Genomic DNA, 57671 nt, shown 5'->3' with positions numbered 1-57671 from the left:
CTTTGCCCAAAGTGTTTTACAAGCGCACGCCATTCATTGTTTACAAAAAGCAAACGAAAATGGGAAAAGCGCAACTGTTACTGACCTGGTAGAAAGCCTCTCTAGTGGTCTCGTACATCCTAACAAACCGTCTAATCCTGATCGGCGAGTAATGGATTTAGCCGTCCAGCTTTCCCCATTTGCCCGAGATGGTGCTTATGGACGACACTTTGATGGTCATTCCACAGTAAATTTTGACAACGATTTTATTGTCCTTGAACTTGAAGGTCTCAAGGGGCGTAAGACTCTTCAAAGCGTGGTGCTTCTTTGTCTTATCTTCCTAATTACGCAAGATTTGACTTCAGGGGATAAACATATTCGCAAAATGGTCGTCATTGATGAAGCCTGGGACCTATTAAGTCACAAACATGCGGGTAGCTTTATTCAAAACGGTTACCGTCGGGCGCGTAAACAAAACGCCTCCTTCATTACGATTACACAATCTTTTGCTGACTACTACCAAAACGATACGGCTCGCGCAGCGTTGGAAAACGCAGATATTCGGTTTGTACTTCGACAAAAAGAAGAGTCTCTTCGTTTCATGGAAAGTCAGAAAAAGGTTTCATTTAGCCCTTGGGAAATGAACGCTATTAAGCAAATCAAGATGCGTGAAGGCGAATATTCAGAATGTTTATTCGCAACTCCAGACACGGTGCCAGCCATTTTGCAAATCCGTTTTGATCCTTTCTCCCGCCTTTTGTACTCAAGCCGGGCAAGCGATGTTGCGAGAATCGAAAGTCTTACTCAGAGAGGGTTGTCCGTGACAGAAGCGATTACGCATATTTTGACCACCAATCAAACAGAAAACTAACGAAAGACTCTTATGAAATTAATAATGAACCTGTTAAGAGATCCGAGAACATTGGCTATCACCATGTCAGCGTCTGCCTTTTTATTGGCTGGCATATCGGTTTATCAGACCTCTACAACCAAAACACAGACGATAGCTGTCGCAGATATGCAAAGCATTATGGACGCGCAAAAGCTTGCTTGGCTTCAAAGAATGAGGCTGGGAGAAAAAAGTCAAGTTATTGCTAGTTCGAGAGAGTTCCAGGACAAATTAGAAGGGGTTTTGAACGACATTACTGTGAAATCCAATACAGTCATTTTTGACAAAAATGCCTTGATTGCCGGATCAGATGTTACAGACATGACGCCAATCATTATGGAACGTCTCGGCTTATCCATTTCTGAAACTCAAAAGTTGCGCCAAACATTGGAAAACGAACTTTTTTCAGACTTTCCCACGATGAGAAAGGATCGCCCCTAAATGAAAGAGAACGCTTTGCGCCTGGCACTCAGCTTTTTTGAGTTGGCTAAACGGTATTGCTTCATCCTATTGGGGTTGGGAGTGGCTTTGATGTTATTCACAAGCCGCTACCAGTTGGCGATCAACGTGACCGAGAGCCTCCCCGGAACCGTCTTTCTTATTGATAAGAAGGATAAGGCAGTGTCTCGCGGTCGTTATGTGGCTTTCCGCTGGAAAGGCGCCGCACCCGTTCCGGATGGCGTTACCGTCATTAAGCGAGTGGCCGGTATTGAAGAAGACCGTGTAACGGTCATCAACCGCACGGTTTTCATAAACGGTCAAAAGGTGGGCGTGGCCAAGACTCACTCCCGTAGCGGCGAGCCTTTAACGGCGACATCGGACTCCATCATACCCTATGGCTATTTTTACGCTTCAGCTGACCATCCCGACAGTTTTGATAGCCGCTACGCCAAACCCGGCCTTATCTCAACAAGCGCCGTTCGGGGCCACGCGATTCTTCTTTGGTAAGAAAGACTGTTCGATGAAAATCCCTTCTGTCTTACTCGCTTTGTGTCTGAGTCTGTGTACTTCCCCTTCTTTCAGTGCAGAGGCACTGGGGCCCATGTACCCGGTCATTGAACCGGATCTTTTGGCACTCATGAAGCAGCACGCCACTGAAGAATCGGCCAATAGCGCATCGCGTCTTAATCAACAAAAAGACCGCCTTAAACAGTGGGCAAAAGAACCCATCGGTCAGGCCATCCCTGAAGCCACAGAAATCAAACGCCACCGTTTTGAAAGTTCTCCGGAGGCAAAGTCTTTTCTGGGCGAGAACTACCGCCGCGAATGGCTTTTCATTGATGCGAACCGCCCTCAGCATTTGGATCTAGCCCTGGCTTTTTATCAAGACAAGAAAGGCGTTCGACGCGTGGTTTTAGTGTCAGGTTCAGTTGATAAGGCACAGAAGAAACTTCAGCAAAGGGTTTGGTTTGACCAAGCCGGCACCTTGATTAAACGACTTCGCATTGAGGCAATCCCCGCTTTTGTGCTCATGGATGCTACTGGCATTACTGTCACACAGGCTCCGGTCAATGACTTCCTCAAAGGAAAGGACTTTCAATGAAACAACTCATTGCTCTTTTCCTATCCCTTTTATTGTTTAAGGGAAATGCGTTGGCAGCCTGCTACGGCCGCATCACCAATCCGGTCACCGACGTCTGCTGGGAATGCGTCTTTCCCATCACAGTCGGTCAAAATACAAGCTTAATCAGTAGCTCCGGCTTTACCGATGTCACAACCGATGCGGATTCAATGTGCAGTTGTGTGACAAACGGCTCCGTAACCCTGGGCATGAATCTAGGCTTTTGGGAGCCCATTCGCACGATTGAAATTGTGCGCGAGCCCTTCTGTTTTCCCTCTTTAGGTGGTCTCACCATGGGCGGACGGTTCACGGCGCCCGCGCACGGCCGCACACCCAACCCCAAAAAGCGCGGACATCGAACCAGTTTTTACCAGGTTCATTGGTATCACACGCCCTGGCTATACCTGCTTGAGGTGCTTTTTGATACGAAGTGTCTGGAAGCCTCTCCCTGGGACGTGGCCTACATGACTGAACTTGATCCCTTGTGGGATGACTCTATGAGTTCTTTCCTGTTAAACCCTGATGTCACCCTTTTTTCTAATCCGATCGCCGTGGGCGCTTGCAGTCTTGACTGTGTCTCAGCCACGATTGATCTGCCGATTAATTCGCTTTATTGGTGCGCGGGCTGTGCGGGAAGCCTCTTTCCCCTCACCGGTTGGGTTAATGCCCACATTACCGATGAGCAGGCTTTCAGCCTCTTGACCCAGCGCTTCACTTTGAAGCTTCACCGGGAAGGGCTCTTGTGGCGTCAGTGGGGTAAAGACGGTCAATGCGGACCGCAACTTGAACTTCTCATGAGTAAAGACGTTTACCGCACACAGATGGTGTGGCCTTCCCGTCAAACGCAGGGCACCTGCTGCCGCCCCTTTGGGGCTGCCACCGCCATGGATGCCTTAGGGGGAACAACGCCGCCTGTGCGTGGGGAGGACGCCGCTCTACTTATTTGGCGCCGTCGCGACTGCTGCCAAGGCATGAGTTTAGGAGGATCATAATGAAACGCTTCCTTATGACACTTGCTTTCTTATTGCCTTTAAATACATATGCCCTGACACCGGGCGAGGTGCAAGCCATTGTTCAGCAAGCTCAGGAATCCGTACAGACTCTGCCTCAAACCCAAGAGGAAGATATCGCCATTGCGATAACCGTCTCGCTTTCTATGCCCCGTGCCTCATTGCTGAAATTGGGACAAGATGCCCGGGATGCCGGTTTAGCTCTGACTTTTAGAGGCGTGGGCACTGAAATACAAAACAGACCGGATGAAAAACCACGAACCATTGCCCAACGCTACGGCAAGGGACTCATTGCCCGTCACATGGAGGACTTTAAATTCCTCACGGATGCCGGCGCCAACGTTCAGATTGATCCGGTTTTATTTACTCGCCACAACATCACCGATGTACCCCGTGTCATGGTTGTTCCTGTTTGCCGTTCGGCTTGCGAACGCACTCAAGCGATCCTGGTTGCCAGAGGCGATGTGAGTCTTCGCTATGCGTTGGACGCTCTTTTTAAAGACGTCACTAACCGATTTAAAACAGAGCCTGAAAACAAACAACTTCTGAAAGCTAAGAGCCTTCTTGAGGAGAAGCTTCTGCAGTTAGGAGATCGAGAATGATGAAACCCTTGTTCTCAAAAGCCCTACTGGCTTCTTGTCTGTTGGTGATTTCTCCATTTTGCCCGGCCAAAGATGTGACGGTCAACGAAGCCGCCTTGGCCGCTCAGTCCGTTCCCCGCCCCAATTACGGTTCTATTGTCACCAACGACAAACGAAACGATGTCATCAGTAAAGACTTCGTTGGAGATACGTCTGATCTCTCCAACCTTCGTGATAAACATGGCATGGGCGATCTTTTCACCCCCGGCTCTAACAAGGCCAATGGTTGTTTGAGCAAGAACGATCCAGAGTGTTTGGCCGTGCAACTTGTTTATCAAGGCGGTGCTAATAAGCCGGAGTTGGATGAGTCTGAGAAAAACGAAATCATGGGAGACTATGAGGACACGATTGGTAACGCCGACTCCATCATTGGCGATGCAGATTCTATCGTAAGTTCCGAAACCAATTGCGAAACGGTTGAAACTGTCATCCCCGGCGTTTCCCAGATTGAAGTCTGTGATGAAGCAACGGGCGGGGTGAGCGCCGGCACCTGTTCAGAGGGCTGGACAATGGAAATGGGCACCCGTGAACTCTACCGCTGCCACACAGGATTCGTTTCTTCCGAACAAACTTGCTCGATTGAACGGGAAGTGCGCTCTCACATTGAAAACCGTTACTCGTGCGTTAAAGACGATGGCGAAACCGCGCAATCGTCCTGCACCGTGCCGGTCACAGTCGACGTTAAGAAAACCTATCCCTACACCTGTCGGATTGAAACAAAGCCGGCCACGACTGAAACCTGCATTAAGACACTTAATGTCAGCGTCATTCGTGCCTGTTCCGATGACCAAGACGCCACGGTCAGCCTTAAAGACTTTAAAGAAGTGGGCTATAGCGCAAGCGGTTCTTACCTCACGGCCAATGTGGGCTATACGTGCTCAGAGGATATGAAAGTGACGGTGAAGTTCGGTCCCCGAACGATGGGCACCTTTACCGAAGCCCCCTCTTCTTTTACGAAAACTTATCGAATTGAGTTCATATGCTCCATTGAAATCATTCAAAAGGACGGCCACGACTACTACGAAGTCACCATTACCAATACGGATAAAGGCAAAGGAACAAAGACGGTTTCCGTGACTTTACCGATTTATAAACCCTATCCTCAGATCACCGATCACTGGGAGAGTGTATGCCGTTAATACTTCTCCCCCTACTCTTTTTTATTGCTCAGTCTTCTTGGGCAAACTGTGAAATAACCAAGCAGACCTGTCTGCAAGGGCCCGAGACCCGAATTATTGGTGGGGAAGAAATCTATCGGGAATGCTGGCAGTGGGAAACCGTTTCTGAATGTGAGTCGGGAGGCTCCGTTAATTATTGCGAGCCATTAGAAAATAATGACTCTTGCCAACAAACCGAAACCAACTGTCTGGAATCTTCCAAACCCGGCGTTTGTGAAGTTCGGGAGAATGCGTACAGCTGCGAGATGCCTCTAGAGGAAGTGTCGGAAGGTATTACCGAGCAACCTATTAAAACGGAGGTCACCGACCGCTTTGAGACAGATAAGTATTGTGAAGCGGCAACCAATGCGGCTTGCTCTCAAACCCAAATGATCTGCACAGCGCCGGATGAAACCCGCGTGGTCGATGGCGTTGAGGTAACGCTGCCCTGTTGGGAGCGGGAGTTTAACTTCTCCTGCGTGATCCGACCGGAAAACCCTTCGTGCTCCTACCTGCAGGAGGCCGGTTGTAAACCGAGTACTGATAACAAGAAAGCGGAAACGCTTTCCTATGATTGCCGGGAAGAAGTTGCTTTCAAACCCCATGAGGACATCCAGTTTGTTGAAAAACTCAATATCCTTGACGGTGTCATGATTACCTCTAACACCTGTAGTGACAGTTGTGAGGAAAAGGAAAGTGCCTGCGAAGTCACCCATCCCATTTTTACCGAGGTTTGTCTCAAAGAAAATAAGGTCCAGCTCTGCGAGACGGGTGAAAAGAAAACCTGTGAAGCTTTAACTGATAAAGGTTGTACGGTAAAAGAAGAAGAACCTGACTCTTCTCTTTTTTCATGCCAAAGTCCGGTTTCCCCTCTCCCCTCACACATTGAGTGGACCGGAAGCGAAGAAGTCATCACCGGGATGACGGAAGAATCCAACTGCCCATTTGATGCTGACAATTTAAGCAAAAAGATCGAAGAACGTGCGTCTTGCTCTATTTCTAACAAAGTCTGTACCGAAGGGCCCGAAACCCGCATTGTGAATGGACAACCTGTCTATAAGGATTGCTGGCGCTATGAAGTCCAATATTCCTGCTCTGATGACGGTACATCGGTAAATACCTGTGAGGAATTGAGCAGTAACCCCAAGTGCGAGCTCATTGAAAAGAAATGCCTGGCAGGCAATGAAAGCCAATGTTCCTTTTGGACTTCCACCTATAAGTGTGAAGAAACGCCTGATCAGGTTATTGAAGAAGAGGTTTGTTCAGAGTCTATCTGTCAGAACGGTTTGTGCACACCAACCGATGACGCCCCCAATACGAATTTAGCCGACGTCATCACTAAGCTTGAAGTTGTGCGTCAGGCCGCGGTCTATGGCGACTACAACAACCTTCATTTCTTTACCGGAGAACTCAATACCTGCCGCAATAAATTAGGAGGCGTCTCTTGCTGCAAAGGAAAGGTGAAGGGCTCTCACGCCAACTCCGCTGGCCTTCCCGTCTCCTACATCTTTGCCGGCAAAGTCGCCAAAGAAACGATTCATACCCTGGGCTCTCCCTACGTCAATGACATCCTGATGAGTAACGAGAACATCGCCAACGTCATGACAAAACTCTATGGCGAGGCAGCCGGCCAGGCCTATTCCCCTAACCTCTCCTACTACGGACTGTCAGTCAGTTATGTGGGGGGATCGGTCCAATTTTCGTTTGATCCCTGGACGTTCTTTGCGATGGTCGCCTTAGAAGTCGCCTCCGAATATCTGTCCTGTACACCTGAAGAACAGACTTTGCAATTAAAGCGCGGAGCGGACACCTGCCGCTACGTGGGCAGCGTCTGCACCGAATACTTCATGGGGCGGTGCCTCATTAAGACCGAGTCTTACTGTTGCTACAACTCTAAGCTCGCGCTTTTGGTGCAGGAAGCCGCCCATGAGCAACTAGGACTCGGTTGGAACACGGCCGACCAGCATGTCTGCCAGGGGCTCACCGCTTATGAAATGAGCCGAGTGGACTTGGGAAAGATCGATCCGACGCAGCTGGGCGCTTTGATAGACACCTCCAAAGTGACGCTGCCTGACGCAAAGAAAGTGGAAACACGCGCCAAAGCCAGACGTGAAGAACTCAAAAAAGATCCTTATGCCGATATGCCCGGCAAAGAGGGAACCTGTTACGGAACAGATTGTTAGAAAGATAAAAATGAATAAAACCATTCTCCCTTTTCTTTTATTACTGGCTCCTGCCCTATCGCTCGGAGCCGAAGAAAGCTTCTGGACGGAAGACGTCTGGAAGAATCCCGATCGCGGCTTTCTTTTCTATGGAGAAAAGAAGCCCGATGAATCCAAAGACCCCAAAGAATTTGAAACGGTAGAAGAACTAAAGTTTGAAGCTCAAAAGAGACTTAACGTCGCGGTGATGAATCCGACGGAGAGCAATCTCAAAGCGTACCTAGAAATCAACACGTTAATGCTGGAGAAATCCACACAGTTTGCTCAACGCTGGAAAGAAACCCTTTGGGCCAATCCCGGTTTTGATCATACGGTGGTCCACCCAAACGCTAACTTTGCGCAAGTGGCTTTGAAAGATGAAGCAAAGTCAGAAAAGGAAGATATTCTTAAACAACTCTCCTCTCGGGCCGGGTTGGTCATTCTTGTGCAGGCGGGCTGCTCCTTCTGCTCTCTGATGGCGCCCGTTATTCAAAGACTTCAGCAAGAAACCGGTATTGAGGCTTTAGCTATTTCCATTAAGGGTGACGTCTCCTCCGAATGGCCCGGCGCCAAACCGAATAACGGCATTGTGAAGCGCTTAATGACACTAAGCGGCTCGGTGCCGACCGTCACACCCGCCATCTTCCTGGTGGACCGCCAGGGTAAGGAGGCTCACCTGATTGCCTCAGGTGCCTTGTCGCTTGAAGATCTGAAGGATCGACTCGTTCAAGCCTCCGGTCTTACACGTTCCACAAATTCAACCATTCAAACTCTCCCTCGCTTGTAAGGATTATCAATGACTGTACGCCATTCAGTAGTCGCTCTCTTATTGTCTTTGACTATCCCAGCCGCTCACGCCGGTTTTCTCGAAGACTTCTACGATTCTTCTTCCGGTGCCGGTCAAGCCAACGTGACGGCGGCCGGCATCTACGAGTCCGCCCACCTTAATATCGCCACGGGCGGAGGCTTTGTGTACCGCGCTCCCAGAACCGACTTCACGCCGTTTCAGTTCACGCCACCCAAACTCTCTGCGGGCTGCGGCGGCATCGATCTCTTCATGGGCGCTTTCAGCATCCCCTCTAAAGAAGAGTTTTTAAATTATTTAAGAGCAATCGGCTCTTCATTACCGGGCCTGGCTTTCCAGTTAGCCCTTCAGACTTTGTCTCCTGACTTATCCGAACAAGTCACAAGCTTTCGCGATTTGATCCGGGAATACAGCTCTAAGTTTCAGGATTCTTGTACCGCTGCTCAGACCCTTCTGGATATGACGGGCGCTCAGGGCTACATGGAAAAACTGCGTTATTCAGCCACTAACCATTTAAGAGACTCCGGTACAGCGTCGGATGCTTATGAAGCCGACTCCATGACCCGTACCGATGGGGCAACCGTTTTTAAAAATGTCCCCACTCGGACGGACTCGGGCGGCAACACCATCGAAGCCTCGGAAATCAACCTAACCTGGGCTTTACTGGGCGGCGGGACTTTGACGTCCAAGTATCCCAAGGAACTCAAAGAACTCATGATGACGCTGGTGGGCACAACCATTTACACCCAAGCCGGCGATGATTCCTCCGCCGTGGCCCGCTCCCGCTTCATCATGGGCGAGGATATCGCCAATCAACTCTTCGGTTCCTCGGAAAGCGTCAGCCTCAATAACGCCACTCGACTGATGTGCCCTACCAAGGACACCAAATGCCTGTACCCGGAGCGCGTTGCCATGGATGACATCAACCTCACCCACCGTCTCTGGGAAGCCGCCACCCATTACCGTCAGTCTCTTCTGGCTCGGGATCCGTCCAGAGTCTCTGAAGAAGACATCCTCCTATTGGGGTCGGTTTCTTCCATTCCATTAATCAAATTAATTAACACGGTAACGATTAACCGCTACGTTGGTTTTTCAGAAGATATCCTCCGCGTCTATGTGGAAGCCGCCTCTTATGAAGCCATTGTCAGGGCGCTCGATCAATTAACCATTGACATTGAAAAAGTGATCACCAGTGCAAGCGGCGCTGCCGCCAATCAAATCAACGCCGATCACGTTAAGCGGATTTCCGCCCGTATTGCTTCGGTCCGTTTAGACCTCTCTGCCCGAAGCGACCGCATCTATCAGCAAATGGCTCGGGCCAGAAGCTTCATGGAGCAAGTCGAACACATTGAACGCAGCCTTTTAGGCAACGCCGCCCAAAACATCGCTTCCCGCTGGGGAACCCGTAACTAAGGAGTAACCGATGACGATGGAATTTTTTGCCTATTGGAACGGCTCTCAAATCCGAGATCTTTTTGAAGCGGTGGTGGCCATCACCGGGTCGGCTGACTTCACGGGGCTATTGAAAACCATTATTCTGTTCGGATTTCTGTGTGTCATTACCGTTTGCGCCCTAAGATACCGAGGACTGGACGCGGGCAGCTTCATCTTTGCCGTGGCGCTTTTCTATGGCGTCACGCTCGTACCCAAAACAGACCTGGCCATCAATGATGAGCGATCCGGTTCCGTTTATGTGGTTTCTAATGTTCCTTTGGGACTGGCCTTTATGGCAAGCACCACCTCCCACGTCGGCCACTGGCTCACGGAAATCTTTGAAGACACGTTTGCCGGCGTTGAAGCCGAGCGCTTTTCACGCTTTGGCATGGTCTTTCCGGAAAGAGCAGTCAATGCCATCCTTGCCGCCGGTCCTGTGACCGCTCAAGGCAGAACGCTCATTTCCGACTTTAACCGCAACTGTGTCATGCCCGAACTCATTGACTATCCCCAAAAGATTGAAGCTTTGAGCACCAGCGGCAACCTCTGGCAGACAATCGCTCAAACCGGATGGGTCAATCCCGCCCGAAAAACACAAGACACGGCAAGCAACTGGTTAGGCTGCGATGAAGCCATCGCCTTTATCGACAATCACATGGCAACGAAAGAGCTGCCGGCCATTCAAAAGCATTTAGCTATGAAGCTGCTGCCCGATCAGCTGGATGCGAGCACTTTAATTCTGAGAGTCCTGCCCCAGGCTGAAAGTCTCCTTTTGGGCGTATCGCAAAGTTTGGCGAGTTCCATTAAGCACTCGGTCTTTATGAATACCCTGCAAAGCGATATTGACAATGTGGCCGCTTTAGCCGGGCATCCCTTAGCCACCGCCACGGCCTTGGCCAAAGCCCAAGGCAATCTCTCCTCTGAAATCAACTATCGAACGATGGCTGAGATTGCTAAAGATGCTCTACCAAAAGTTAGAAACTCCTTGGAATTTATCATTCTGGCGTCTTTCCCACTGATTTTCATCATGATGTTGGCGGCGGGCCACATGGCCGGAACCATCCTCAGAAGCTATTTGACGCTATTGGTTTGGATACAGCTTTGGGCACCAATTTCGGCTGTGATGAATTACCTCATTATCCACACGGACAGCCACCCCATGAATCAGATCATCGCTGAATATGGGGCCAACACCATCTATGCCGCCAGTCTCATCCGCGAAGCCGGCGCAAGCTCTCAAGCCATTGCCGGATTCTTAACAATTCTGGCTCCGGTCATCGCTTTTGCCATTGCCAAAGGAAGCGACTTTGCAACGGCGCAGTTAGCCGCAAGCGTCATGGCGCCGGCTCAAAGCGCCGCGCAGTCTCAAGGCGCAAGTCTCACCTCCGGCAATATTTCTTTAGGCAACACAAGTTGGGGCAATGTCTCAACCAATACCCAATCCGGCAATAAGAGCGACCGCTCGATGAGCTTTACCGACTCCTCGATGCTTCAAACCGCTTCGGCCTATGGCTCGGTTACGCGCAATGGCTCCGGTACAGTAACCGGTATGTCCATGACACCGGTCTCGATGGGTGTCTCAAGCGCCATGTCATTGGGAGAGGCTAATTCTCAAAGTGCAACCAGCTCAATGAGCAATAGCTTTGGCTATTCGGACTCTATCCAAGCCCTACGCTCATACACGACGCAAACGGCAGATAAGTCGATGGCGGGTTTTACACGATTACTCAATTCCACACTGAGTACGCAATCAGGCCTTCAATCCACAGACAGTCGTTCCGACCTCAGCTCCCAAACTTTTGGGGCAACTTCCGGTCAAACCATTGGTTCTCAATTAAACAATGGTCAAAGCGCTGCAGTTCAGACTTCTTTGAATTTAGGTGTCCAAAACAAAACCTCTAGTTTAGGAAATGTCAGCGCTCCGGCTTCCGCTCAATTATCATCTGCCAGCCCCTCTTTAAGTTCTGGGAATTTGGCTACGTTTAACAACAAACTTCCTGTCTTGGCGTCTGGTGCACAAACATCATTTGAGCCCAATCTTAATCTCGGCGTCAACGGCCAGGTACAAACCTCACAACAATTACTGGATACGGTTACTCAACAAGACTCTTCGAGTAATAGCCTTCAAAGACAAGAGGCCTACAAATCTCTCTTGGCCGCCACACGACAAATTGCTGAAAGCACAACTGACGCTGGCATTAGAAATGCCGCTCAAAACTTTGAGGCGCAGCTCACTCGTGCTTATCAGTATGGAAATCGAATGAACTTTGAGCAAAGCGCTAATCAAAGTGCTTCTTCTGAACTGGGTTACGTGTCCAATCAAGATCTCCGCACCATGATTGATAACTCCCCGATGGCCATGCAAAAAGCCATTGAAACGTTCGGATCGGCTGAAGCTGCTCAAAACGCTCTTTTCCACAGTCCAGCGGCCAGAAGCTATTTTGCTCAAGAGCTTCATAAAGAAATGAATAAAACCAAATGGAACGACGGCACAAAACAACCATTGTCCACAGCTGATATCGACACAATGGCCCGCCCGCATCGTCAAAGTTTTGAATCTGAAATCACTTCTCATTTTGATGAAGCGGTCTCGGCTAATCGTCTTGATACTGAATCAGCTCGAAAAACTACGATGGGCGATCGTGATGTCTCAGCCTCCCCGGATACCAACCGCGTTCGACAAACGGTTAATAGAGAAATAGCCTCTTTAACTGCGGATAGAGAAGAACTTCAGGGCGAGGTTTTAAAAGAGCGTGGCGCAACCGCTTCTGCAAAGACTCTTTATGAAGAAAAAGAGTCCGGTGTCTCCACTGTGCTGGGGAACGCTTTCTTCGGAGGTGTTTCCTACAAGAGCCCCGAAGAATACAAAGATCAACTGACTAGAAAAGCTAATGACTCCGCACAATTTTCGGACTCATTGAAAGATCTTGGGCAAAACACCAAAGTTGACTTAACAAACTTTGAGCGTTCAACACAAAAGAAATAAAGATTAATTAAATGGCCTATCTCTCTCATAGTCACTCACAACGCATCAAGCTTGCCTGCGAAAAACTCCTCACAACGGATCTTCATGCAGCCAGGCATGATGCAAATCACCTTGATAAAACCTTAATTGAAACTCGTCTTTTAAGTCTGGAGAATTTTGATTTCAAGATTATTGAGCAAACTAACTTTTTACTTTTTCAGAAACTTCAGTTCCTAGCTCAAAAGAACATCTTAGAGGCTATGACGTTAAGCGGACTCAAAAGGGAGATGCTCATGAAGCTATCTTCTTGCTCAGCCTATAAGTTGTCTCAACTTTGTTGCAGCCATTTCTGCAACTTTGTACCACAACGATCAGTCAGCCAATCCTTCTTACAATCTGAAGATTTCTCTTTAACCTACTGGCTTTCGGTTTGGAACGTAGCATCCAGCACTCCGTTTAGAGCAAGCCTCTGTTTTCATTTAAGTGAAACAGAAGTTGAGGAAATTGGCAAAATGGATGCCGCTCAAATCGTTGAGTATGCAAAAGAGCCAATCAATCGCCATTTTTCTCTTGCTCATTCCGAAGCGCTTTTAGGGATTCTCATTGAACACAATGATGATTTTCTTAAGTTACTACAGATTCATCATCTTCTATCTTTAGAAGATGAAAACCAACTATTTAATCCAACGACCCTCGTAGAGCCAACATCTATAAAAAGAAAAGTGCCGGTTGCCGCATTAACCATAAAAGAGCAAAAACATATTTCACAGCTGTTGCATCTGGCCGGCGTTCAGCGCATCGATATTATGAACTTCCTCAAAATTGGGAAAAGTACATGCATCTCCTTCTTGAAAGAGTTTGAAGGCGTCACGGAAACATTGTCAAAACGTCTCACTCATGACATCCATCCCAAACACTTTTGGGAGGCGATTCCAACCGCTATTTTTTCTAAGCTCTATCATCGTCTTGCCGGCAATAGTATTTTCAAAGACGTTCATGTTCGTGCTTTTTTAATGGCTAGTGTCCTAACTCACGACATCATCCACCATCACAAACTGAAGTCACTTTGCTTATCAGGATATGTCCCACACGGCAGTAAATTATTTGATTTGGCATTAGGACTTAGCCAAAGGAAAGTAACTTTCGAGTACTGTTACCGCACCCGATCTTTTTATCCAGTCATTGAAGAGAATTCATTTAAAAACAACAATTTTTCTATGCGCTGGGCAAATCATGATTGCAGCTGCCCCTTTTGTCAGGGCTTTAATTTTTTGGTTAAACCCAAAAATAAAGAATACAAAAAGATCTCAAATATGATTTGTTCTCCATACGATCCTTACCAATTTGATGAACCTGATGAAGGCTTCTCTGACGCTCCTAAGCCGGTTTTAAAAAACATGGATATTCCTTTTTTACCCTTTAATTCTCAGGTTCAGAATCCCTTATTAAACATTCGGGGAGCCGCTGCAGATGACTAAAACGGTTGGTTAAAAGGCTTCTCTAAAAAGAAGTTTATTTCCAAAGATCTCCACAGTGGTGTGTTGAATGAAAAATTAAACTCGGGTTTTGTGTTTTATAGCTTCTGTTTCAATGGGTTATGAACTTAAGGTTCGTACATTGCGCCTTTAAAAAGAGATAACTTAAACCCCTTCTTTTTAGGATTAGCTTTCTCATAGGCTGCTACGGGTATGCAGTCCTGAAATCCCACATAGATAAGTAAGTGGTGTCTTGCCCTTAAAAGGAGTTTTTGAATGTCGGATAAATGGTATGAACTTATCAATGCTACATCACAAGAGCGAACAGCTATTGATTTGGAAGAACTCGAAGAGGAAACTCAAGATCGAATTGAGCAACTAGCCAAAGCCACTTTTCTACTTAACCACATTGTTTGCTTTAATGCCAAACGCATCCAGGACGAATACAAAAATATCTATACCGACGTCAAAGAACGAGAAAAGCTTTTACACGAAAGCGAACGCGGTAAAAAATCAAATTTAAGATTTCGTGTGCGTTTATCTAAAAAACATACTCTGATGGCCGAATGGTATCGGGAAAAATATCGTTACGGTGAAATTTGTCACGAAACATTATCTCGAGACTACAAGTACGCCTACTCCCCTAAAGTGTTTAATAAGGAACCTTCTTGGGCGAAAGAAAACGGAAAGCGTGCGGAAAAACGATTGAGCATTTTGAGGGAACAAAATGATCTGCTGCACTCTATGAGAAAAATTCTTTATCGACTCTCAGACCTTACCGCCTCTTACTACGCTCTGAGCAGAGGAACACTTTCTTTAGAAAACAACGATATTCCAGAGGATATTTTGGCGCTCGCCGGTATTGAACCTGACGATTTAGCCGATAACAAAAATCTTGAGATCGTCATTAATGGGAAAAAAATGGACGAATGGTTGGAAAGAACGTATCACTTAAACGATACGTGTTTTTAATATGTATCCTCATTAGGAAAAGTTTTGCTGGCAAAATTTTTTATCACAGTAATCTAATTCAAAAGGCGTTGAGTCACCTGAAATTCATAGCAACCCAACGCCTTTCTGAGTTATCAGCCGAACTGATTAGAAAGTATGACGAATACCGACATTCCAACGATAGTTTTCTTTGACATCTCCACCATTGGTGCGCTCAAAATCAATGTAGGTGTACGTATTCGGCGTCCAGTTAAAGTTGGCACCAACACCCATTTCAACCCAAGCGCCGCCTAAGTCTTCTTCAATGGTATTGTGCGCCACACCTTTAGTGGCCGTTCCATTGACTTCGCCATCGAAGTCATACAAACCGGACAAACGAGCATAGATTGTTCCCTTATCTTTCGGGAACTTAAAGCCGGCTCGCAGCCCCGCGCGACCGATCAGACTGTCGTAACTGTCTTGATCAATACGGACATTATTGCTTGTCTTGATCGTTTCACCTTCAATATGACCGTAGTTCAAACCAACTTGTGGTTCAAGGTACAAGCCACCATCCATGAATTCGAAACGATAGCCGGTTTCGACGCTCACGCCATAGGCGTTACTGTTGTAGTCTCCGTCCATACCATTGAGTTTGAAGTCATTTTCCAAACGGTTGTACTTAGCCATCAAATCAATGTAAGCGCCGCAAGGCACAAACCACGTTCCGTATAGAGCAACGCCGTAACCCTTAGTGTCAGCAGAGCCTAAATCATAAGAAGTGTCTCCGTCTGTATAGGTGAAAGCAACTCCCAACTTCCAATCCCCGACAGATTGATCCGTACCAAACTGAACGGACTTGCTTCTCATCTTGAGGTCTTGGGCACCGTATTCCATTTCAGAACCATAGCCGCGCATCCACACGCCAACACCTTCCGGAGCGTCACGCAGGTCTCCCATGCGCTTAGAAAGACTGTTCATCTCGTGGCGTAGAGACATAGCAGATAGAGCAGCAACTGAACCAAAGGCATCTAATTTGTCATTCTTAACAATGCGTACATTGGATAATGACCCATCTCGATTGAGTTCAGCAGTCAAAGCATCGTTAACATCACCAGCTTGTACATCAAGGCTATTTTGCGCTTGAGCTTCATCTTCGGTTATAACGATAGTATCTTTCAGAGCCTCGGCAGCTGCTTGAGCATTTGCATATTGGTCGTTGGAGTGAGCACTTGCTACCATACGCAAGTCGCCTGTCTTTTTAGCAATAGTGACGCTTTGAGTATTAGCTAAGTCATTTAAAAGTAAGGTCTTATTTTCACCATTGAAGGATTTAATATCATAGGTTCCCGCAGAAAGCTCAACAGTACTTTCTTTACTACCTATCGTATTGATTGTGCCAAGCGTGACTTCTTCAGTGGTGTCATTAACAGACATCGTAGCGTTATCAAGCTTTAGGATTCCTTCGTTAGAAACATTGCCATTGAGAACTAAACGAGCCACTTCATCGTCACCCGCTACACTGATAACGGATTTTGCATCTGAAACCATGGCTGTATCGGAGGTAACTACTGCGGATCCGTTGATATCTAACACGGTGTCAGCGGCGTTGATACCAATAGATGAAGAGCCTTCCACACTAATAGTATGGTTACCTAGCAAGGTTACATCAGCGCTGCTTAAATCCAAACCGATTGCTTTTCCGTCTGCAGCTTGACTTTGTACATTAGCGATGACGTTATGTAATGTTGAAGTAGCCCCCTCTTGAACAGCAACCCCGATAGCAGAACCTTCATCAGATATCACATTAATATCAGTTGCGCCTCCAACATTAACCAATGATGCTCGATTGTCATCAGAGGAGCCTATTGACAAAATACCGACTGTTTGGCCTTTCCCATGTACGTCAACCGTCAATCCGTTCTCAACATTGACATACCCAGGACCTGGGTAACTATCGGGATTGGCTGTTGAATAAATGCCGTAGACAGAACCTTCACTTTTTGTCGAATGAATCGAAATATTTGCCTGATTCGTTGAAACTCCAGACTCCCCTTGAGCATAAATTCCCACAGCTGAATCAAAAGCGCCTTGAATATCAATTCCTAATTGCCCATCAATATTGACGCCAGCATGAAGATCGGAGGTTGATTCTTTATCTCCACTTACATAAATGCCAAGAGCCTCTTGGGCATTAGCATTCACTACGATATTGAGGTTTTTATTAAACTGAGCATTTGTGCTATATGCGCTGCCTTCAAGGTTAATTACTCGGATAACAGAAGTCCCACTATCAACTAGTTGCTGATTATTATTGTAGGTCGTAACATTAAAAACAATATCATCTTTGACTTCAATGTTACCTCCAGCTCCATAAAGTCCTTGAATCCAGCGAGTGCCAGAAGTTGCTTTACCACTGGCGTTGAGATTGATTTCAGCCTTGCCCAAAATCGCTTTGGAACTTTGCTCAATGTCGATACCCATAACACGCCCCGTATGGGAGGCAACATTGAGCACCGTGTTTCCGTGACTTAAATCTAGGATAGTTCCGGTTGTGAAAGCTAAAATACCAACAGATTGTGTAGAGCTGGTTTTCGAAGTAACGAATGTGTCTCCTCCGACTGTTAACGAGGAACCATTTTGGATACGAACGCCAAAAATGCCCGGGTCTTTTTCAAGATTTTCGATACTGACAAACAAATTACCATTAATTTGATTCGCTTTACCCGTTTGATTGCGGTAGCCATAAGCCCATGTGATGTCATTGGGTACGTCTTTAGCGATGATGACTACATCTTCGACAAAATCAGAAGCCGGATTAAAGATCCCTGCATAACCGTACTCTACTCCATCAACACCCGTCGTAACATCAAATTCTACAGCTTGAGCAACTGGCAACACCATCGATACGGCCAAAGCTAATGCACTTGGTTTCAAGGTAGGAAACATTTTATTCTCCATAAAGTAAAGCCTGTTCATATTACTCAATACTCCTTTAACAACTTGGATCGGAATTTGAGAGATAGAACAACTTAAATGGTTTTAATTATATCCGACGTATAATATCCTAGAGTAGATATCAAACCTTTTGTTTGCCGAAGTTAACCGATAGTATTGAACTTTAAACATCTTTTATCAAGCGTCACCCAAGTTAACCCCTAAACGACATTTTCTTCCCCCCTGGTTGGGTCAGTTTTTATCCAAAATTTTTGATTTCAAATTGGCCTTAATTCGGTAACTGTCTCCCATAATAGTCACGGGAGTACAGTGATTAATTGACAGAAAAGGACGCAAGACAGAACCGAGTTACCCACGATTTTTCTCGCTACGGCCCATGATTGAGGATGAGCGCTTCGAAAAATGTGGATAACTCTCCGTTAGGAAGATCACTTGACAACATGGCCTATATGTGCCCCCCCCCGAGTTTCTGTCAACCCCCTATCTAACCAACTGATGTATAAAGGCAACAACTTTGACTTGTTCTCGAAATCAGGCTTTCTGTTCCAATGAAAACTCTCTTTACTCAACCACTACCATGAATCATAAACAACAAAAAAATTTAAAAATCGATCGAGCATACACCGTGAATTGCAAACACATAACCTAGATTTAGGCGAAATGAACAGCTCTATACCGTGAATCGTGAACGCTTATTCGAACTTAAAAAAATATAAAACTATTTAACTCATAAAAGTACAGATACTTATCTCTTTGATTTATAAGGGTTCTAACTAATAGAACTAACAGAACCGGTTATTTCTTAACCGTGAATCGTGAACATTTTGCCTAATAAACCCAATTAACGTGATCTGTGAACGCTGGAAACACTGGACAATAAAAACCCAAAACCAAAACCGTGATTCGTGAACATTCCCCTAACACAAACCGTGAATCGTAAACACTCTCCAGAAAGTTGTAATTTAGACTTCTTTTCACTATCTATTTGATTTCCCGATATTTTCTATATTTATGATTAAATAAAACACCGTGATCCGTAAACACATTTGCCACGATCTGTTTTTCCAAAAGAAAGGAAAAACGATCAAATACCGTGAATCGTGAACATTTAAATGCTCAAAAACCTTAATTTAATAAAACCGTGTTTTGTGAACGCTTCCAAAAATTTCTTTAATTATCGCTATGTTAGATATTACCTCAAGAAATTTATCAACCCAAAAGGAATCAAAATTACCGTGAACCGTGAACGCTCATAACCTCAGTTGATATATAAGATGCCGTGATCCGTGAACAAAAAACCGCAAAATAAATACTGAAAAAGAAAGATTAAACCGTGAATCGTGAACAAAAATGTCAATACATTAAAAACCGTGATCTGTAAACAAGAACACAAATCGCAGACAAATCAATAGGTTAAATATAGAATCATGAGTCGCAAAGTGAATCAGTGTCATATATACCGTGAATCGTGAACGCTTAAGCTAAAATTTTTTGCTCGGAAGGTTAATTCACATCAAAAAGCATTCCGGCAACATTACTCAAAAAAGAAAAAGAGATTCCGTGATCTGTGAACACATCAAACCATAACACAGTCGAAAGAAATAAAAACCGTGAATCGTAAACAAGAGTACTCTTAATGAAATTAGCACGTAACCCTTTGAATATTTAACACTATTTCAAGAATAGCACTCAACTATCAAACACAAAACACCGTGAATCGCGAACATCTTAATAAAGAATCTACAAAAACGTTGCCTCTAAATGACAACAAAAGTGGGGCATAGAACACTAAAGAATCCCACTTTTAAAACAAAACCTTGCTATCTTATTGATTTAAATGAAATTTCATAAAACACTACATTAAAAGATCTCTCTCGAAATTAACCACTTATCCACAAACAAAATACTTAATATAGACAAAGGGTTAAGAAACTTATCCACCGACTTATCCACATATTTATTAAAAATCAGGTGATTTTATTGCATTTTTAGACCTCGTTTACCGTGATTCGTGAACGCTTTAGAAAAGGACCTTGAAAAAACTGCTTGATTTTTAAAGACTTAAAATTGACAAACCGTGAATCGTAAACGGTAAAAACATCAATAAAATCACTCAAACGTGAACTGTAAACACTCTACCGTGATGCGTGAACACATTACCGTGATACGTGAACACTTTGCCGTGAATCGTGAACACTCAATCTAATAAAATAAGACCAAAAAAGAACAAATTTCACATTAAAAACAAAAAGTTAAGAAAAATCAAAAAATATAGAAACCGCTCCGTAATATAAATAATAAAAATAAATATATTTAATAACGAAGCGCCTTATTTAAACCGATTCCCAAATAAAACCCAAAGCAACGTCTTTGAAAGTATTGCAACACAGGCATTATTTTTTAGTGCCCGCTAGATATTTATGAACCGCATAAGGATCAGCATCCGGATGAATAACTAAACCTTTAAACCAATTTTCCAATTCCTCAAATGACTTATTGGTCATCAATGAATTAGATTGAACATTCTCAGCCGCCGATCTCAAAAATTCTCGAACCTTTAAATCTCTAGGGAAGATAATCAAATGATCATTTTGGGCGTCATAGGCGAGATTGTATTTTGGTATCTCATTACGCAACACCATTTGCTTAATTTGATAACGGAAAGCTCTTAATGTTTTCGAAGCTGACAATCCCATTCTCAGTAACAAATTTGACAAGGCGATTCTGAAAAGAATCTTCTGATTTCCACAGAACTTCCGTGCAATTTCGTAAAGCCTTCTTTCAGTTGGGCGCTTGATGGAAAAATAATCATCATCAATAGTCAGGACATACTTATCATGAACTTGCCTGGCCTGCCACTTTGAAATAGTCACCTCTGCACTTAAAACCCCTTCACGCTTGCCAGATGAACGCTTTAAGACTTTATAAGACTCAATTAGAGAAAAACCATTAATTAATTCATCTTCAGCGGTACTTCTCACCGTTGTTTGAATAGTCGTACCACGAAGACGCAACAACGAATTCATAAAGGCTTCGCTCATCGTTCCGTCAAACTCGCGATGTGTAAAGCGGCAGAAGTCGGCCAAATTGATTTCAATGCGACGATACTTCAAATGGTCATCTTCATGTTCAAATTGAGCCCGGGCTAATAAAGAATTGATGTAAAGCATCAAATCCTTATCAAATTGTTGATTGGGGCGGCCAATAACACTGGGAACAATACGAATGATTTGGTGCCCGTTATTAAATTCATAGGGCAGGTTATCGACCTTAGTCGATACAGAATAAAAAGAAAATTCCATTGATGCGATATCATCCTTCACAGATGAAATCTTTCCAGGAATTTTCTCAAATAAAAGTAGCTGTTCAGCCTCTTGAACAGCAGTTGCCAATGCATTTTTCTTCGATGAACGTGTCCGTCTCTGCTTGGGCTTCTTTAAGATTTCTGCCTCTTCTTCTTGGGTCAGTTCTTCAAGATGAAAATCTTCATTTTGCTTTTTCTTAGGCATAACAGCTGCTCCAAGGGCCTAACGTTAATAAAGGTTTTTCACGCACAATAAAAGAAACAAACAAGTCTCACTTCGTGGCAAAGAAGATACCACGTATATCTTTGCCGCATTGAAAAGACTACTTCGAAGATTGTACAGAATAGCAAATAATTTTATAAAAATCTGTTTTAAATAATCGATATTCAATCTCATAATATGATATAGTGACTGCTGTTTATAAATGTATGAACCGATATTATCGGAGTCAGTTATGCCTATACGCATTGCGTTTGCCAACCAAAAAGGTGGGGTTGGTAAATCTACGATTTGCACACAAGTTGCTTTTCAGCTTGCGATCAAAGAAAAAAAGAAAGTTCTTGTAGTTGATATGGATGCCCAAGGCAATACAACTACCGTTCTTTTAAAAGGCCAAGAGCTTACTGGCACTAGAACCGTCCAGCTGTTTGATGAAAACTTAGACAAAGTTGAAGCGACGGAAACGGAATACGGGATTGATTTAATTGGATCCCCCAAAAATGACCGTGAAGGTTACGATGCCGAATCCTTACCAATTAGTGCAGCCCTCGTCCCCCGTTCAAATTTGGAACGTATTTGGGATCAATATGACTACGTTTTAATAGACTGTCCACCTTCCTTGGGTCGTAAACTTCTTTCAGCATTGAACGCAACTAAGTACGTTCTCTGTCCAGTGAAATTATCCGGATTTGCTGTTGATGGTTTGGAAGGTCTGTTCATGACAATTTTTGATGTCAAAGAACAAATTAACCATGAACTGGAAGTTTTGGGCATTCTGATTAATGAATACGACCAATCGGCGGCACACAACAAGGCCCTGGCTGGAGTTAAGGAAGCCATGGATGATATGGTCTTTGACAACTACTTGCGTCATCGTCCTCCGTTGGATAGTGCGACGATGGAAGGCGAACCTATTTGGCGCGTCAGAAATGGCAAACGAGCTGCAGAAGAAATGCAGGCTGTGGTCAAAGAAATGATTAAACGAATTAAAAAAATTGAAAGCGGGAACTAAAAATGCCGATTGACTTTAAAAACCTTAAGGAAATGAGAAAGCGAATCGAGTCGGTTAGCAAAGAAGAATTGCGTAACTTAGAAATCGATTCTGTCGTTACCCGTGAACAAGTCCGCAAGCAATTTAAAAAAATTGAAGAGCTTGCCAACAGTATTAAAGAAATTGGCTTGCAGCAGCCGATTATTGTTGAACCCGCCAACAAGGAAGGCAAATTCATTATTGTTCAAGGCGAACGTCGCTATCGCGCCTGCAAACAACTGGGGTTAAAGCATATTCCCGCAATCATTCGTAAGGCTCCAGAAGATGAAAAGCAAAGAGTGCTTGCTCAGTTAACCGAAAATCTTCAACGTGATGATATGGATCCGTTTGAAGTTTCTGCAGCGATGCATCTCTTAAAAGATAACGGTGTTGCATCAGTTGATATTGCTAAACGATTAGGAAAAAGCAAGACATACGTTAGTCGAATGATGTCGCTTTCATTAGTTTCTGACAATTTGAAGAACATAGCAAAGGCTAAGGGCGTCGATAGTGCGGATGTTTTAATTGCTATGGGTGAGTCAGAACGCAAATACGGTCAAGAATTTTTAACCAAACTCGAAAAATTGGAACAAGTCACGCGTGCTGATGTCCGTGAAATAGCGCAGGCTATTGAAACAAAACAAAATAAAGAAACAGGTAAAAAACCTGGAGAGAAAAAGTCTAGTCACGAGCCAACAACAAAAGAGTCCAAGGAGAAGGCCCAAAAGGGAGAAAAACTTCCTGTGGGCGCTACCTATGTCGAAAAAGGCCAGGTAGTTGTCAGCGTGTCGGTCGTTTTAAACGGACAATCCCCTGTTGGCGGATACATTCATCCCCATGCAATTTGCAAGGATAAAAACAACGTTTGTGTAGTGGTGAATGGAAAAGTGCACGTGGTTTCTGTAGAAGATGTTGTGATGTTGGGCACTACTGTTATCTGAGGAGTTTGTCATGTCAGTCAAAATTCCTTGGCCTCCTAAGGACTACACACAACTCGTGGCTCTTGTCAGGATCATTGTAAAAGAGGGCGAAAAAGCCTCCATGCCTGTATTTCAGGAGCAATTAGGAATTTCAAAATCAACAATAAATCGCTACTTACGAGTACTACGTGAAGTCTTTGGCGTGAAAATATACTTCGTGCGTAAAAATCGAACAGGTTATTACGTTGTGGAAGATTACGGTGCATTCAATCCTGAGTGGTTTGAATAGTGTCCTAAATTTTTAATATTTAAAAAATGCTCTCTATAAAAATATGGGGAGCATTTTATTTGAGTTTTGCCGGCAAAACTTTTCTAAAAATGTAGTCTAAAGCTACCAATTCAAAAAATTAGTTTTACGTCAGAAATTCTTGACTTATTAACCCAAATATCAAGTATTTCAATTGAGACAATATTGCCCGTTTTCATTTTTTGAAGTTGAAAATGGGATTCTTTGCACAGTTATTGCGTCATCTTTCGTTTAAGTCGGTTCCGGTTGAACAACCGACAGCACAAAACGACGTAGCTCGACAAGTTTTTAGTTTTGCTGACGTTGCGCACACGGAAGAAATTAAATTAGATGACAATACCTACCCAACAAGGGAAGCTCCTGTACCAGTGGTCAGCGTTGATGATGTTATCAAAAGTCAAGGGCGCCTGATTCAGTCGATTAAAAGATCGATTCCACTTAGTAGTGACGAGTGTGACGAGTTGCTGTTTCCAGTGATCTACAACTTGGGAGAACTCGTTCACTTAATTCCAGCCTCAAGTTTTTACCACCATAAAGGACGGGGCGGTCTATTCAGGCATTCGCTCGAAGTAGGGCTTTACAGCATTAATATCGCAAAAACTCATATCTTCGGTAATGGACAATCAGCTGAGGAAAACTTTAAAAACACAGGTCGATGGTATTTGGCTTGTTGTCTGGCAGGACTCTTGCATGATGTGGGTAAGGTACTCACCAGTGTGACAGTCACCGGGAAAGAAGGCCAGACAGTCTGGCACCCATTATCAGAATCTATTGTTCAATGGGCTGAACGTGAAGGGATTGCCAGTTACAACATTGCTTGGAACACCAAAGCTGATATGTATGAGCTTCATATGAAGGCCACTCCCCTATTCTTCTGGAATCTCGTAGGCTTGCCAACCAGAAAGTATCTCGAAGAAGCTAATTCGCTAATGCTGATGTCAGAACTCGTTAAGGCTCTCTCTGGAGAGACAGACTCTCAAATGCTCATTCCTAATCTTGTGAAAAAGGCTGATGCCCGCAGCACGCAATTGGATATCGAGTATCAGAATAAATCGAAAGTCAATCCAGGCGTTGACACGCCTATTTGCTCAATCATCGAAGGCATTATCACAACAATTATTGAAGAAAATCATTGGGAGGCAAACCAGTTTAGTTCAGAAGGTAAGCTCCTCTCCCCGCTTCTTGTTACGTCTCTCGGTGTATTCCTCGTTTGGAAAATAGCCTACTTGGATATTGTGAAAGAACTGGATAAGCGAGGCATTGGATCTGTTCCCAGAAATGCCGATATTTTGGCTGAAAAGCTCTGTGAGGGTGGCCTGTGTGAATTCAATAAAACAGAGGAAGTCAACCGTTTTATTTGGAAAGTTGTGCCGGCTGCTTCAATTTCAGGAGTAGATCCTTTAGATGCAAGAATATTGCAACCGCAAGGCGAAAGTTTCAATGAGTCTGGCTTTGAAAATGGGGAGCAAAAAGAGACTTTCTTGACGGACGAAGAAAAAGCAGAACTTAATGCTGAACTCAATCAGGAGATGAGTTCCTATATTGGAAACGTAGACGAGATTTCAGAGTTTCAGGCAGAAGAGTCAGAAGAATTAGAAAATGGAATCAATGACAGTCCGGGCAAACTTCGATCTATTGAATTTAATTTCCTTTTGTGTTTACGTTTAGCAGATGACTCCAATGTCTTTGCGCATGTTAAGCGACCAAGCTGCACGTTGGCTGTCGTTAAAGGTGTCCCGGTTGATGCTGATGAAGCTCTTCGATGGATCGAACTCACGAAATGCGCGCTACCGGAGGGCTGCAATTCGAATGCGGCTGAAGAAAATAAGGTGAATTTTATTGTCTCACAGGTCATTAAGCCTGTCGCCATAGTTACACAGAAAGAAAAAGAAGGTATTGAAAAGCCTGAATTGGTGGCTAAACACGTTAAAAACGTTGAGGATGCTTTGTCAAAAAGTGAACTTCCTAAGAGCACAGAGTGCGCCGATAAAACAAGCGAATCAAAGCCACAAGAAAAACTTTTTACGGAGCAGAAAGAGCCGAAAGACAATAAAAAGAAGAAATCATGTACTCATTCTTTGCAAAAAAATACGAAGTCTGAGACGAAGAAAAAGTCAGTTAAGGGGATGTGTATAAAAGTGCCAGAAGTTGATGAAAAGTTTTGCCGGCAAAACTCGTCAACCGAAAAGCAAATTTCAGGTAAGGAAGAAAAACCTCTGAAATCTTCCAATCATAAGAAAAGGTCTAAGGAGAATCAGCCGATTAAAACAAGAAGTCACGACATTGAAAAGAAAGCTTCTCAGGAGGAGGCTACGAATAAGAGCACGCAGACTAATAAAAGGTCATCTGAAAACCAAAAAGACTTTAAAGACACGGTTGCCGGACAACGTGTTGAGCGCAAAAAGGCACAGTCCTCTGAATCTTTAAAACCATCCAAAGGAGAACAGATTTTTGAGGTCCTTGCTTTAGGGCTAGTTAAGCAACTAAAAGCCGGGAAGGGACCCATGCTTTCCAATGTCGTATTGGAAGATGGTGAAAGAAAAACAAACGATGACGTGATTGCTCAGGTGCTTGCTGCAAAAGATTTGAGTTTGGATGGTTTTGTAACCTATCTTGAGCGATCTCCTGATCCCCTACTCCGCGCGGATCGTGCAGCTCATCAATTTTGTTTACGTATAAAAGACTGAAAAAGATAATGGCTAAATTTGATAATTTGAAATATTCCCTCACTTGGCGTCCTAACTATGAACTCTATCAGGTGTTGGTGATGCTCTCAGGCGCTCTCTTTTATCTTCTCTATGGATTTTTCAATCCTGGGGTTCAAACACCGGTCATGATTATTGCGAGTATTTTTGTTCTATTTGCAATGATAAAAATACCTGCGGCTTATAAGGTTTGGCAACGGCAAAGTCTTTTAGCGGGTCACGACCTTAATTTCGTCTCCATTGAAAAAGTTCGTCAGTTTGTTTTATCTAAAAAGCACCCTGATGTGTGTTGGTTAGGCTATGGATTTAAATGGATGCCTCGCCATACACAAGAGCTCTGTGAGGCTCTAAAACGTAATTGGGCAGAGTTTGGAAGAACGCCTAAGGGGATTCTTCAAACGTTAGCCTTTAAAGATGCTGAGGTTATTTCTGAGCACGTTGGGCAAACATGGATTCATGGGTTGGAGCCTAAGGAAAGCAAGATTTTGCAAAAGCTCAGTCATATGGATGGTCACACCATGATTTTTGGAACTACTGGTTCCGGGAAAACCCGATTTTTCGATCTTTTAATTACTCAAGCAATTTGCCAAGGTGATTCCATCATTATTTTGGATCCTAAGGGTGATATAGATTTGATGAATAATGCCAAACGGTCTTGTGAAGCTTTAGGTAGAGCTGATGCTTTTGTTAAGTTTCACTTGGCGCATCTTGATGAGTCCAGCCGTATCAATCCTCTTGCGAACTGGTCTAATGCAACGGAAGTGCCGTCTCGTGTTTCTTCCATCATGCCGACAACCGGAAGCTCCGCCCCCTTCACCAACTTTGCCTGGTCAGCCATGAATTCCATCGTGCATGCCATGGTGCTCTGCGGAGATAAACCGACTCTCAAACGTCTTAGAGCCTACATTGAAGGAGGAGTTGAAACACTCACAGCTCGCTCCATCATAATGTGGATGAAAACGGTTTATAAGGAAAATGCACAGAAGGTCATTGATGAGGTGGTCAAAGACTTTAGACCTAATTCGAAAAAGTACACCGAACGTTTGGTGAGTCACTACAAAACAGCCATGCGTCTTAAACATCATTCGACAGTTTTGGACGGTATTATCGATTTGCTTGAGCACGATGCAGAGCACTACTCCAAGATGATTACCTCCCTTTTGCCGATTCTTAATAAATTGACATCCGGTCAGTTGGGTGATGCCCTCTCCCCTCCTAACGAAGAGGAGGCGGCTTTGCATGAGTATCGAGATTTTGGTGAAATGATCGGAAAAGGCTGCGTGGTTTATGTGGGGCTCGATATGCTTTCCAATGCAGAAGTGGGAGGCGCCTTGGGAGCAATGTTTATAGCCGACCTCACGGCCGTGGCCGGTTCCATCTATAACTTCCAAGGTAAAAGTGGCCGGCGTATTGATGTGTTTGTAGACGAAGCTAATGAAATTGCAAACGATGGATTTATTCAGCTTCTCAATAAAGGCCGTGGCGCCAATTTCCGCTTGTTTGTTGCGACGCAAACGTTCGCTGACTTTTCCGTGAGAACTGGCTCAAGCAGCAAGGCCACTCAAGTTTTCGGCAACTTAAACAATATTTTTACGTTACGAAGTCAGGATCCGGAAACGCAGAAGTTTTTCTGCGCTCGTATGCCTAAAACAAAGATTCGTTATGTTGCTCAAGACCAGGGACAAAGTACCTTAGCCCATGAACCGATTTTGATGGGAGGCTCGACAGGAGAACGCTTAGTGGAAGAAGAATCGGAGCTGGTGCCGCCTGAAGTTTTAGGTCTTCTTCCCAATTTAGAATATTTTGGCGTGATCTCCGGAGGCTATGTTGTCAAGGGGCGCGTCCCAATTCTTTATAGCGAAGAAGAAAAAGATAGAATTAAATCTTAAGGCTAAGAATTTAGAAAGTTTTGCCGGCAAAACTTTTGAGGTTGGATAATGAATAAAAATATCCTTGATGAATTCTGGGTTGACTGGGATAACAAGCAATGGTGTGAGAAGAAAAAAGCGATGAGCAAAGTCGCGCTTTGTCTTATGGAAAATATTCCATCTTCGGAAGATTTAATGAACTTACGACTTAAATTAAAAAATCTTCGCGATACAGAGGATAGGAGTTTAATTACGCCGAACATAGAATCCAATGAAATTGCGTTTGAAGAATTTGCTCGAGAGCGTGTTGGGGTACATTCCTCTAATTCAACTATGGAAAGACCCTCCGCTGAAGCTAGAGCCTGGCGAAGGAAACATGACGATGGTGAAATCACAATTTCAGAGTATGCAGAAGGAATGCAGACAGTTCCAAGAGGTACTGTTCCAATTGTTTTAGATGCCTTTTGGGCTGATTGGAATTCAAAAAGTTTGGAAGAACAACTTCATTTGGTTATGGCAGCTCTTGGCTGTCCAAGAAAAGGGGTGACCTCTGGAATAGATATTTTGAATCTTGGCGCCTATGTCCTTGATGTTGAGGAAAAGTTGGGTTGTCGCTTGCCAGAGTTTTAGAAATTAATCAGAAGGTAAACATTCATGTAAAGAGTTTTGCCGGCAAAACTCAATAGGTTGTCTAAAACTGCTTTAATTGAATTAAGTAGAGAACCGCATAAGATACGATTCCCCTTCTTGGTAGGAAATAAAGTTATTCCTCGCCTACTCGTTTCAGAACAACGAAAGGGAAAGTAATGAATAAGGGAATCGTGATCGGCATTTCAGTGATGGTGGTTGAGTTTTTTATTGCCGTCTTGCTACTCTCTCCTTCATACATCCAGTCCGCGGCTAAAACAGAATCTCGATTGGTGAAGAATGCATTTGGTACTGAAAGTTCATACTACGTCATTCAAAAAGCTAATCACTGGTACGAAGAATTTGTTGTCAAAAATAATGTTGAGGAAAATCTCGTAAATTATCTGTTGCCTACCGCTTATGAGCGTACAAATTCTCTGGGCATGTTAGAAGTGGGACGAATATTGGATAACCCAGTTTATGAACGAGTCGAAGCTCTTTTGGACTTGATTTATTGGTTTTTTAGACGAATGGCACTGTTTGCAATGTGGTTGCCAATTTCTATACCCGCCTTATTGGCAGCAGCAGCTTATGGCTTGCTTGAGAGACAAATAAAGCGAACGAATTTTTCATATACATCGCCAACTGTACTTCGTTATTCATGGAGAGCGTGCGGTTTATTGACTATTGGTTTCTTTGTTTTATTTTTAATGCCATTTGCAATTCCACCAATACTGATACCTTTCATAGTGAGTTTTGTGATGTTGGCAATGGGTATCAGTTTGAGTCATTTGGCCAAGAAAATTTGATGAAAAGTTTTGCCGGCAAAACTGTTGCCGATTAGGTTTTACCAGCGTAGTGCCGCGATATGTTTATTTGATCAAATTTCAGTCTGATAAAAAGGTCTGACCCAGCATTTCATGTTGGGTCTAAAACCAGTTACGCTGACTTTGATAACGTAAATTATTTTTTAATTCGAATACAGAACTAATGCAATGATTGCTTTGTTGGGCTGAACAGTTACGAAAAAGGGGAGGGGAGCGGTAAAAAATCTTTCGCTTGGGCTAACAATAAATTTTGCCGGCAAAACAGATTGTGCTGGTTATGGAAAATATTGTTTAAATTTTCCACAATCAAGAATTATTCTTTCAGGCTCCATATTCCAATCTTCTTCATATACTCGATCACCGTACCACCCCCAGCCGCCTTGTTTGCCAAAGTCACAATATGTTTTCATTAAATGCGAAATAAAAGCATCCCGGTCGACAACAAGATCGTAGTGATAATCCACTTGAGCACTTCTGGCTTCAATTTGAAGTTGTAAAAGTTTACAGGAAAGTGTCCAAACCTTGAAGATGGTTATTCGTCCTTCTTCATTAACTTTCCAGATTTTGACATCATCATCGTCACCATTTATTAACAGTGCTCGGTTGAAGTAGTGGAGTTCTGGCACAGGATCAAAGGTCTCACTGCACTGCAAATGAATTTGATATTGACGTCTTGATCGCCCCGTTTCTTTCCATGTAACAATCTCGTGATCCTCGTATAGTTCCTCATTAATAGAAATGTTCCATTTCCACCAGCCAACATTGATCTTTTGAGTCTTAATTTCTAGCGAAGCAGGCATTAATGGGACATAGGGAGGTTCTTCTCTTTGAGGAATGTTGTAACTATCGCACATGGTAAATTTCCTCCATTAACTCTTTTAATCATTAGATCAAAACCTACTTCAGAATAAGAAGCAGGTAGTTTGTTTTTTGTGCTTCACAAACTGAAAGAATCACTGGACCAATATTGACGAAAAGAACCTTTGTAAGAAGTTAAAAGTTCTAAAAATTTGTCTTTATCAAACATTACGTAACCTGTGAAAGCTGAATTGGATGCAACGAATGTTATAACAGAAAAGGTGCAGTAGACACTTGACAAAAAAATATTTTAAGACTTCACAAATTGAAGGAAGATTTCGTATTTTAGAAAAAAAAGTCAAAAAATATGAAACGAACTGTTTAGCAGGCTAAGCCACATTGAAGAAATTTGCCTATTCAACATGAAAATTAAATGTTATTCTGTCATCTAAATCACCATAACGTAATAGGGTAGTGATGAGCAATGAAGCAAAATTTCGTAACGAGACACGTTGGGAAACGCGGACGGCGTATTCGTTATCAAAAAATTATCCCTCAGGTATCCGAATGGACTCGGAGTTATTGCGTTGTCCTTGTTGCCATCAGCTCCTAAGCCTTGTTTGCGCTTATAACAAGGTTCCTTATTTTAGACATCCTTCAGCAGAAGAAGATAAGAGTTGTGCATTAAGAGCGCAGTCCTATTCGTTGTATGGTTTTTATGCAGGAGAACGTGAATTTCCATTAAAAATTGAAATTGAGAATAAAAAAGTTCAATTTTTAATGGGATTTTTCAAGGTAAGCGACGAGCTTTTAAAGATCGGTTTTAAATTTAGTCTTGAAGTAGAAACAGAAAATCAAGACTGGGAGACAAAAAAATTTAGCTCAGATCGTCTTTTTTATTCAACAACGACATATTTGGGAATTGGACGGCGTCCTCCAGTCAGTGTCATTGTGAATTCACCGGAAGAAACTGAATGGCCGGAAAGTAGAAAAGGAGTGAAGCAGACAGGTTCCTTATTTGATGCTCATTCAGGGAAATTATTACCCAATGACGCGGATGTAGAGGTAGGGAAAGAATATTTTTTACTGCTCAAATCAGGGGAGTTGAGAAAAAATCGCTATCGTTTTGCTGTAAGCATAGATAAGAAAGAAATTGATTTAAATGGTTGGGATCTGATTGTGTGCAAAGCAGACAAACCAACTATAAGCGCAGCAAATTTCTTCTTTGAATATTCGGCTAACTTAACAGATAGACCGGTATCAATTACTCCTGTTTGGCCGCTAACAACAAGATCTTCATACGAAATAAGTTCTGGATCAAAAGTAATTTATATCGCTTTTACAGGTGATGTACGATCAAAAATCCAACCCGATGGCTGCTTCTTAGAGTTGGATAGCAACAAGAACATAAACAACCCGTTACATAGTGTTTTTGAGATAAAAACAGTATTTAGGCCTGTAATTTCGCTGGGTAGAAGTAACTTAATTAAATTTGTGCAGGTTGTTTATAAGCCACAAGAAGAAACTCCAAGGCTTTTTATTGCAGATTTAAATTTTCGTGATATTGATGGCAATGAGATAACTGAAGATGTATTGCATGAAAGTTTAAGGAAAGATATTTTGATTTGTACAACAAATATCAATCTGAAGTATGAGATTTATAAAGATCGAGCACTTATTGCAATCGGAGATATTCAATCTAATGTAGAAAATAAGATTGATCTTCTCAGAGGGCAAACTATTAAAGTTTTCAATGGAAAAGATCTTCAGAAAGAACTTTGCATAAAGGGTTTGAAAAGGGCAAAAGCAAAAACAAATTCTGACAATGACTTTACCGACCAGAGAATCTATTCAATGGCGCCCTTAAACCAGGTTTCGCCATTAACAGCGATGGCCTATAGAAAAAAATTTCCAAATGAAATCAAAGAATTTTGGAAATTAAAAGGTATATCAACGGTTCAAGTTTACAAACTTATAAAGTAATATTTGGAGACTTAAAATGATTGAGCATTACACATCACTGTGTGTATACAGAGAAGAATTAATAGAAGATGGGTCCATGCAGAAATTTTTCGATCCGATTTCCGACATTGAATCAGATAAATTATTTGATATAAGCCAAATGAGAGATATGTATGGACTGCGATGTTCACGTTTATTTTTAGTATATAAAGCAAATGTTCAGTTAAAAGATGGCTTATTTTATAAAGTAGAGTGGACCGTAAAGCCTATCGAAGAGCGTCCAAAAGGCTATCAAGAATTAATAAGTTGTTCTATTAGTACCGCACCTACAATAATTGAAATCAACAGTGACTATGCTCCGATGATTCAAAAAGGGGATGTGGGAACTTGCTTAGAACACTATAAGAAAATAAGTAATAAACCCATCTATCTTGCTAATTACATCTTCGCGGCACCGACAGTAAATTCTTCCAGATTTTCCGGTCTATTACTGAAATTTTCAGAACTAGATAATCAAACTCAAACTTTAAACTCTAATGTGTTTGTTACAAATAGAGTTGAATTGTCTGCTAGGGATTTATTTAGGCACGGAGAATTCACTTTATATAACCAAATGGAATTGCCCCCAACGTGTGAGACTATTTTTATCAAAAATCCAATCGAAGTAATTGCAAATGAACTTAAGCGCTGCGCGACATGGGCAAAGGTAAGAAATCTAACGACGCACAGTTACCACACTGAATTTAGAAACATATTACAGGCTATTGCACATGGTGGGTTTTATGAGAACTTATCAATGCAACTTGGTATGCCAGAGGATGAAATAAAAAAATATGAAGAATTAATTAAGTCTCAATTTTTTGCTTTACTCAGTTCGGAAAATCAATTCGCCAAAGATATTGACAGTTATGTTATGGGGGATGAGACAATCAAAAACGTCTTACTAGATCGCTTGCGTCAACAACTAATCGCTGAGCATCCGAATGTTCGACAAGATATCTTGAGTTTAGAAGATAAAAAGGTTACGTTGCAAAACGAAGTTAACGCACTTCAGGAAGAAATATCCAACAATGAGATAAAAGTAGAAGAACTTCGGTCAGAAGCCGATACTTATGAGAATTTAATTAAAAAGTCAGAAGAAAAATTTACTGCTATACAAACAGATATTTCAAGTTTTTTGAGTTCGATTCCTTTTGTTCAAAAAATGATAGAACCCAAAATAGAAGTAAATGAAGAAAAAAATGAAGTAAAAAATACAGTTCAAGAAGCATCAAAATATATCGTTGAAGAGGGTGCTTTAGTAGAAAGCGGGGATAGGTGTGAAGTTTTAAGTAATTTGGACGACTTGTCCGAAATTTTGAAAGATAATCTGGAATCAATCGGCGCTGCAAAAAATTTAACAGCGTCAATGGCAACATTGCTTATATCAAGTCTAATCCCTTCATCTAAACCTCTTCTCATTTTTGGTGCCGGAGCAAGAACTGTAGCAGATTGTTTGAGTGCTTCATTATTTAATCGAAGAGCGAATTATCTCTATTTAGAAAATGACGCAACATATCAGGATGCAATCAATGCGTTAACTAAATTTAAAGGCGACGGAATGGTTTTAGTGGACAATGTTCTTTTAAAACCATATTTTTGGCAATTAGTTGAAACACAAAAAATAAAGAATAACAAGGTAATCTACTCAGCAAATTTGCCCGAGGAGTTAAAACTTCTTCCAAAGAGTGCTTTCAAATATGTAAAACCGCTTTTGACAGACTTTTATATCGAGAACTGTGAATCAACAGAGTTATTTGGGGCCAGGATTGATATAACAAATCTATTTACAAAGAAAGTGGACGGAGAAACTCCGGCATGGTTCAAAAGGTTGGCGTTGCCAAAGGCTATTCAAATAGATGTCAAAAAGGAATTAGGTTTAGCAGAGACTTTTAAGTTTGAACCGAAACAAGTAAATACTTATCTATTCCATAGCACAGTTTTGCCATGGTATACGTTAGAAGACGATGTTGAAGAGCTTTCTAGTGTAGTTCAAGACGTAGATTTTGTTTTGAATAAACAAGAAATGATTAATCTCATTGAAAATAAGATGCTATGAGAGAAGTTTCTGAACTGTTAATTGAAATAAAAAACGGTTTGAATATTCCTAAAAGACCGCAGGAATCTGAGCAGGAACATCTTGCCCGGGTTGCTTACAGTCTCGCCGGTCGCTGGGCATTGGCTTCGTTAAGTGATACTAATTCAGAAGGAATAGCGGGATTTGTTTCTGTACATCACTTCAAAAAAGCATTTATTAATGTATTCCGTGCTATTAATCCGTCAGGATCAGACGATATCGATCTGAATAAAATGGCTGACTATATCTATGATCAGTACAGAAATGGAGGCTTTTATTATCAACAAGGTAAAACACTCTCGAATTCGGTCTATAAAGAATGTTCGCTCAATCAAGTTCTTTTACTTAGGGGTATGAGAGCAAGTGAATTGGTTTATATGTCGGGCTTAGGGCCATATAAAGTTAACTCAGCAAAACAATCAGATGATTTATCCAATTTTTGGGATTTAAAGTTAGATACCTTAAGGCCATTGCTTGAACATTATCTTCATACAGCACATTGGGAGCAATATCAAGGGAATGGGGCCTACGTTTCAATACTGGATATCAAAGCTTCTTTAAATGGTTTTAGGTGGAGTAGCGATGTTGACCAAGTCTCACTAGCTCGAACAACTGTTGAGCCTTACCGATATTTTTTAAGTAAAACTAAAAATATTGGTGCGATGAGTTACTTATTTGTTTCCTATCTGCCGGACTTTTTCAAAACTGAGCAAATATGGATAGACCTAGCATCTGCATTCATCCAAAATTACCATGGTCGGCTAAAGTGCAAGATATATCGAAGTGGAGACTATTATCTTTATAAAATGAACGAACTTCCCTTACCTCGTGAACTTCGTTCATTTTTAAACATTTATTCGTGGCCTTTGAAATACCTTTATCAGGATAACCAATCAAATTATTTGATAAAAAAAGAAATTATTGATTCTCTTATACCGTTGTTAGCTAAAAATTGCATAACTTTTGGAACCTATTCTTAAAAAGGGGATTATTGTGTCCGCTCAGTACACCGCCTGGAATATTCATGAACAAATTTTTTCAGAAATGAAAAAATATCTGATAGCTCAATATTTCAGCAAATCAGAGTTTTTAGCCCAAACAGTTCCGGAATTATTAGATGAGAAGGGCGGTCTTTATCGTTTGCCCTATATCGAATCAACGCCGTCTTATGTTCGAGTACCTGATGGGATACAACACTCTAAAGAATTACCTCAGTGGCTAAAAGACTATTTCTCACAATTAGCTTCACAAAAATTGGGTGTTTTTACTACGCCGTATCGGCATCAAATAGAGGCGCTAGAACTGGGGTTCCATGAAAAAGATTTCGTGGTTGCTACTGGAACAGGTTCTGGTAAAACAGAATGTTTTCTATGGCCGGTTTTGTCCAAATTAATAAATGAAGCAAGAAATAGCCCAAGAACTTGGGATCAAAGAGCAGTACGGGTGGTTGCACTCTATCCGATGAATGCTTTAGTCAGTGATCAGATAAGCAGATTGAGAAAAATTTTGGGTGATGAAGAGGGTAAATATCAAAGAATTTTTAGAGAGTTTTCTTCAAATATAGTTCGGTGTCCTCAGTTTGGGATGTATACGGGAAGAACCCCGTATCCCGGTAAAAAGCCTGATAGTGAAAAAGATAAGAAATTAGCCCAAACCTTATCTCACTTGACGGATATGGAAGATAAAGACTTCCAAAGAAGATTGAAAAAAGAAGGAAGATATCCGGCTAAAAGGGATTTGAAAGCATTTGTTGATAACTTATCGTCTGAAAAAATGTCTGATCGGCATCGGACATTTAATTCAGATGCTGAGATGTTGACTCGGTTTGAAATGCAGCGCTCAGCACCGGACATTTTAGTTACTAACTATTCAATGTTGGAATACATGCTTTTGAGACCAATTGAACAAACAATTTGGAATCAAACAAAAAAATGGTTAGCCGCTTCGCCCAAAAACAAGATTTTATTTGTGATTGATGAAGCCCACGTATATCGAGGAGCTGCAGGCGGCGAAGTCGCTCTGTTGTTCGAGCGTATGCTTCATTATTTAGGGGTTAAACGACATCAAGTCCAATTTATATTAACCACTGCCAGTTTACCCAGCGGCGAACTAAGCAGCGTACAAAAATTTGCTTCTGATTTAACGAATAGTGTCGATAAATTTCCAATTATTCTTGGAGAAAAACAAACTTATCTTCTGGATTTAAAAAAAGAAATACCTGTAAAAACCTTATTAAAAATCGATTTAGACTACAAAAAAGATGCCGAAGGCCAGTTGCTGTTTTTAATTAATTTCTGGCAGAGCGTGGATCGATCGATTCCAAAATGGAACTCTCTTGAAGAGGCCCAAAGTTGGCTATTTGACCATCTCTTAGAGTATGTTGATTTTCAGAAACTTTTACAGTTATGCCAAGGGAATGCTCTATCACTTTTGGAATTAGGTCAAAAACTCTATCCTCAATTATCTTTACCGGAAAGATTGAAAGCAATCAATGTGCTGTTAGACATTGCACCGCAAGCGATCGATAAAGAGGGTAATCGGTTATTTTCAGCACGATTACACATGTTTTTCCGAGGGATTAAGGGCTTATATGCTTGTTCCAATCCCAATTGCGAGGAAGCTCATGACATCGGTGGGATAAAATTGGGCAAATTATTTTTAAGTGACACATATCAATATTGCCCAGTGTGTCACCATAAAGTATTAGAACTGTACAACGACCGACGCTGTGGGGCTTTATTCTTTAAAGCTTATACGTATAAAAGTGCACTTTTAAGTGAAGAAGGATCCTTCATGTGGGATCAGCCTGGGGCTCATTTAAAAGAAGACTTAAAGGAAGTCTATTTCTACATACCTCCAACAGGTTATAAAGCTCCTCAGAACTCATCAAAGCATCCTTTGAATAAGTGTTATTTAGATACAACCAGTGGTTTTGTAAAAGCCAATGATGATAGTTGGTTGGGGAAGAAAGATGTTAGAGAGTTGTATTTCAGCGATTATCAAGATAGCGGTAAACCTGAAGTAATGACTTTTTACAGCTGTCCCCATTGTCAACATAAACTCCAAAGAAGAGAAATTACAAGTTTCGCTACCCGGGGTAATTTACCGTTTTATAACTTAATTCGATCTCAGTTCTTTCTACAGCCAGAAGTACCGGGTAAGGAAAATTTACTTAACAAAGGTAAAAAAGTCCTAGTCTTTTCAGATAGTCGTCAGCAGGCTGCAAAACTGGCACGAGATATGTCTGAATATGCAGACAATACAGCATTTCGACAATTAACTCTCCGGGCAATCAATAAAATGAAAATGGCTGGTGACGACTATACTCTTGAGGATTTGTATGGCTATACAGCATTAGAGGCTTATCTCAGTCAGCTTGATCTTTTTGAAGGGGAGAGCCGAGAAAATTTCGCAGTCCATGCTAAAAAAGAATATAACAGTTATGACAGGTATAGCCGTAATGGAAGAGAGAAACAATACCGTCCTGAGCCGAAAAGTCAATTTCCATTTGCATACGGAGTTGAGTTCCTAAAACTATTTTGCGGCACCTTTAATACGCTTTACGATTCTGCAATTTGTTGGTTAGAGCCAACTCCTGAAGTACTCGATATGATTATGGATGAGTTGGAATATCAGCATATTTCGGGGCTTGAAAAAGAAAAAATTATTGAACTGTTTAATCTGTGGTTTATTAATGTCTGTCAAGATTCTTTGGCATTAGGACAAGACATAAGTACTCAAGCTAGAGATGAGGTTCGAATTGGTTATCAATCTTGGGGTATCCAATCAAATAAGATATTTGAAGGTTTAGACACAAATCGAACCAAAATTCCAGAAAAAGATTTGAAAAAACTTGTGGAAATTTTCAAAGATTTACTGTTAGATATTGATACTAAGAATCAGAATTATTTTATTTCTCTTAGAAAAATTCGAGCATGTTTTGCAAAAGACCATCCGTGGTATCGCTGCGATGATTGTTCGGAAATATCAGCTTTCACGTGGAATAAGGCGTGTCCGCACTGCGGATCAGCAAATATTCATCGTATGGATGAGGATTCTCTTCATAAGATTGATTACTGGCGCAAACCGTTACTTGATTGCTTAGACGATAAATATCATATAAATCAGATAGATGTTGAGGAGCATACTGCTCAGCTGTCCCATAAAGAACAAAATTTGGATTTGTGGTCAAAAACTGAACAGTACGAATTACGTTTTCAAGACATTATTACAGAGCATGAGAAGCCGGTAGATGTATTAAGTTGTACAACGACGATGGAGGTCGGCATAGATATTGGTTCGTTAGTAGCGGTCGGATTGAGAAACATGCCGCCTAAACGTGAAAATTATCAGCAGCGAGCCGGTCGCGCGGGTAGACGGGGAACAAGTCTTTCAACAATTCTCACTTACTGTAGTGATAGTGCCCATGACTCTATTTATTTCAGAGATCCCTCTCCCATGGTTAGAGGAGACGCCAGAAAGCCTTGGATTGATGTCAACAACCCTACGTTGATTATGCGCCATTTATCTTTGATAGCTTTCCATGATTATTTTCTGCCGCAATCGATAGATATTGATCAGTATGGAGCTAAAGACTTCTTAATTGAAGACTTTGATGATTTTAAGCAATTTATTAATAAATGGAGAAAAGAGGATCACAGCAATCTAAAGAACCGGAAATTTATTCCCCAGGCCTGTGATTTTATGTTGGAAGGCCTAAATAATATCCGGGCACGTTTTAAAAAACATCCGGATTTGTTTGAGAATGACGTTTCTTTGCTTGATGTTTTATACCAAGACGGATTGGTGGCAACCTACTCATTTCCCAAAAACGTTGTTTCCATGAATATTGAAGATTGGAATGGGAAATTAACTCATAAAATCGAAAGAAGCTTGGATATAGCTATTAACGAATACGCACCAGGTCGTTCAATTGTTGTGGATAAACAAACCTATTTAATTGGAGGTATTTATAACCACACCAATCATAAGAAAGTGAATGAGGCTCAAAGTTACTTTAATGATGAGAACTACTTAAAACCAACGTATCGCTGTACCTCTTGTGGGTGGTTTGGCACAGACCACAATGCGGAAGAAAGTTGTCCCTTCTGTGGGAATAAGTCAATTGAGAGAATGCCGGATACTTTGAAACCTTGGGGATTTGCACCTAAAAATGGAAGATCGATTCCCAAAGTAAGGGCAGTAGAGGAATATTCTTATACAGGCATCCCCATGTATAGTACTTTGCCAGACGATAATGAAGTCATGGACGAAGTCATCGGATACAAAGGAATAAAAGTCGCTTCAAGAAAGAAACAACAGATTCTTCTACTAAATCCTGGTCCTAAAAACAAAGGGTTCCTAGTATGTACCAAATGTGGAGCAGCTGCTCCCGCAGATAGTGAAGAGTTTAGCGCTGATGTTTTACGTCCCTATCGAGGAAGTAGTGCGGTATGCAAACATACTCCGGTTCATGTAAATCTTGGATTTAATTTCACAACAGATATGATGGTGATGGAATTTATCCTCGATCACGAGTGCATGAATTTATCCCTCGAAAATAATCCGTGGAAAGATAGGGCGGCTTGTACATTGGCCGAAGCTTTAAGGATGGCGGCTTGCAAAATATTGGATATTGAATTTTCAGAAATCAACGCCGGTTATCGTTTTAGACATAATTCAAGTGGGGACTTTATTGATATCTTTATTTATGACAGTCTGTCGAGTGGTGCCGGTTATGCAACCTCACTGACAGATCAAGCTCAAATTTTATTAAAAGAGACAACAGAATTATTAAGCAAATGTTCCTGCGAGAGCGCCTGTTTTGATTGTTTAAAACATTATCAAAACCAAAGAGTTCATCATTTGTTAGACAGAAAATCAGCCTTAGATTTATTAAATTGGGCAAAAAACTCTTCATTGCCTGAAAGAAAGAGTGTCGATGAACAATTTGAATTACTAAAACCGTTGATCAACTATCTTGAAGGGAAAAACTACCATTTAATAAGAAGAGACAACCACATAATAATGATTGATGATCTTAAAAATGAAAAGATACTTGAGGTAATGCCGGCGATGCAGAAACGCCCAGTTAATGAAGGGGATTTTATATTTTTGAATGAAGGATATTTGAGATTTGCGTTACCCTTTGCTGCCAAAGAAATAGAAGAGCAAATTTAATCTTTTTGATAATTTTGTGTGCGAAAGGTCGGTCAGGGAAAAAGTTTTAAAACCCTGAGCGACTTTTCGTAATTAAAAATAAGAAAGGCATTTCGGATAATCTCAAATAACCGTCCATTAATCTCATATAAACGTCCGATATTCACTGGTTCTTTTTTATTCCGTATAACTCCATTAGTTTGAGAAGTATTTTGTCAGTGATTGGCTACTCATCTTTGAAAATTCGCTCCAACATCTCGTCCGAAAGATCCATTCGAGGCGTAAGCCAAATTTTGTCGCGGTGGCGAGAGCCTTACCTAGTTCTTTTTTTCGTTGAATTTTTGTATCTTGCGATAATTCAGTATCTTTGATCATCATCTTTTTGTAATTCGTCTTCCAGATAGTTATCTGTCAGATTGGGTGGGGTTGTCAATGCCTTTATTGAATATACGATACACTGAAAAAAGAGTTTTGCCGGCAAAACTTTGAAGACGTTTATTTTTGTGAAAGGTATTCGGATAATTTCAAGAAACTTATAGCTTCAATGTCCATTCAATTTTTGAATATAGTGCTCATGGAATTAAGGAGTCTTCTTTGTGCCTAAATGGGATTTTGGCTCAATACGCTCTTGATACAATCCGCCCAGATATCTTTTTAAGCCAATTAAAAATTCTTGCAGTCCCTTGATTGCGCATCTTTATGCCTGTAAATGATGAAAACTTTCAGGTGCGTACTCACGCTTTAATGGTTCTTCTGAGTGATTAAAAATGAGTCAATGTCGTTCGCATTGCATCAATGAACACTTTTAAAACAAAATGAGGTTAATGACTATGAATCCAAATGTGATTGAAGAGGTCAAACGCCAAGCGTCTTATCGCTGGAAAGAAATCTTCCTGGCTCTGGCCCCTCAATTGCAGCCGGCGATTGAAAAAGCCGGACGCCACGTTCCTTGTCCTGTACATGGAGGTGTGGATGGATTTCGTCTTTTCCCTCACTACGAAGCACGTGGTGACGGCATTTGCAATACCTGTGGGCATTTCCCGGATGGTTTTGCGTTGCTGATGTGGGTTAACAACTGGAATTTTCCACAAACAGTACGCGAAGTCGGTCGAGTACTGGGAGTGAGAAATTTGGGTGGTGCCAGAATAGAACGTCCTGATAAGGAAGAGGAGTACACGGGCTGCATCAAAGTCCTGCACGATGCTCCTTATTTGAATAATCCTAAAAATGCTCAAAGTTTTACGGTGACTCTCCAATTGGAGAATCAAAAGACCGTAACGCTCTGGGGAATGGATTTGAAGACGGCGCTAGAAGGCATCAGAGCTCAGGCGGGTGATTGGGTGAATGTCAAACGGATTGGCAAACGTGCCATTAAGTTTGATGACAAGAGTTTTAATAAAACGATTTGGTCGGCCCACAAAGCCGATTCACCTGAGCAACGCGAGGCTAAAGCTCAAGCAGAAAAAGCGCAGCATGATAGGGCAGCTGAGCAAAAGAGGGGAGCCATATTAAAGATATGGAAAGACTCGTTGCCGTTGTCTACCAATCATGCGGCTATTCTTGCGGCCAGACGTTATCTCATGCGGCGATTTATTCTGCCGGCAAACGGCAAGGGATTGGAGAGCTTTGCTGTGCATCCTGGACTTTTTTATGCTGATGGTGAGAAAGTGTTGGGCACCTACCCGGCACTTATTTGCCGCGTCACCGATTGTGAAGGCAATTTGGTGACACTACACAGAACCTACTTAAGCTTTAACGGTTTTAAGGCCAAAGTGCCATCACCCAAAAAGTTAATGAGCGTGCCTGACGGCATGAGTATTAACGGGGCGGCAATCCGGTTAACTTCGGTAAAACCGGAGCTCGGCATTGCCGAGGGGCTGGAGACTGCATTATCGGTCATGCGGTTAACCGGTATGGCGTGTTGGTCTGTGATCAGTGCAAACGGGATGAGAACCTTTCAAGTTCCAGCTGGTGTCAAAAAAGTTCACATTTATGCGGACAAAGACACAAGCGGGGAGGGGGAGCGTGCAGCCGAGGACCTCAAGACTCGTTTGATGCAAGAGGGAATTAAGGTTTTGGTACATGTGCCAGAAATGGATATCCCTGAAGGCGTCAAAGGCGTTGACTTTAATGATGTTTTAGTCAAAAGACTCATCGGGTAGCTATTCAATCTTTATTCTATTCAGATCCCTCCGGCGGTAAGCCGGAGGATTTGAAAAGGGTGAAATAAGGTCGTAGTTTCGGAATTTTGATTCTCACTTTTTTAAAATACTTGACAGAAATGAGGATCAAAATGCACAAACGCTTTTCTGAAGAATTTAAAAAATCAGCCATCATCCGTGTCCAAAACGGAGAATCTCAACTGAGCGTTGCCAATAGTCTTGGGATCAGTTACAAAACACTCAATCGTTGGATCATTCAAGCCAAAGGGCAAATGCCTTCAGAGAATGTTTCCTTATCTGAAGAAAATGCTCGGTTACGCAAGGCTCTGAAAGAACGAGAAGCAGAAATTGCTTTTCTAAAAAAAAGCAGCGGCGTACTTCGCAAAGATGTCGTAACGAGGTACGCCTTCCTTGAACACTGCATTCGTTGTGCAGAAGTTGGTCGGCATGCTGCTTTGCCAGTCACCCGTGCTTGTCATTTGTTGGGCGTCAGCGTCAGCGGTTTTTATGCCTAGAGAAATAGTGATAAAGAGCATCGGTTTGGAGTGGTTCATACCGACGCTTTTATTCTTGAAACGCTCAAAGCAGAAATTAAAACCGTGACAAAAAGCTATGTCCCCGGCGTACTTGTTTGCTATCGATTGCTTAGGCAAAAGGGCATCAGTATTGATATAAAACGCCTACGTCGATTGATGAAAGCGGAGGGATTATTCCATCGTTTTCATCGAAAGTATGTTTGTACCACTGACAGTGAACACGATTTGCTCAAAGCGCCCAATTTGCCAGATAGGCGCTTTGATGAGTTTGGAATTAATCAAGCTTGGTGCGGTGATATTACTTATATTCCAACGGCTGAAGGTTGGCTGTATTTAGCCAGTGTGATTGATCTGGGGACGCGCAGATTGGTTGGCTATTGCTTTGATAAGCGCATGACCAAACAACTGGTTATCAATGCTTTAAAAAAGGCTTATGAGAATGAACAACCCGATGCAGGTTGTATTTTTCATAGCGATCAAGGCTCTCAATACTGTAGCCAAGCTTTTCAAGAAACACTGCAAGAATACCAATTACGAAGCTCAATGAGTCGACGTGCTCAATGTTGGGATAACGCTCCTGCAGAAGCTTTTTGGGCCACTGTAAAACGAGAAACATTGCCTTTAAACGGAAGCTTTAATTCACGAGAGGAGGCCAAGAGCCATGTGCAGGACTGGCTTTACTACTATAATGGACGTCGGCCTCATTCAAAATTGGGGATGAAATCGCCCAATGAGTACTACGTTCAGCTTCTGAACTCGATTTAATGAGGTTTCTATAGAGATTCAAAATTCCTGTTCTGCAACCCTATTCCAAATATGTTGTTTTTATACAAACTTGATCAATAGTTTGTCAGTCTAATTTTCTATGGAATTTCATAAAGATAGCTCGTTTCGAACCTTTTAAAAGAAAAGAATAATTCTGTTTTCAAAACTCCTCACTCTTTAAATTCAAAAAATAGTTGAGTTACAAAAATACTCAATCCTATAATAGCTTTGTACTTAACTCAAAAGGAGTCTTCTCCATGAAATCAAAACAAAAATATCAATTGGCACGGCTTTCTGCTATCGCTACGGCAGTGCTGATGACGAGTGTTTTTTCTACTACTAATGCTGCAACAGTAAAGTTAAATGGAACTTTATTTGTTAATGACCAAACTCAAGAATTTGGCGAGGGGGGAGTAATTAAAGACGATGTCAGCGTTTCTGCATCAATTGGTCAAATCACTGATGACATTAGAGTAGAAAAAGGAAAGAGCGGCGACTCATTATATGCGTATGGAGCTAAATTAACTGTTGAGGGCTCTAAGATTGACGTTGAGGGGGCAGCCGCAGCTGTATATGCAAATAAAGGCTCAGAGGTACTTATCGGTTCTTCCTCTACTGATTATGTGAGATTAGATGGGAAAGTCTATGGCGTTAGAAACGGAACGGATTCATCCCTAGTCGTTAATGCAAAAGAGATTAATATAGGAACCACGATAACAGATTTAAATAAAGACCTCATTTCTGTTTTTGGCCAAAATAATGGCCAGATTACCATAGGTCAAAATGCGCAAACCATAAAAATACAAACTCAAACGGCATCCACATCAACGTATAACCCACATGTAATATCAGGCATTAAAGCACTAGATGGTGCAAACATCACGCTTGGCAATTCCGAAGTAAATGATATTGATATAAAAACTATCTTTTCAAATAATGCGACGGGCATTTGGGCCGAAGGTAAGGAGTCTGCTCCAGACTCATCAATAGAAGCTGCTGCAAAATATATTTTCATTACGACAGAAGCTGGGCATCAAGCTAGTGGAATCTCTGCATTACATGGCGGTGACATTTCAATTGGAGCTGAAGACAGTCTCATTTCTCTGACAACAATTAGTACTGGTACACAAACTGAAGATGCACTCTCTAGTGCGAATGGCATTCAAGTCTATAGCAGTCTCGACAATCACTCCAGCTTGACAATGATTGGTACAAATATTACGTCCAATGCAACAGGAAATATCGAGGCGGTCGGTGCCTATATTGGTACAAATGGAACATTAAACATTGGAACGAAGGAAACGGATCAGGTTTTAATTAAGGCAATCAACACTCAATCAAATCCTTCCTCCAGAGCCTTCGGTATATGGGTTGATAATACTGCTGAATGGAAAAAGAACGGTGGTCAAGCAAACATCACCGGACAAAATGTTTCAATTTACGCTGAAGGTGGAACCGATACGAGAGCGATTCACGTCGCCAGTAATGACCTTGATCCAGCTAAACGTTCTAAGCTTTCCATCAAGGCCGACAATATCGTCATTGAAGCAAAGTCCACAAATGCTGAACGCAACTCGAGCGGTATTTCTGCCATGAGCGCAGGAGATGTATCAATCGAGGGTAATACCATCATTAACGCAGATAACGCCATTGTTGCTCGTGGAGACGCCTCTGTTGTTATCAATAAAGAAACTCAATCCACCACGCAAATTAATGGTGATATTTCTTTCAGTTACGATGAGGCCACTTCGGGCACAGGCGTTGACGCTACTGTTGACATAACATTATCCGGTGAAAATTCCTACCTTGAAGGCCAAAGCAAAATTACAGGCAATCCCCCGCAAGAGAAGTCTGACGTTAAAAACTTCTCTATGACAATGACCCAAGGCGGCACGTGGAAAGTAACCGGAGACAGTTTTGTTAACCACCTCAATCTGCAAGACGCAGGTTCCGTGTCGCTTCTCAAGGAAACGGGCACTTTCTCAGCCGACAATCTTTCCATGGACGGCGGCGTGATTCAAACCTCTTCTGCCGAACAAAAAGTGGAAGTGCAAACATTAAAGCTCAGTCAAAATGGCGGCACATTTAACGCTTCAAGCGTTGCCAATCAAGATGGCTCTATCTCCACCGCCACGCTTTCTGTCGGCTCTGTTGAAGAAGGCCAAGGCGGCGCTCTCAATGTTAACTATTCCGGCATCAATTCCGACCAAATCACTGAAGAAAATGTCTCCGACCTGCAAGCGGTTCAATTGGCTGAAACAGCCGATGGTATTGCCATGACTGAAGTGGTCGAAGAAGGCGACATTAACGGTAAATGGACAAGAACGACAACGGCTGATGGCCAAACGAATACGACACAAGCGGCCAACACCAAGCTTGCCGACTACAGTTCTGTCAACGCCATGAGCTTGGTCCAGTGGAGAAATGAAATCAATCACCTCACCAAACGTTTGGGCGAAGTTCGCGCTTCTGAGTCTGCGATTGGCGCCTGGGCTCGTGTTTATGGCGGTGAATCCGAATGGGGCTCCGGCGACGAAATCAGCATGGATCACACCACCATTCAGGTCGGCAGCGACTATCGCATCAATCCCAATTTGATTGTCGGCGGCGCCTTCTCCTATACAGACTCTGACGCGGATCTGGTCAATGGCAGCGCAGACGGCAAGTCTTACAGTCTTGCCGCTTATGCCACATACCTCACGAACACCGGCTCTTATTTGGACGTCATTGGTCGGTATGGTTATTTGAAGAATGATATTCATGCCGGCAACATGAAGCTTGACACGGACTCCAATGCCTTCAGTCTGTCCATGGAAGGCGGGCACACATTCCGTTTCTTGCAAGAACGTGCCTACATTGAACCTCAAGTCGAATTAACCTACGGCTTTATTTCCGGCGATAACGCTAAAGCGTCCAATCAAGTCAAAATCGAGCAAGATGACTATCAAAGCTTGATCACCAGACTCGGCGTTCGCGCCGGGATGAATTTCCCTGAAAAGGCGGGAACCGTCTATGCCACAGTTTCCTATTCGTATGATTTCTTGGGCGAAGCCGAAGGCAAAGCCATTAAGAACAACCTCACGAGCGATCTCAGCGAAGATCTCGGAGGCGGTTGGGTTACCTATGGCGTTGGCACCCAATTCCAATTAGGGAAACAAGCCTACGTTTACGGTGAACTGGAACGCACTTCCGGTGGCGATGTTGAAAACCCGTACCTCTTTAACGTCGGCTTGCGTTGGAATTTCTAACCTAGCTTACGTTAATTAACCGCAGCCGACTTCCTGTCTTTAGGAGGTCGGCTTTTTAACATTCAAAACTTTTCAGAAAAGGGATATTTTTCTTTATTTACGGTTTCTCAGCGGTAGTGAATTTTCTCGATTGAAAGAGTTTTTCACTTCGTCTTGAAATAGCTTAAAAGTCTTAATTTTTCATTTTGCTCTAAGGTAGACCATATGTGTGACTCCTTCAACTGTTCAAGACTAATTGGTTTGTCACCGTTTGCAACCCGAGATAAATAAGCAAAAGAAGTTCTTTTACCATTAGGTAGGTTAATAAAAGGTCTTTCTTTTGCGCTTTGTTTCCTATTAGTCATCTTTTATCCCATAGTAATTCAAAGAGCAATGCTCCCATTCTTCTTTTGATAAAACCCGTCCCATCAGAAAGGTTTCGCTGTAGATTACATCGCCTGGCGCAAATGCCTGCTTCTTTCCGGAGCAGTCTAATTCAGGTGTGTAAATGTTGAGTGGAATCATTTGGTCGTGGTCTTTGTCCAGGACTATCCAAGGGACGGTCAGCTTCCAAATGTTTTGCCCATAAGCTTTGATTTTTTCAGCAGCAATCACTTCAGCGATAATTTCATCGACACTTGAGTTTTTAGAACTCGGTGTGACTTTACAGAAGTTGGCTTTTCGAACAGTAACGTAGAACTCATTAGGATCAAAATCGGGGTGTTCTGCGAGGAAACGGGCCTTCTCTTCTTCGTAAAGATTGCCTTCTCGAATAATCATATCTTTGAGTTCAGTCTTTTGAATGAATATTGACAACCCAAATACCTCAAGCACATCGCTGCTGGGGAACATTCCGTCTTCATTTTGATGGAAATAGAAAAATGGTAATGTGCATGAATAGAACCGTTTTTTAATTTGTGAGCGAGAGGCTTTAAAGCGTAGTTCACAACAATTGGGATAGTTTTCACAATGACGGTAGCCTCGAGGTATAAACTGCAAATACGTACCAGGAAGCCAGGGCCAAATATTTAGATGTTCATCGATAAAGTCACCCTCTTTGCCCGTATAACCGAGATATTCAAGTAGGAGCTGCGGGCCTTCTTTGAAAGTTTTAAATTTGCCACATACTAAAGTTCTTAAGGCTATTTTATTTCCAGGCGTATTCCCATCCAAAATAACAAATCGAGAGGGTTCACAGGCGCTACCGAAAGTCTCTGAAGACTCCGTGATTTTTGGGAAAATTTGAGGAATCAAATATTGATATGGGATAGGTTTGAGCTTATTGGCTTTAATTTTTTGTTGTCGCTTACTGAGACGACTCTTCTTTTTTTGAATATAGAAATCGTGCAGGACAATAACAGGCATTTTGAGAGTCATGGTAGAAAACTCCTGTAAACTGTTTTTCTTATCAATATATCTAACAAACCGAACTTCTTTTTAAGATGTAGCTAATGCTTCTTTTTAATTAGGGTGGAATCATCAAAAAATTCTGAAAATTTCTTATTAACTAGTCTCAATATTTGATATGATCGATACGTTCCATGAAACGTCATTATGTATGAGATAATACTAAATTAATTCTCTCTCAGTTCACTCATTAAGGTTTTATAAGATGCCCAGTGACGAAAAAATGCTCTTATCCGGTGCGGCCGAATTCATGATTGAGTATGAAAAAAAAGCGGATGAGATTCGCTCCAAATATCCTAACTGCATCGTGGTGAGAGGATTGCAAGATTTTCAAACATATCTTTCTGAATATCGTATGTGTGGCCAAGATGTTTTGGAAGTTTTTCCCTGGAGCAAGAACTCTTTTATCAGAACGGCTCATGGGGTTTTGCCATTTATTTTTGTTAATCGCACAGCAAGAGATTTTTTTTCAAAAGAACTTGACTCATTGAGTGTCTATGGGAAGCGAGCTTCGAAACTTTATAGCGCCAGGGACTTGGTAACTTATTTTCGAGATAATCTAAAAAGTACGTTGCACTCGGTTTTGGTTCCTGTTTCCCTTTTCGTCAATGATATTGAGGCGTTTAGACATGACTTTATTGAAGAGAAGCATTACTGGTTAGGGGAGAAGAACAGTAAAAAGAGAATTGTGCCCATTACAAATCATTGGGAAAGTGTAGCTAAACACATAGCGCCTAACGTATTGGTTGAAGTGCTTGAGTGGGAAAATGACTTGGAAGATCTGAAGCAAAAGCAGCAGAAATCTTCGGTGACGCGCGTGACCTTGCCGGGATTAGAGACTTTTTTACCTGAAAAGCTTCTTCCACGTTTTCTTTCTCCAAAAGAAGTGGCGATGAGGAACGACTGTGCAGCGACTACGAGCGGTCAGGCAATTATTCAAAGACGAGGATGGGTGCGTCATGAACTGACAACACCTTGTGGAGCACTGTATGGCTACACACCCGGACCATTATTGGGACAATCTAAACATTGGCCGGACTACCATTTGGGGGCAACCGTTATTATGCTGGCTCATAGAGCAGAGAAGTTAGTGGGGACACAAGCACTCAAGCACGCCAGGCACTGGAATATTCCTCGAGAACTCATTATTCGGCAATGGGACTCGTTTAAAGCAGATGCATTCCAACCTTTATCGGATATGGAATTTTTGCATCCTTTAAAAAATCAAAAATAATATTTTTAGTTTTACTAACTCTAAAAAGAGGGGAAATATGCCTGAAATTGTCTTCTTGGATCATTCGACTGCTAACGATCAACAATACATTGAAAACTTACAAAGGGAAGGTAAAGAGGTACGGTTGCATTGTTTGGTACTTGAACAAAACCATTACGAAGACTTTTATCGCGGAACCAAAGAAGAGTGTTGGCAAGAAGCTAAGAGAAATCCCCCTTATGACGCCATTTTAGAATTTGCCATTTACCAGGGGCGAACAAATTTAAAGACGATCTACTATCTTAATGACAACTATGACATTGCTCTGGTTGAAAGAGCAGAAGAAGTCACAATCCTTTGAGATTGTTAAACGATATATCCTTTTTAAGCCAATTATTTAGGGTGGCAACTGAAATACCATTTGATATGCAAAAGGCTTTCTTGGAAAGCGTCGTTTTGGCGTAATCATTCAATATTTTTATTCTTTCTTCGACTGGGATGTGTTTTGAGGCTTTTTTAGTGCCATCAAAGAAAGCTAGCTGTTCATGACGGTACTGCAAATACCAATATTTAATCTTGGATGGTGGCATCTTTAATTTAGCAGCGACTTTTTTATATCCCAGTCCTTCCCTAAACATCATCAATGCTTCTTGCCGAAGCTTGAATTCATCATCGTCAAATGAAGCCCAGGAGTTGTCATGCTTAAAATAAAGGGCACGCCAATTTTTCACTGTTTGAATTGGGAAGCCTAATTTTGTTGAGACTGCGGTGGCGCTTAACCCTGCTCGAAAACAGGCTAAGACAATTTGCTTTTCTTGCTTGGTGTAAATACTTTTAGTTCCCATTCACGTCTCGATTATTCAACACAAGCGAATTAACTTGCTTGATTTATCTGAGAATCAAGCCTTCATTTTTATTTTAGGTCGGCTTTGTTATTTAGTCGACAATTGAATTTAAGAGGTCTACTTAGATATGACTAGTGAATAATTGGGTAATGTCAAAATCCTAATTAGAACTAGGCGACTTAATGTTTATATTGTTTTGCCCACTGTTGAAGTTTTCTGATTTCGGCGTCGTAAGCGTTGCGTTCGAAGTGAAATTCAAGACCACCGTAAGTGTATGACATATGCTCATGCTCAAAGTCGTGCCAGACTACTTCATGTTCGCTCTTACGTACTTTTACTCTTATGCCCCAGCATCCTTCTTCGCCGCAACCGGCACAGCAACAGACCGAAGCGCCATATGAATCAGCATAATCTGATTCCAGTTGGTCGACTATGTAAACTCCATTGTGACCGTACTCGTTTGCTGGATTTGTAGGAGTGAGGACTCCTTTTTCTTTATCTTCTAGTTCGACTAAAAGAGCATTAAGTTCATTATCGTTAACAAAGATTTTGACTGAATGCCAGTTGCGTTTATCAAACTCTACAGCCCAAGTTTCTTTTGCTTCATAGGGATCGAAGATCTCAAAGCGAAGTGTATCGTAATGTTTTTCCATAGAGTCGAATAGATCGAATAGTCGGTAATGGTTATTTATTTAATTTGTACATAATGTGTTTTGAACACTTAAAGAGTACTTTATTAGATGGCGACACTTCAACAGAAGCCCCAGTTCTGGGATTCCGCCCGACTTTACCTTGAACCTCTCTGATATTAAATGTTCCGAAACCTCGAATCTCAATACGATGGCCTGAACCTAAAAAGGCTAACATAGCTTCCAATAACTCATTAGTTGCATCACTGACTTCAATATAGCGCTTTTTAGGAAATCTGGCTGCCAGCTTATCTATTAATTCGGATTTAATTACGGTTTCAGTCATTTCTATTACCTAAATGAAATAGGTAGAAAATTCTAACGAAGTTTATAAGGGAAAGTGAAAGGGATTTTGTTACCTGAAGAGCTAATGCGCCGTTGGGGCTGAGAATTCTCAGATGATGGGACAATCCGTTTTATAAGAATTTCCAGTTGCTTGTTAGATGACGATTATTTCCATTTCAATAATAAAAGCGATTACGTACATCCCAAACAGAAGCTTTTCCTGTTAATTCATATGAAAAATAGGAGTATTCATTATGTGGGTTGAGCAGATTTGATCGAGCAATTGATCAAAAGCAACTTCATTCAGGCTCTAACGAAATTTCTACCAATTATTTAAAAGAAAGTGAGAATCAAAATTCCGAAACTACGACCTTATTTCACAAAAAAATATTGTTTTTCAAATCTGAATGAGAAACTAAAAAGTGCCGAGAACAGAGCATCCTCGACACTTTTCCTGGTTAATAAGTATTTATGCTTTAAAAGACGTAACGAATACCGGCATTGAGCATGTAGTTAGTAGAAACGTCTCCTCCCGTTGTGCGGTCAGCATTACCCCAAACAGACAAGCTGTCTGTGACATTAAATTGCATACCAACACCGTAGCTCACCCATGTACCGCCTAAATCGACGTACATGTCATCGACAGCGATACCGTTACTTGCCTTGCCGTCAATTTCACCTAAGAAGTCGTGATTAACAGAAACTCTGGCAAAAATCTTGCCGGCGTCCTTCGGGAAGTTAAAACCAACTCTTGAGCCAAGACTTGCAATCAAAGCATCAAAATTGTCTTGCTCAACTTTAACGCCGTTGCTTGCCTTATAGTCGTCCCCCATCACATAAGCGTATTGCAACCCGAATGTCGGTTCGACAAAAGCTTGTTGAGCAAAGTTAAATCTAAAACCAACATTACCGCCCACACTGAAGGCGTTGTTGTCGTAGGAGGAATCCATATTGCCGCTCTTTGCATCGGTCGAGAGACGACCATAACGAGCCAAGCCGTTAACAAAGAGACCTGAATCAAAACGACGTTCACCATAAAGAGACAATGTATAGGCATCCGTGTCGGCTGAACCACGAACTAAATCAGCATCACCATTCATGTATGAGAAGGCAGCACCAATAACCCAATTTCCAACGGCGGTATCCGCACCCACTTGGATTGTCGTCGTCTTCAAATCGGTTTTATCTTCATATGAACTTTCGCCACCATATACCTGAGCCCAGGCACCATAAGCGTGGGAGTGATCACGCAGGTACTCCATGCGCTGATTCGTGTAAGCCACTTCATCGCGCCATGCGGCAAATGCAACAGCATTCAGTCCTCTCATGGATGCAAGCTTTGTATTTTCGCGTGCGATAACTTCGCCATTGGCACCCACTTGCCAAGAACCTAATATGTCACTTTCTTCGCCCGCCAAAATCACGTCAGTTAAAGTTCCAGCTTCATTGCCGATTGTGATACTGTCGCCCAAGGCTTTAGCAGCGTCCTGAACAGAAGCAAATTGGTTACCTAATCTCGAAGAGGCAACAACATTAAGTTCATTCCCTGTCAGCACATCAATATCGATGGTATCTTCTGCAGTCGAACTTAAACGAACCGTACCTTTCATGCTGTTAAATTTCTCAGCTTGTAAAGTATTGCCTTCGGCTAAATCAATCGTTGCGTTTTTGACATCAATACTTGAGCTGCCTTCAGAGGTGACATTGCCATCAATAGTGGTTGTACCATTAGCAAATCTAACTTCTGAGCCACCCGTTAACTTGACATCACCGGTTAAAGAATTGCTAGCGCCATTAAGACCTAAACTTCCTCCGTTCACAGACAATGAATAAGCCGTTCCATTTTCACCCGCTGTTGCTACAACATTCATATTGTTGTTAACGTCTACCGTTGTTTCACCATCCATATAGATACCGTAGGCTTCACCTTTTTCTGTACTGACAGAGATGTTTGATACGCCATCCATTTTTAAAATGACATTGGTTTTGTCTTCTGGAGTTTCATCGGGCACATATTCAACTGAAATACCGGCCGCTCGTCCGGATTGACTGCTTACAGTGGCATTAAAGTTATTGATTATGCCGGCGGCATCATTCCAATTTTGACCGTTCACTGTAGTAGCAAAATAGTTGGTAACTGCCAAACCCGTAGCATTTCCTGCGTTAGCGGAAACCGTCGCATTGATAGTTCCTTTAAAAACCAACGAACCACCCTCTAGTTTCACGGCTGTTACAGGTGAAGCACCCCACCAATTTCCGTTGTAATCAGAATTTGAGTGATCTTTAAACTTACCAGTTTCATGGCTTCCACTTGATACCATGTTCACATTCATGACCGTGTTTGCAGAACCTTCGACTTCAGCTCCTGACACATCAAGTCCAATGGATTCACTATAGTTAGTTTCGTCTCTATCCGTTGCCGTTTCGACATTGATATTCACCTGAGAACCTGTCAAAGAAAGCTTACCGGCAGACGCAGCAATACCATAAGCACTCTTACCATTAGTGTTGGTGGTCTTGACTGTAATATTTGTTGTATCAGCGGAAATCACGGTAGAGGCGTTACTACTACCAAGATAAATGGCATCAACCATATTATTTCCGCCACCCGCAATATCTGTGGTAATCGATAAGTTGAGACTAGAACCACCAAACTCTACATTTGAAGTTCCCAATATATCGATCACAGACAATTGAGGCTCGGGAGAATTCGAAGTGCTATTAAGGGTAAGATCCGCAGTGAAATTATTCAATTGACCACTTGCAGCACCTTGTACAGTCAGATATGTGTATACACCAGGGGCTGAGGTTGAGGCTGAGGCTTCATCTTGATTAATGACAACGGTTGTTTCCTTAAAATCCGGAACCTCTCCAGAGTTCCAATCCAAAGTTGGTGCTTGAGCAAATGAAGGAGCAATCCAACAGGCTAAAACAGCAGCTGCACAGAGAGAGGGAGTAAATAATTTAAATTGAGACATTTAGGCTCTCCTAATAATCAAAAGTCAAGCTGATTATGCCCCCTCCCTAATTTTGCAACTTGACGGCTATCAATATCGCGATAAAAACTTGTTTTTAATAATTTATCTGCTATTTTCCTGTTGTTAAAAAACAAAATTGAGACTCAGAAAAAGCTAGAGCCCCGGAGTACTCCGAGGCCCTGGCAAAACTTCCTATCAGGAAAGTTGGATCGTCTTCAATAGATTAAATCTTTCCACCCGGAACAATCTTACGAACGTCGAACTTCGTACCTAACGGGATACGTTCCAGCTTCATGCCCTTCGGTGCTTGACGGAACCAGTAGAGGGCTTCGCTGTCCTTCGGACCGATCACTTCGCAGTCGTACTCACCCGTCACAAACAAGGCCGTACCTTCAGGCAAGCCGATCACTTCTTCGTCCTTGTTGTACCACAAGAATTCTTCGAGACGGTCTTCACGGGTTTCGTTATTCAAACCTTGCGTACCACCGGAGATAAAGTGCGGATTGGTTTGGAACGGGATAAAGCCGAATGTATTAAAGGACGGCGGTTCGGCGATCGGCATATCGTTTGTCGTACGCAACGTCGGGCAAGCCACGTTACCACCGGCAGACCAGCCGCAGTACGGCACGCCGGCGTTGACGCGTTCGCGGATCAATTCAATGATGCCGGCTTCATACATGCGTGTTACGAGAGCCCACGTGTTGCCGCCACCGACAGCAATAGCCTTGGCTTCACGGACAGCCTTCTTCGGATCCTTAAAGCGATGGATACCGACGATCTTGTGACCATAGGGCTTGAAGGCATCTTGCACTTGCTTTTCATAGTCGTCGTACGTACCGGCAACTTTGGCATACGGGATGAAAAGGATTTCATACTTTTCTTTACCGAAGAGACGTTCGTATTGGTCACCGGCGAAATCAAGGTAGCCGGAATTGTGATAGCGCGAGCTCGATTGAATCAAAACACGGCGCTTCGGGCTAACCTTCATTGGTTTGAGGGGTGTTTTTTGCTTGGCTTGTGCAACTCCACTCACCAAAGCAGCAGCTCCCAAAATAGTGGCTGAGAGCATATCGCGACGAGATACTGTCATGTCTGTCTCCTTTCTAGGTAATTCATCGTAGTATGAATTGCTTAGATGAGCATACTCCCTTATTTTTTTATTTTGTCGCTTCAATTGTTACAACTTATTTGTGAACATAACACTTTTATTTTAATTAATCATATCAATTCGATATTACCCTATTATCGTTTACCACTAGATTAGCCAAAATATGAAAAATAAGCTATTTACCTTAGATAAATACTCCTATCGAAGTAATAAAAATAAGCGTAATATCCTCTCGTTGCTTAGAGATGGACAGCTTCCCTTTACCGGTTCCATAGATGGACAGTAGTGATTTTTTTTGAGTTCCCGTAAAGGACCTAGACGGTATTCTGATGAAAAGAGGCTGGAGGTGATAGATCGTTTCATGATTTGGACGGGATCTAAGAAACGCTTTTGTAGTCAGGAAGGCTTGAGCGTGGGGACGCTCAATCGCTGGTTGGCTGAAAAAGGAATCCAAACTAAATAAAAGCCTATTGAATCATTAGGATCCGTTTAAAACACACTAAAATTAAACCAAGTACCCACAGGGTTATCCACATAAATTGTGGATTATTAAAGGCAATGAAGTTTGGTCGGTTAAACGGTAAAAGAGTCAAGCCAGAACCCCATTTAAAAGGGGTTCTTTGTCCCAAATGCAACACGGAATTAGTTGCAAAGTGCGGAAAAATTTGCGCTTTCCATTGGGCACATAAGAACAAGTTGCAATGCGATGATTGGATGGATAACGATAGCGAATGGCGTGACAGTTGGCTCAATGAATTTGAGGAGAATTGGCAAGAAGTTCTAATCGAGCGAGCTGGAGAGCAACACTTTGCAGATATTCAAACAGAAAAGAAAACCATTATTCTATTGCACCAATCTCGACTAACTCCCGAAATTATTAGCGAACGAGAAGACTTCTACCAGACACCCATTTGGATTTTCAATGCCGGATTACATAAACGAGACGTTTTGCACTTTTTAAAAGCCTTTGAAAAAGGTTGGATACACTCCCCGAAAATTCAAAACAGCAAAAATCCCTTCCTGATGATTAGCGAATTTCATATTGAGAAGGTCTTCAGGAAAGAGTGGTTATCAGCCAGGTTTCCGGTCTTTTTAGATTACTTAACAGCAAAAGATGTCCAGGGAAAACCGTTTTCAGAAAAACTCAATGAAATCTGGTACATAACACCGTTTGCAGTGCAAAATTTTAGAATTTTGTACCATTATTCTAAAAAGGATCTTGTGGAAACACTCCAGAATCGCATCGGACTATCGTTGGAGCAAATGCAAGAAAAGTCCATTCAATTTGAGAAAAACTCTCAAAACAACTTTAGCATTTAGTAAAAAAGCCCATTTTTAGAATACTCGTTAGTTCCGTCAATCAATATCGGGTGACAGACGCGAAGCGCTTTTTTGCCCGGTTGTTTTGCCTTATCGGTTTTTTTCACCATCGCATTACTTAAAACAGTGGCCCGATATTTAAGAGCGCTTGCGTAATGTTTGAGATCTTCAGGTTGAATGTCCCCAATATCCACCGTGTCGCACTCAAACTTTTTGTGAGTCGTGTGTCCGGTCACAAGCATTTGCGCCTCTAACAAATAACGATCCAATTGCTCCAGGACGAAATCC

At 42.2% G+C, this 57671-nt stretch carries 41 protein-coding genes (1 of these 41 running past the window's edge); 31 read left to right on the top strand and 10 right to left on the bottom strand.

The features are described from left to right. From traC to mobI, 13 genes are all read left to right on the top strand, one after another. Positions 1 to 850 carry the end of a type IV secretion system protein TraC gene (traC, locus tag M3080_RS06330; protein WP_249092363.1) on the top strand. The gene continues 1754 nt to the left of window position 1, outside the view, so the window shows 850 of its 2604 coding nt (coding positions 1755-2604); its start codon lies off the left edge, out of view; it ends in the stop codon at positions 848 to 850. A 12-nt stretch (positions 851 to 862) separates the two neighbouring features. After that, positions 863 to 1309, top strand: coding sequence for a hypothetical protein (locus M3080_RS06325; RefSeq protein ID WP_249092362.1), 447 nt, complete (start codon positions 863 to 865; stop codon positions 1307 to 1309). Then, the gene (locus M3080_RS06320; RefSeq protein ID WP_249092361.1) at positions 1310 to 1816 is read left to right on the top strand and encodes a S26 family signal peptidase; all 507 of its coding nucleotides are present in this window, start codon (positions 1310 to 1312) and stop codon (positions 1814 to 1816) included. A gap of 13 nt (positions 1817 to 1829) precedes the next feature. Beyond that, positions 1830 to 2411, top strand: coding sequence for a hypothetical protein (locus M3080_RS06315; protein ID WP_249092360.1), 582 nt, complete (start codon positions 1830 to 1832; stop codon positions 2409 to 2411). Continuing rightward, complete coding sequence (locus tag M3080_RS06310) at positions 2408 to 3421, top strand: TraU family protein (RefSeq protein WP_249092359.1); 1014 nt, start codon at positions 2408 to 2410, stop codon at positions 3419 to 3421. The genes M3080_RS06315 and M3080_RS06310 overlap by 4 nt, the downstream gene beginning before the upstream one ends. Next, the gene (locus M3080_RS06305; protein WP_249092358.1) at positions 3421 to 4041 is read left to right on the top strand and encodes a TrbC family F-type conjugative pilus assembly protein; all 621 of its coding nucleotides are present in this window, start codon (positions 3421 to 3423) and stop codon (positions 4039 to 4041) included. Before M3080_RS06310 ends, M3080_RS06305 begins: the two co-directional genes overlap by 1 nt. Further along, positions 4038 to 5219 carry a hypothetical protein gene (locus M3080_RS06300; protein ID WP_249092357.1) on the top strand — a complete coding sequence of 394 codons (1182 nt, stop codon included), beginning with the start codon at positions 4038 to 4040 and terminating at the stop codon, positions 5217 to 5219. Before M3080_RS06305 ends, M3080_RS06300 begins: the two co-directional genes overlap by 4 nt. Further along, complete coding sequence (gene traN, locus M3080_RS06295) at positions 5210 to 7420, top strand: conjugal transfer protein TraN (RefSeq protein ID WP_249092356.1); 2211 nt, start codon at positions 5210 to 5212, stop codon at positions 7418 to 7420. Before M3080_RS06300 ends, traN begins: the two co-directional genes overlap by 10 nt. A gap of 10 nt (positions 7421 to 7430) precedes the next feature. Continuing rightward, entirely contained in the window at positions 7431 to 8225 is a 795-nt protein-coding gene (locus tag M3080_RS06290; protein ID WP_249092355.1) for a conjugal transfer protein TraF, read from the top strand. A gap of 9 nt (positions 8226 to 8234) precedes the next feature. Further along, complete coding sequence (locus tag M3080_RS06285) at positions 8235 to 9656, top strand: conjugal transfer protein TraH (protein WP_249092354.1); 1422 nt, start codon at positions 8235 to 8237, stop codon at positions 9654 to 9656. Between the two features lie 10 nt (positions 9657 to 9666). Next, entirely contained in the window at positions 9667 to 12663 is a 2997-nt protein-coding gene (locus M3080_RS06280) for a conjugal transfer protein TraG N-terminal domain-containing protein (protein WP_249092353.1), read from the top strand. A gap of 11 nt (positions 12664 to 12674) precedes the next feature. Next, on the top strand, positions 12675 to 14120 hold the full coding sequence (locus M3080_RS06275; protein ID WP_249092352.1) for a hypothetical protein: 1446 nt from the start codon (positions 12675 to 12677) through the stop codon (positions 14118 to 14120). Positions 14121 to 14393: 273 nt separating this feature from the next. After that, entirely contained in the window at positions 14394 to 15089 is a 696-nt protein-coding gene (gene mobI / locus M3080_RS06270; protein WP_249092351.1) for a conjugative transfer protein MobI(A/C), read from the top strand. A 126-nt stretch (positions 15090 to 15215) separates the two neighbouring features. Here mobI and M3080_RS06265 read toward each other — a convergent pair whose 3' ends face one another. Beyond that, a complete protein-coding gene (locus M3080_RS06265; protein WP_249092350.1) occupies positions 15216 to 17996 on the bottom strand; it encodes an autotransporter outer membrane beta-barrel domain-containing protein in 2781 nt (926 codons plus the stop codon). 2402 nt (positions 17997 to 20398) lie between these two features. Then, on the bottom strand, positions 20399 to 21514 hold the full coding sequence (locus tag M3080_RS06260; RefSeq protein ID WP_249092349.1) for a replication initiator protein A: 1116 nt from the start codon (positions 21512 to 21514) through the stop codon (positions 20399 to 20401). 250 nt (positions 21515 to 21764) lie between these two features. On the opposite strand from M3080_RS06260, the gene M3080_RS06255 reads away from it, so the two are divergent. From M3080_RS06255 to M3080_RS06225, 7 genes are all read left to right on the top strand, one after another. Further along, positions 21765 to 22541, top strand: a complete 777-nt coding sequence (locus M3080_RS06255) for a ParA family protein (RefSeq protein ID WP_249092348.1) — start codon at positions 21765 to 21767, stop codon at positions 22539 to 22541. 32 nt (positions 22542 to 22573) lie between these two features. Next, on the top strand, positions 22574 to 23500 hold the full coding sequence (locus M3080_RS06250; protein ID WP_249092347.1) for a ParB/RepB/Spo0J family partition protein: 927 nt from the start codon (positions 22574 to 22576) through the stop codon (positions 23498 to 23500). Between the two features lie 10 nt (positions 23501 to 23510). After that, entirely contained in the window at positions 23511 to 23768 is a 258-nt protein-coding gene (locus tag M3080_RS06245) for a helix-turn-helix domain-containing protein (RefSeq protein WP_249092346.1), read from the top strand. Between the two features lie 212 nt (positions 23769 to 23980). Then, positions 23981 to 26473 carry a MobH family relaxase gene (mobH, locus tag M3080_RS06240; RefSeq protein ID WP_249092345.1) on the top strand — a complete coding sequence of 831 codons (2493 nt, stop codon included), beginning with the start codon at positions 23981 to 23983 and terminating at the stop codon, positions 26471 to 26473. Between the two features lie 8 nt (positions 26474 to 26481). Continuing rightward, positions 26482 to 28380: a conjugative transfer system coupling protein TraD gene (gene traD / locus M3080_RS06235; protein ID WP_249092344.1), complete on the top strand. Its 1899-nt coding sequence runs from the start codon at positions 26482 to 26484 to the stop codon at positions 28378 to 28380. A 48-nt stretch (positions 28381 to 28428) separates the two neighbouring features. Then, entirely contained in the window at positions 28429 to 28989 is a 561-nt protein-coding gene (locus tag M3080_RS06230) for a hypothetical protein (protein ID WP_249092343.1), read from the top strand. 176 nt (positions 28990 to 29165) lie between these two features. Next, on the top strand, positions 29166 to 29795 hold the full coding sequence (locus M3080_RS06225) for an IncC plasmid conjugative DNA transfer DtrJ family protein (RefSeq protein WP_249092342.1): 630 nt from the start codon (positions 29166 to 29168) through the stop codon (positions 29793 to 29795). A gap of 293 nt (positions 29796 to 30088) precedes the next feature. Here M3080_RS06225 and M3080_RS06220 read toward each other — a convergent pair whose 3' ends face one another. Continuing rightward, positions 30089 to 30667 carry a hypothetical protein gene (locus M3080_RS06220; protein ID WP_249092341.1) on the bottom strand — a complete coding sequence of 193 codons (579 nt, stop codon included), beginning with the start codon at positions 30665 to 30667 and terminating at the stop codon, positions 30089 to 30091. A 421-nt stretch (positions 30668 to 31088) separates the two neighbouring features. Between M3080_RS06220 and M3080_RS06215 the strand changes: the two genes are divergently transcribed. The 8 genes from M3080_RS06215 (at position 31089) to M3080_RS06180 (ending at position 47559) form a co-directional block, all read left to right on the top strand. After that, positions 31089 to 32594, top strand: a complete 1506-nt coding sequence (locus tag M3080_RS06215; protein ID WP_249092340.1) for a hypothetical protein — start codon at positions 31089 to 31091, stop codon at positions 32592 to 32594. 16 nt (positions 32595 to 32610) lie between these two features. Further along, positions 32611 to 34671 (top strand): coiled-coil domain-containing protein, encoded by a 2061-nt coding sequence (locus M3080_RS06210; protein ID WP_249092339.1) that lies wholly within the window; start codon positions 32611 to 32613, stop codon positions 34669 to 34671. Beyond that, positions 34668 to 35669 carry a hypothetical protein gene (locus M3080_RS06205; protein ID WP_249092338.1) on the top strand — a complete coding sequence of 334 codons (1002 nt, stop codon included), beginning with the start codon at positions 34668 to 34670 and terminating at the stop codon, positions 35667 to 35669. The genes M3080_RS06210 and M3080_RS06205 overlap by 4 nt, the downstream gene beginning before the upstream one ends. Positions 35670 to 35682: 13 nt before the next feature. Beyond that, positions 35683 to 40869, top strand: coding sequence for a DEAD/DEAH box helicase (locus tag M3080_RS06200; protein WP_249092337.1), 5187 nt, complete (start codon positions 35683 to 35685; stop codon positions 40867 to 40869). Positions 40870 to 41672: 803 nt separating this feature from the next. Next, positions 41673 to 43010: a toprim domain-containing protein gene (locus M3080_RS06195; RefSeq protein ID WP_249092336.1), complete on the top strand. Its 1338-nt coding sequence runs from the start codon at positions 41673 to 41675 to the stop codon at positions 43008 to 43010. 131 nt (positions 43011 to 43141) lie between these two features. Next, entirely contained in the window at positions 43142 to 43525 is a 384-nt protein-coding gene (locus M3080_RS06190) for a transposase (RefSeq protein WP_249092335.1), read from the top strand. 30 nt (positions 43526 to 43555) lie between these two features. Continuing rightward, positions 43556 to 44311, top strand: a complete 756-nt coding sequence (locus tag M3080_RS06185) for an IS3 family transposase (RefSeq protein ID WP_249092334.1) — start codon at positions 43556 to 43558, stop codon at positions 44309 to 44311. Between the two features lie 257 nt (positions 44312 to 44568). Beyond that, positions 44569 to 47559 carry an autotransporter outer membrane beta-barrel domain-containing protein gene (locus tag M3080_RS06180; protein WP_249092333.1) on the top strand — a complete coding sequence of 997 codons (2991 nt, stop codon included), beginning with the start codon at positions 44569 to 44571 and terminating at the stop codon, positions 47557 to 47559. A gap of 336 nt (positions 47560 to 47895) precedes the next feature. Here M3080_RS06180 and M3080_RS06175 read toward each other — a convergent pair whose 3' ends face one another. Next, complete coding sequence (locus M3080_RS06175) at positions 47896 to 48915, bottom strand: hypothetical protein (protein WP_249092332.1); 1020 nt, start codon at positions 48913 to 48915, stop codon at positions 47896 to 47898. Positions 48916 to 49195: 280 nt separating this feature from the next. Between M3080_RS06175 and M3080_RS06170 the strand changes: the two genes are divergently transcribed. Both M3080_RS06170 and M3080_RS06165 read left to right on the top strand, forming a co-directional pair. After that, complete coding sequence (locus M3080_RS06170; RefSeq protein ID WP_249092331.1) at positions 49196 to 50179, top strand: hypothetical protein; 984 nt, start codon at positions 49196 to 49198, stop codon at positions 50177 to 50179. A gap of 37 nt (positions 50180 to 50216) precedes the next feature. Beyond that, positions 50217 to 50519 carry a hypothetical protein gene (locus M3080_RS06165; RefSeq protein WP_249092330.1) on the top strand — a complete coding sequence of 101 codons (303 nt, stop codon included), beginning with the start codon at positions 50217 to 50219 and terminating at the stop codon, positions 50517 to 50519. Here M3080_RS06165 and M3080_RS06160 read toward each other — a convergent pair. The 5 genes from M3080_RS06160 to pepE all read right to left on the bottom strand — a co-directional run bounded on the left by M3080_RS06160 (position 50506) and on the right by pepE (position 56045). After that, entirely contained in the window at positions 50506 to 51003 is a 498-nt protein-coding gene (locus M3080_RS06160; protein WP_249092329.1) for a helix-turn-helix domain-containing protein, read from the bottom strand. The genes M3080_RS06165 and M3080_RS06160 overlap by 14 nt on opposite strands. Before the next feature lie 179 nt (positions 51004 to 51182). Beyond that, positions 51183 to 51656, bottom strand: a complete 474-nt coding sequence (locus M3080_RS06155; protein ID WP_205050103.1) for a hypothetical protein — start codon at positions 51654 to 51656, stop codon at positions 51183 to 51185. A 31-nt stretch (positions 51657 to 51687) separates the two neighbouring features. Further along, complete coding sequence (locus tag M3080_RS06150) at positions 51688 to 51978, bottom strand: HU family DNA-binding protein (protein ID WP_249092328.1); 291 nt, start codon at positions 51976 to 51978, stop codon at positions 51688 to 51690. 475 nt (positions 51979 to 52453) lie between these two features. Then, complete coding sequence (locus M3080_RS06145) at positions 52454 to 54955, bottom strand: autotransporter outer membrane beta-barrel domain-containing protein (protein ID WP_249092327.1); 2502 nt, start codon at positions 54953 to 54955, stop codon at positions 52454 to 52456. Between the two features lie 223 nt (positions 54956 to 55178). Next, positions 55179 to 56045, bottom strand: coding sequence for a dipeptidase PepE (gene pepE, locus M3080_RS06140; RefSeq protein ID WP_022472706.1), 867 nt, complete (start codon positions 56043 to 56045; stop codon positions 55179 to 55181). 732 nt (positions 56046 to 56777) lie between these two features. On the opposite strand from pepE, the gene M3080_RS06135 reads away from it, so the two are divergent. Continuing rightward, complete coding sequence (locus M3080_RS06135) at positions 56778 to 57383, top strand: hypothetical protein (RefSeq protein ID WP_249092326.1); 606 nt, start codon at positions 56778 to 56780, stop codon at positions 57381 to 57383. Here M3080_RS06135 and M3080_RS06130 read toward each other — a convergent pair. Then, positions 57380 to 57671, bottom strand: a 292-nt coding sequence (locus M3080_RS06130) for a hypothetical protein (RefSeq protein ID WP_249092325.1), incomplete at its 5' end; no start/stop codon positions are given. The two genes, M3080_RS06135 and M3080_RS06130, sit on opposite strands and share 4 nt — an antisense overlap.

The sequence above is a fragment of the Parasutterella secunda genome, from assembly GCF_023336895.1.
Taxonomy (GTDB): Bacteria; Pseudomonadota; Gammaproteobacteria; order Burkholderiales; family Burkholderiaceae_F; genus Aphodousia; species Aphodousia faecalis.
The sequence above is the reverse complement of the archived record's forward strand: the minus strand, read 5'-3'. Positions and strand labels throughout refer to the sequence as shown.

Bases quoted from the DNA above. Each gene is read 5' to 3' on its own strand.
- M3080_RS06325 (WP_249092362.1), top strand. From the start codon at position 863: ATGAAATTAATAATGAACCTGTTAAGAGATCCGAGAACATTGGCTATC.
- M3080_RS06320 (WP_249092361.1), top strand. From the start codon at position 1,310: ATGAAAGAGAACGCTTTGCGCCTGGCACTCAGCTTTTTTGAGTTGGCT.
- M3080_RS06315 (WP_249092360.1), top strand. From the start codon at position 1,830: ATGAAAATCCCTTCTGTCTTACTCGCTTTGTGTCTGAGTCTGTGTACT.
- M3080_RS06310 (WP_249092359.1), top strand. From the start codon at position 2,408: ATGAAACAACTCATTGCTCTTTTCCTATCCCTTTTATTGTTTAAGGGA.
- M3080_RS06305 (WP_249092358.1), top strand. From the start codon at position 3,421: ATGAAACGCTTCCTTATGACACTTGCTTTCTTATTGCCTTTAAATACA.
- M3080_RS06300 (WP_249092357.1), top strand. From the start codon at position 4,038: ATGATGAAACCCTTGTTCTCAAAAGCCCTACTGGCTTCTTGTCTGTTG.
- traN (WP_249092356.1), top strand. From the start codon at position 5,210: ATGCCGTTAATACTTCTCCCCCTACTCTTTTTTATTGCTCAGTCTTCT.
- M3080_RS06290 (WP_249092355.1), top strand. From the start codon at position 7,431: ATGAATAAAACCATTCTCCCTTTTCTTTTATTACTGGCTCCTGCCCTA.
- M3080_RS06285 (WP_249092354.1), top strand. From the start codon at position 8,235: ATGACTGTACGCCATTCAGTAGTCGCTCTCTTATTGTCTTTGACTATC.
- M3080_RS06280 (WP_249092353.1), top strand. From the start codon at position 9,667: ATGACGATGGAATTTTTTGCCTATTGGAACGGCTCTCAAATCCGAGAT.
- M3080_RS06275 (WP_249092352.1), top strand. From the start codon at position 12,675: ATGGCCTATCTCTCTCATAGTCACTCACAACGCATCAAGCTTGCCTGC.
- mobI (WP_249092351.1), top strand. From the start codon at position 14,394: ATGTCGGATAAATGGTATGAACTTATCAATGCTACATCACAAGAGCGA.
- M3080_RS06265 (WP_249092350.1), bottom strand. From the start codon at position 17,996: ATGTTTCCTACCTTGAAACCAAGTGCATTAGCTTTGGCCGTATCGATG.
- M3080_RS06260 (WP_249092349.1), bottom strand. From the start codon at position 21,514: ATGCCTAAGAAAAAGCAAAATGAAGATTTTCATCTTGAAGAACTGACC.
- M3080_RS06255 (WP_249092348.1), top strand. From the start codon at position 21,765: ATGCCTATACGCATTGCGTTTGCCAACCAAAAAGGTGGGGTTGGTAAA.
- M3080_RS06250 (WP_249092347.1), top strand. From the start codon at position 22,574: ATGAGAAAGCGAATCGAGTCGGTTAGCAAAGAAGAATTGCGTAACTTA.
- M3080_RS06245 (WP_249092346.1), top strand. From the start codon at position 23,511: ATGTCAGTCAAAATTCCTTGGCCTCCTAAGGACTACACACAACTCGTG.
- mobH (WP_249092345.1), top strand. From the start codon at position 23,981: ATGGGATTCTTTGCACAGTTATTGCGTCATCTTTCGTTTAAGTCGGTT.
- traD (WP_249092344.1), top strand. From the start codon at position 26,482: ATGGCTAAATTTGATAATTTGAAATATTCCCTCACTTGGCGTCCTAAC.
- M3080_RS06230 (WP_249092343.1), top strand. From the start codon at position 28,429: ATGAATAAAAATATCCTTGATGAATTCTGGGTTGACTGGGATAACAAG.
- M3080_RS06225 (WP_249092342.1), top strand. From the start codon at position 29,166: ATGAATAAGGGAATCGTGATCGGCATTTCAGTGATGGTGGTTGAGTTT.
- M3080_RS06220 (WP_249092341.1), bottom strand. From the start codon at position 30,667: ATGTGCGATAGTTACAACATTCCTCAAAGAGAAGAACCTCCCTATGTC.
- M3080_RS06215 (WP_249092340.1), top strand. From the start codon at position 31,089: ATGAGCAATGAAGCAAAATTTCGTAACGAGACACGTTGGGAAACGCGG.
- M3080_RS06210 (WP_249092339.1), top strand. From the start codon at position 32,611: ATGATTGAGCATTACACATCACTGTGTGTATACAGAGAAGAATTAATA.
- M3080_RS06205 (WP_249092338.1), top strand. From the start codon at position 34,668: ATGAGAGAAGTTTCTGAACTGTTAATTGAAATAAAAAACGGTTTGAAT.
- M3080_RS06195 (WP_249092336.1), top strand. From the start codon at position 41,673: ATGACTATGAATCCAAATGTGATTGAAGAGGTCAAACGCCAAGCGTCT.
- M3080_RS06190 (WP_249092335.1), top strand. From the start codon at position 43,142: ATGCACAAACGCTTTTCTGAAGAATTTAAAAAATCAGCCATCATCCGT.
- M3080_RS06180 (WP_249092333.1), top strand. From the start codon at position 44,569: ATGAAATCAAAACAAAAATATCAATTGGCACGGCTTTCTGCTATCGCT.
- M3080_RS06175 (WP_249092332.1), bottom strand. From the start codon at position 48,915: ATGACTCTCAAAATGCCTGTTATTGTCCTGCACGATTTCTATATTCAA.
- M3080_RS06170 (WP_249092331.1), top strand. From the start codon at position 49,196: ATGATTGAGTATGAAAAAAAAGCGGATGAGATTCGCTCCAAATATCCT.
- M3080_RS06165 (WP_249092330.1), top strand. From the start codon at position 50,217: ATGCCTGAAATTGTCTTCTTGGATCATTCGACTGCTAACGATCAACAA.
- M3080_RS06160 (WP_249092329.1), bottom strand. From the start codon at position 51,003: ATGGGAACTAAAAGTATTTACACCAAGCAAGAAAAGCAAATTGTCTTA.
- M3080_RS06155 (WP_205050103.1), bottom strand. From the start codon at position 51,656: ATGGAAAAACATTACGATACACTTCGCTTTGAGATCTTCGATCCCTAT.
- M3080_RS06150 (WP_249092328.1), bottom strand. From the start codon at position 51,978: ATGACTGAAACCGTAATTAAATCCGAATTAATAGATAAGCTGGCAGCC.
- M3080_RS06145 (WP_249092327.1), bottom strand. From the start codon at position 54,955: ATGTCTCAATTTAAATTATTTACTCCCTCTCTCTGTGCAGCTGCTGTT.
- pepE (WP_022472706.1), bottom strand. From the start codon at position 56,045: ATGACAGTATCTCGTCGCGATATGCTCTCAGCCACTATTTTGGGAGCT.
- M3080_RS06135 (WP_249092326.1), top strand. From the start codon at position 56,778: ATGGATAACGATAGCGAATGGCGTGACAGTTGGCTCAATGAATTTGAG.